This window comes from Nocardia sp. NPDC051911, assembly GCF_040681035.1.
In the GTDB taxonomy this organism is placed as follows: domain Bacteria; phylum Actinomycetota; class Actinomycetes; order Mycobacteriales; family Mycobacteriaceae; genus Nocardia; species Nocardia sichangensis.
Genome location: NZ_JBFAXY010000011.1, coordinates 173,015 through 228,372 on the forward strand (window position 1 = coordinate 173,015; position 55,358 = coordinate 228,372).

The 55,358-nt window shown below is 69.8% G+C and carries 55 protein-coding genes and 1 pseudogene (2 of these 56 running past the window's edge); 26 read left to right on the plus strand and 30 right to left on the minus strand.

Going from position 1 to position 55,358, the window contains the following annotated elements; all coding sequences use genetic code 11:
* Positions 1–184 carry the 3' portion of a MarR family winged helix-turn-helix transcriptional regulator gene (locus AB0L97_RS16305; RefSeq protein ID WP_355075754.1) on the plus strand. The gene continues 314 nt to the left of window position 1, outside the view, so only the last 184 of its 498 coding nucleotides appear in the window; the start codon falls outside the window, past its left edge; the stop codon is at positions 182–184.
* A gap of 9 nt (positions 185–193) precedes the next feature.
* A complete protein-coding gene (locus AB0L97_RS16310; protein WP_364429955.1) occupies positions 194–2,761 on the plus strand; it encodes an MFS transporter in 2,568 nt (855 codons plus the stop codon).
* A gap of 103 nt (positions 2,762–2,864) precedes the next feature.
* Here AB0L97_RS16310 and AB0L97_RS16315 read toward each other — a convergent pair whose 3' ends face one another.
* Positions 2,865–3,884: a crotonase/enoyl-CoA hydratase family protein gene (locus AB0L97_RS16315; protein WP_355075750.1), complete on the minus strand. Its 1,020-nt coding sequence runs from the start codon at positions 3,882–3,884 to the stop codon at positions 2,865–2,867.
* Positions 3,885–3,992: 108 nt separating this feature from the next.
* Between AB0L97_RS16315 and AB0L97_RS16320 the strand changes: the two genes are divergently transcribed.
* Together AB0L97_RS16320 and AB0L97_RS16325 are read left to right on the plus strand one after the other, a co-directional pair.
* A complete protein-coding gene (locus AB0L97_RS16320; RefSeq protein ID WP_364429959.1) occupies positions 3,993–4,592 on the plus strand; it encodes a TetR/AcrR family transcriptional regulator in 600 nt (199 codons plus the stop codon).
* Between the two features lie 262 nt (positions 4,593–4,854).
* Entirely contained in the window at positions 4,855–5,715 is an 861-nt protein-coding gene (locus AB0L97_RS16325) for a cutinase family protein (RefSeq protein ID WP_356967173.1), read from the plus strand.
* A gap of 1 nt (position 5,716) precedes the next feature.
* Here AB0L97_RS16325 and AB0L97_RS16330 read toward each other — a convergent pair whose 3' ends face one another.
* Complete coding sequence (locus AB0L97_RS16330) at positions 5,717–6,166, minus strand: MarR family transcriptional regulator (protein ID WP_364429962.1); 450 nt, start codon at positions 6,164–6,166, stop codon at positions 5,717–5,719.
* A gap of 92 nt (positions 6,167–6,258) precedes the next feature.
* Between AB0L97_RS16330 and AB0L97_RS16335 the strand changes: the two genes are divergently transcribed.
* Positions 6,259–7,044, plus strand: a complete 786-nt coding sequence (locus tag AB0L97_RS16335; protein WP_355075743.1) for a class III extradiol ring-cleavage dioxygenase — start codon at positions 6,259–6,261, stop codon at positions 7,042–7,044.
* 9 nt (positions 7,045–7,053) lie between these two features.
* Here AB0L97_RS16335 and AB0L97_RS16340 read toward each other — a convergent pair whose 3' ends face one another.
* Entirely contained in the window at positions 7,054–7,422 is a 369-nt protein-coding gene (locus AB0L97_RS16340; RefSeq protein ID WP_364429967.1) for an Rv3235 family protein, read from the minus strand.
* Positions 7,423–7,767: 345 nt separating this feature from the next.
* Between AB0L97_RS16340 and AB0L97_RS16345 the strand changes: the two genes are divergently transcribed.
* From AB0L97_RS16345 to AB0L97_RS16360, 4 genes are all read left to right on the plus strand, one after another.
* Complete coding sequence (locus tag AB0L97_RS16345; protein ID WP_364429970.1) at positions 7,768–9,015, plus strand: alpha/beta hydrolase; 1,248 nt, start codon at positions 7,768–7,770, stop codon at positions 9,013–9,015.
* Positions 9,016–9,117: 102 nt separating this feature from the next.
* On the plus strand, positions 9,118–10,212 hold the full coding sequence (locus AB0L97_RS16350) for an LLM class flavin-dependent oxidoreductase (protein ID WP_364429973.1): 1,095 nt from the start codon (positions 9,118–9,120) through the stop codon (positions 10,210–10,212).
* Positions 10,209–10,814 (plus strand): FMN reductase, encoded by a 606-nt coding sequence (locus AB0L97_RS16355; RefSeq protein ID WP_364429976.1) that lies wholly within the window; start codon positions 10,209–10,211, stop codon positions 10,812–10,814. The genes AB0L97_RS16350 and AB0L97_RS16355 overlap by 4 nt, the downstream gene beginning before the upstream one ends.
* A 70-nt stretch (positions 10,815–10,884) precedes the next feature.
* Complete coding sequence (locus AB0L97_RS16360) at positions 10,885–11,433, plus strand: YceI family protein (RefSeq protein ID WP_364429979.1); 549 nt, start codon at positions 10,885–10,887, stop codon at positions 11,431–11,433.
* Between the two features lie 43 nt (positions 11,434–11,476).
* On the opposite strand, the gene AB0L97_RS16365 is transcribed toward AB0L97_RS16360, so the two are convergent.
* From AB0L97_RS16365 to AB0L97_RS16375, 3 genes are read right to left on the minus strand one after another with little or no spacing between them, the layout of a single operon-like run.
* Positions 11,477–12,316, minus strand: coding sequence for a DUF72 domain-containing protein (locus tag AB0L97_RS16365; protein WP_364429982.1), 840 nt, complete (start codon positions 12,314–12,316; stop codon positions 11,477–11,479).
* A 48-nt stretch (positions 12,317–12,364) separates the two neighbouring features.
* On the minus strand, positions 12,365–13,882 hold the full coding sequence (gene glpK, locus AB0L97_RS16370; RefSeq protein ID WP_356967001.1) for a glycerol kinase GlpK: 1,518 nt from the start codon (positions 13,880–13,882) through the stop codon (positions 12,365–12,367).
* Between the two features lie 48 nt (positions 13,883–13,930).
* The gene (locus AB0L97_RS16375; RefSeq protein ID WP_364429986.1) at positions 13,931–14,695 is read right to left on the minus strand and encodes an IclR family transcriptional regulator; all 765 of its coding nucleotides are present in this window, start codon (positions 14,693–14,695) and stop codon (positions 13,931–13,933) included.
* 256 nt (positions 14,696–14,951) lie between these two features.
* Here AB0L97_RS16375 and AB0L97_RS16380 point away from each other — a divergent pair, with 256 nt between their 5' ends.
* Genes AB0L97_RS16380 through glpD form a run of 3 tightly spaced genes read left to right on the plus strand, consistent with a single transcriptional unit; the run spans position 14,952 to position 19,051 of the window.
* On the plus strand, positions 14,952–15,761 hold the full coding sequence (locus AB0L97_RS16380; RefSeq protein ID WP_355075726.1) for an MIP/aquaporin family protein: 810 nt from the start codon (positions 14,952–14,954) through the stop codon (positions 15,759–15,761).
* Between the two features lie 38 nt (positions 15,762–15,799).
* Positions 15,800–17,320 (plus strand): glycerol kinase GlpK, encoded by a 1,521-nt coding sequence (glpK, locus tag AB0L97_RS16385; RefSeq protein ID WP_355075724.1) that lies wholly within the window; start codon positions 15,800–15,802, stop codon positions 17,318–17,320.
* Positions 17,321–17,371: 51 nt separating this feature from the next.
* A complete protein-coding gene (gene glpD, locus AB0L97_RS16390; RefSeq protein WP_364429991.1) occupies positions 17,372–19,051 on the plus strand; it encodes a glycerol-3-phosphate dehydrogenase in 1,680 nt (559 codons plus the stop codon).
* Positions 19,052–19,099: 48 nt separating this feature from the next.
* On the opposite strand, the gene AB0L97_RS16395 is transcribed toward glpD, so the two are convergent.
* On the minus strand, positions 19,100–19,264 hold the full coding sequence (locus AB0L97_RS16395) for a hypothetical protein (protein ID WP_355075720.1): 165 nt from the start codon (positions 19,262–19,264) through the stop codon (positions 19,100–19,102).
* Positions 19,265–19,378: 114 nt separating this feature from the next.
* Between AB0L97_RS16395 and AB0L97_RS16400 the strand changes: the two genes are divergently transcribed.
* Positions 19,379–20,053, plus strand: coding sequence for a class I SAM-dependent methyltransferase (locus tag AB0L97_RS16400; protein WP_364429995.1), 675 nt, complete (start codon positions 19,379–19,381; stop codon positions 20,051–20,053).
* A gap of 6 nt (positions 20,054–20,059) precedes the next feature.
* Here the strand turns inward: AB0L97_RS16400 and AB0L97_RS16405 are convergent, their stop codons facing one another.
* The 4 genes from AB0L97_RS16405 to AB0L97_RS16420 form a co-directional block, all read right to left on the minus strand.
* A complete protein-coding gene (locus AB0L97_RS16405) occupies positions 20,060–21,322 on the minus strand; it encodes an acyl-CoA dehydrogenase family protein (RefSeq protein ID WP_364429998.1) in 1,263 nt (420 codons plus the stop codon).
* Between the two features lie 7 nt (positions 21,323–21,329).
* Positions 21,330–22,325: a phosphotransferase family protein gene (locus tag AB0L97_RS16410; protein WP_364430000.1), complete on the minus strand. Its 996-nt coding sequence runs from the start codon at positions 22,323–22,325 to the stop codon at positions 21,330–21,332.
* The gene (locus AB0L97_RS16415; protein WP_355075713.1) at positions 22,322–22,618 is read right to left on the minus strand and encodes a DUF6285 domain-containing protein; all 297 of its coding nucleotides are present in this window, start codon (positions 22,616–22,618) and stop codon (positions 22,322–22,324) included. The genes AB0L97_RS16410 and AB0L97_RS16415 overlap by 4 nt, the downstream gene beginning before the upstream one ends.
* 72 nt (positions 22,619–22,690) lie before the next feature.
* A complete protein-coding gene (locus tag AB0L97_RS16420) occupies positions 22,691–23,095 on the minus strand; it encodes a GNAT family N-acetyltransferase (RefSeq protein ID WP_364430002.1) in 405 nt (134 codons plus the stop codon).
* 194 nt (positions 23,096–23,289) lie between these two features.
* Between AB0L97_RS16420 and AB0L97_RS16425 the strand changes: the two genes are divergently transcribed.
* Entirely contained in the window at positions 23,290–24,513 is a 1,224-nt protein-coding gene (locus AB0L97_RS16425; protein ID WP_364430005.1) for an Ig-like domain-containing protein, read from the plus strand.
* A gap of 245 nt (positions 24,514–24,758) precedes the next feature.
* Here the strand turns inward: AB0L97_RS16425 and AB0L97_RS16430 are convergent, their stop codons facing one another.
* Complete coding sequence (locus AB0L97_RS16430) at positions 24,759–25,229, minus strand: helix-turn-helix domain-containing protein (protein WP_356966983.1); 471 nt, start codon at positions 25,227–25,229, stop codon at positions 24,759–24,761.
* Between the two features lie 106 nt (positions 25,230–25,335).
* Here AB0L97_RS16430 and AB0L97_RS16435 point away from each other — a divergent pair, with 106 nt between their 5' ends.
* The gene (locus tag AB0L97_RS16435; protein WP_364430009.1) at positions 25,336–26,589 is read left to right on the plus strand and encodes a cytochrome P450; all 1,254 of its coding nucleotides are present in this window, start codon (positions 25,336–25,338) and stop codon (positions 26,587–26,589) included.
* A gap of 1 nt (position 26,590) precedes the next feature.
* Here the strand turns inward: AB0L97_RS16435 and AB0L97_RS16440 are convergent, their stop codons facing one another.
* The 3 genes and pseudogenes from AB0L97_RS16440 to AB0L97_RS16450 form a co-directional block, all read right to left on the minus strand.
* Entirely contained in the window at positions 26,591–27,244 is a 654-nt protein-coding gene (locus AB0L97_RS16440) for an SDR family oxidoreductase (protein ID WP_364430012.1), read from the minus strand.
* A 31-nt stretch (positions 27,245–27,275) separates the two neighbouring features.
* Entirely contained in the window at positions 27,276–27,728 is a 453-nt protein-coding gene (locus tag AB0L97_RS16445; protein ID WP_355075977.1) for an SRPBCC family protein, read from the minus strand.
* A 276-nt stretch (positions 27,729–28,004) separates the two neighbouring features.
* Positions 28,005–29,237: pseudogene (locus tag AB0L97_RS16450) on the minus strand (FUSC family protein); the annotation flags it as partial.
* 229 nt (positions 29,238–29,466) lie between these two features.
* Here AB0L97_RS16450 and AB0L97_RS16455 point away from each other — a divergent pair.
* Positions 29,467–30,885: an amidase gene (locus AB0L97_RS16455; RefSeq protein WP_364430015.1), complete on the plus strand. Its 1,419-nt coding sequence runs from the start codon at positions 29,467–29,469 to the stop codon at positions 30,883–30,885.
* A gap of 44 nt (positions 30,886–30,929) precedes the next feature.
* On the opposite strand, the gene AB0L97_RS16460 is transcribed toward AB0L97_RS16455, so the two are convergent.
* The 7 genes from AB0L97_RS16460 to AB0L97_RS16490 form a co-directional block, all read right to left on the minus strand.
* The gene (locus AB0L97_RS16460; RefSeq protein WP_364430018.1) at positions 30,930–31,931 is read right to left on the minus strand and encodes a cation diffusion facilitator family transporter; all 1,002 of its coding nucleotides are present in this window, start codon (positions 31,929–31,931) and stop codon (positions 30,930–30,932) included.
* 133 nt (positions 31,932–32,064) lie between these two features.
* Positions 32,065–32,433, minus strand: a complete 369-nt coding sequence (crcB, locus tag AB0L97_RS16465) for a fluoride efflux transporter CrcB (protein WP_364430021.1) — start codon at positions 32,431–32,433, stop codon at positions 32,065–32,067.
* Positions 32,430–32,924, minus strand: coding sequence for a CrcB family protein (locus tag AB0L97_RS16470; RefSeq protein ID WP_355075695.1), 495 nt, complete (start codon positions 32,922–32,924; stop codon positions 32,430–32,432). The genes crcB and AB0L97_RS16470 overlap by 4 nt, the downstream gene beginning before the upstream one ends.
* Before the next feature lie 60 nt (positions 32,925–32,984).
* On the minus strand, positions 32,985–33,434 hold the full coding sequence (locus AB0L97_RS16475) for a universal stress protein (protein ID WP_355075693.1): 450 nt from the start codon (positions 33,432–33,434) through the stop codon (positions 32,985–32,987).
* A gap of 58 nt (positions 33,435–33,492) precedes the next feature.
* On the minus strand, positions 33,493–34,845 hold the full coding sequence (locus AB0L97_RS16480) for an FAD-dependent oxidoreductase (RefSeq protein ID WP_364430026.1): 1,353 nt from the start codon (positions 34,843–34,845) through the stop codon (positions 33,493–33,495).
* Between the two features lie 288 nt (positions 34,846–35,133).
* Positions 35,134–35,715 (minus strand): TetR/AcrR family transcriptional regulator, encoded by a 582-nt coding sequence (locus tag AB0L97_RS16485; RefSeq protein WP_364430029.1) that lies wholly within the window; start codon positions 35,713–35,715, stop codon positions 35,134–35,136.
* Positions 35,716–35,721: 6 nt separating this feature from the next.
* Positions 35,722–36,408, minus strand: coding sequence for a crotonase/enoyl-CoA hydratase family protein (locus AB0L97_RS16490; RefSeq protein WP_364430032.1), 687 nt, complete (start codon positions 36,406–36,408; stop codon positions 35,722–35,724).
* Positions 36,409–36,634: 226 nt separating this feature from the next.
* Here AB0L97_RS16490 and AB0L97_RS16495 point away from each other — a divergent pair, with 226 nt between their 5' ends.
* Positions 36,635–37,882, plus strand: a complete 1,248-nt coding sequence (locus tag AB0L97_RS16495) for a hypothetical protein (protein ID WP_364430035.1) — start codon at positions 36,635–36,637, stop codon at positions 37,880–37,882.
* A 5-nt stretch (positions 37,883–37,887) separates the two neighbouring features.
* On the opposite strand, the gene AB0L97_RS16500 is transcribed toward AB0L97_RS16495, so the two are convergent.
* The 4 genes from AB0L97_RS16500 to AB0L97_RS16515 all read right to left on the minus strand — a co-directional run bounded on the left by AB0L97_RS16500 (position 37,888) and on the right by AB0L97_RS16515 (position 42,282).
* Entirely contained in the window at positions 37,888–39,096 is a 1,209-nt protein-coding gene (locus AB0L97_RS16500) for an ROK family transcriptional regulator (protein ID WP_356966961.1), read from the minus strand.
* Between the two features lie 29 nt (positions 39,097–39,125).
* On the minus strand, positions 39,126–40,364 hold the full coding sequence (locus tag AB0L97_RS16505; protein ID WP_364430040.1) for an ABC transporter permease: 1,239 nt from the start codon (positions 40,362–40,364) through the stop codon (positions 39,126–39,128).
* The gene (locus AB0L97_RS16510; RefSeq protein WP_355075679.1) at positions 40,361–41,134 is read right to left on the minus strand and encodes an ATP-binding cassette domain-containing protein; all 774 of its coding nucleotides are present in this window, start codon (positions 41,132–41,134) and stop codon (positions 40,361–40,363) included. The genes AB0L97_RS16505 and AB0L97_RS16510 overlap by 4 nt, the downstream gene beginning before the upstream one ends.
* Before the next feature lie 71 nt (positions 41,135–41,205).
* Positions 41,206–42,282 carry a substrate-binding domain-containing protein gene (locus tag AB0L97_RS16515; RefSeq protein WP_355075677.1) on the minus strand — a complete coding sequence of 359 codons (1,077 nt, stop codon included), beginning with the start codon at positions 42,280–42,282 and terminating at the stop codon, positions 41,206–41,208.
* A gap of 405 nt (positions 42,283–42,687) precedes the next feature.
* Here AB0L97_RS16515 and AB0L97_RS16520 point away from each other — a divergent pair, with 405 nt between their 5' ends.
* The 3 genes from AB0L97_RS16520 to AB0L97_RS16530 are packed head-to-tail and all read left to right on the plus strand — an operon-like array spanning position 42,688 to position 45,291.
* Positions 42,688–43,011: a hypothetical protein gene (locus AB0L97_RS16520; protein ID WP_364430045.1), complete on the plus strand. Its 324-nt coding sequence runs from the start codon at positions 42,688–42,690 to the stop codon at positions 43,009–43,011.
* A complete protein-coding gene (locus AB0L97_RS16525) occupies positions 43,008–44,312 on the plus strand; it encodes a hypothetical protein (protein ID WP_364430048.1) in 1,305 nt (434 codons plus the stop codon). The genes AB0L97_RS16520 and AB0L97_RS16525 overlap by 4 nt, the downstream gene beginning before the upstream one ends.
* Positions 44,299–45,291 carry a hypothetical protein gene (locus AB0L97_RS16530; protein WP_364430051.1) on the plus strand — a complete coding sequence of 331 codons (993 nt, stop codon included), beginning with the start codon at positions 44,299–44,301 and terminating at the stop codon, positions 45,289–45,291. Before AB0L97_RS16525 ends, AB0L97_RS16530 begins: the two co-directional genes overlap by 14 nt.
* 46 nt (positions 45,292–45,337) lie before the next feature.
* Here the strand turns inward: AB0L97_RS16530 and AB0L97_RS16535 are convergent, their stop codons facing one another.
* Positions 45,338–45,748 (minus strand): nitroreductase family deazaflavin-dependent oxidoreductase, encoded by a 411-nt coding sequence (locus AB0L97_RS16535; protein WP_355075669.1) that lies wholly within the window; start codon positions 45,746–45,748, stop codon positions 45,338–45,340.
* Positions 45,749–45,861: 113 nt separating this feature from the next.
* Between AB0L97_RS16535 and AB0L97_RS16540 the strand changes: the two genes are divergently transcribed.
* Together AB0L97_RS16540 and AB0L97_RS16545 are read left to right on the plus strand one after the other, a co-directional pair.
* A complete protein-coding gene (locus tag AB0L97_RS16540) occupies positions 45,862–46,518 on the plus strand; it encodes a response regulator transcription factor (RefSeq protein WP_364430055.1) in 657 nt (218 codons plus the stop codon).
* On the plus strand, positions 46,515–47,678 hold the full coding sequence (locus tag AB0L97_RS16545) for a HAMP domain-containing sensor histidine kinase (protein ID WP_364430058.1): 1,164 nt from the start codon (positions 46,515–46,517) through the stop codon (positions 47,676–47,678). The genes AB0L97_RS16540 and AB0L97_RS16545 overlap by 4 nt, the downstream gene beginning before the upstream one ends.
* 39 nt (positions 47,679–47,717) lie before the next feature.
* Here AB0L97_RS16545 and AB0L97_RS16550 read toward each other — a convergent pair whose 3' ends face one another.
* Positions 47,718–48,095 carry a hemophore-related protein gene (locus AB0L97_RS16550; RefSeq protein WP_364430061.1) on the minus strand — a complete coding sequence of 126 codons (378 nt, stop codon included), beginning with the start codon at positions 48,093–48,095 and terminating at the stop codon, positions 47,718–47,720.
* 165 nt (positions 48,096–48,260) lie between these two features.
* Between AB0L97_RS16550 and AB0L97_RS16555 the strand changes: the two genes are divergently transcribed.
* Positions 48,261–49,073 carry a DUF1460 domain-containing protein gene (locus AB0L97_RS16555; protein WP_364430064.1) on the plus strand — a complete coding sequence of 271 codons (813 nt, stop codon included), beginning with the start codon at positions 48,261–48,263 and terminating at the stop codon, positions 49,071–49,073.
* Positions 49,074–49,093: 20 nt separating this feature from the next.
* On the opposite strand, the gene AB0L97_RS16560 is transcribed toward AB0L97_RS16555, so the two are convergent.
* Positions 49,094–50,599, minus strand: coding sequence for an NAD(P)/FAD-dependent oxidoreductase (locus AB0L97_RS16560; RefSeq protein ID WP_364430067.1), 1,506 nt, complete (start codon positions 50,597–50,599; stop codon positions 49,094–49,096).
* A 34-nt stretch (positions 50,600–50,633) separates the two neighbouring features.
* Between AB0L97_RS16560 and AB0L97_RS16565 the strand changes: the two genes are divergently transcribed.
* Positions 50,634–51,707, plus strand: coding sequence for an AraC family transcriptional regulator (locus AB0L97_RS16565; protein WP_364430070.1), 1,074 nt, complete (start codon positions 50,634–50,636; stop codon positions 51,705–51,707).
* Positions 51,708–51,843: 136 nt separating this feature from the next.
* On the plus strand, positions 51,844–53,790 hold the full coding sequence (locus AB0L97_RS16570) for a UvrD-helicase domain-containing protein (protein ID WP_364430073.1): 1,947 nt from the start codon (positions 51,844–51,846) through the stop codon (positions 53,788–53,790).
* 65 nt (positions 53,791–53,855) lie between these two features.
* On the opposite strand, the gene AB0L97_RS16575 is transcribed toward AB0L97_RS16570, so the two are convergent.
* The gene (locus AB0L97_RS16575; RefSeq protein WP_364430076.1) at positions 53,856–54,836 is read right to left on the minus strand and encodes a sigma-70 family RNA polymerase sigma factor; all 981 of its coding nucleotides are present in this window, start codon (positions 54,834–54,836) and stop codon (positions 53,856–53,858) included.
* Positions 54,837–54,992: 156 nt separating this feature from the next.
* On the opposite strand from AB0L97_RS16575, the gene AB0L97_RS16580 reads away from it, so the two are divergent.
* Positions 54,993–55,358, plus strand: the 5' portion of a protein-coding gene (locus tag AB0L97_RS16580; RefSeq protein WP_355075652.1) for a PPOX class F420-dependent oxidoreductase. 24 nt of this gene lie beyond the right edge of the window; only the first 366 of its 390 coding nucleotides appear in the window; it begins with the start codon at positions 54,993–54,995; its stop codon lies beyond the right edge, outside the window.

Genomic DNA, 55,358 nt, shown 5'->3' on the forward strand with positions numbered 1-55,358 from the left:
CGTGCTTGCGGCCACCGCGGAAGGCGTTCGCGTCTTCGAGGAGAATCGCGCCCAGCGCAACCGGTGGCTGGCCGACATCCTGGCCGACTGGCCCGCATCGGACCGCGACACCTTGACCGCGCTGCTCGACCGGCTCACCGCAGGAATAGAGACCACCACCCGACACCCAGCCGATCCGAAATAGGGCTCATTCATGACGACTTCCACCACCCGGGCTCCGCGGAACCCGGCCGCAGGCGCGGACACGTCACTGTCGCACCGGCAGATCCTGACCATCCTGTCCGGGCTGCTGCTCGGCATGTTCCTGGCCGCGCTCGACCAGAACATCGTCAGCGTCGCGATCGTCAAGATCGCCAACAGCCTGCACGGTTTCGACGAACAGGCCTGGGCGACCACCGCTTACCTGATCACCGCCACGATCACCACGCCGCTGTACGGCAAATTGGCCGACATCTACGGCCGTAAGCCGTTCTACCTCACGGCGATCAGCCTGTTCGTGATCGGTTCGGTGGCGTGCACCTTCGCCACCTCGATGTACCAGCTCGCCGCGTTCCGCGCGTTCCAGGGCCTGGGCGCGGGCGGCCTGATGTCGCTGGCGTTCACCATCATCGGCGACATCGTCCCGGCGCGCGAACGAGTGCGTTACCAGGGCTATTTCATGATGGTCTTCGGCACGGCCACGGTGCTGGGCCCGGTGCTCGGCGGCTTCTTCTCCGACTACGAACAGCTCGGCGGCATCGAGGGCTGGCGGTGGGTGTTCCTGGTGAACGTCCCGGTCGGCGTGCTCGCCCTGCTCGTGGTCGCCAAGGTGCTCAACGTGCCGCACCAGCGCCAGCATCACCGGATCGACTGGTTCGGCGCGCTGACGCTGACCATCTGCGTGGTGCCGCTGCTGATCGTCGCCGAACAAGGCAGGCACTGGGGATGGTCCTCGCACCGCTCGCTGCTCTGCTACGGCATCGGCGCGGCGGGTCTGGTGCTGTTCCTCCTGGTCGAGTTCTTCATGAAGGACTCCGCGCTGATCCCGTTGCGGCTGTTCAAGAATTCGACCTTCAGCGTCACCATCGCGGGCGGATTCATCGTCGGCGTCGCGATGTTCGGCGCGATCACCATGGTTCCGCAGTACTTCCAGGTCGTGCGCGGCTACTCGCCGACCAAGGCCGGTCTGCTGATGCTGCCCTTGGTGCTCGGCATCATGATCGGCTCGCAGGCCGCGGGGCGGATCACCAAGAGCACGGGCCGCTACAAGATCCTGCCGGTGACGGGCACGTTCATCGTCGCGGTCGGCGCGGTCCTGTACGCGCAGGTGCACTACGACAGCCCGCTGTGGCAGCCGCTGGCCATCGGCGGACTGATCGGGCTCGGGCTCGGCTGTTGTATGCAGACGCTGATCATCGCCGCGCAGAACGCCGGTCCGCGCTCCGACATGGGTGTTTCCACCGCGTCGGCCACCTTCTTCCGGCAGATGGGCGGCACGCTCGGCGTCGCGGTGTTCCTGACCATTCTGTTCAATCTGCTGCCGCACCGGATCACCGACGCGTTCGGCGGCGCGCTGCCACCCGGGTTCGGGACCGAGCAGCTCAGCGGCATGCAGTCCAACACCAGCGGCATCGCGGCGCTGCCCGACGCGCTGAAGGTGCCGATCCTCACCGGCTTCACCAACTCCATGCACGGGGTGTTCTACGCGGCGGGCGCGGTCGCGCTGCTGGCCTGCGTGGTGCTGATGTTCATGAAAGAGATCCCGCTCCAGGACACTCCGGCGCCCGCCGCGCAGACGCCGGTCGAGCAGACCGAGGCCGCCGAGTCGCACTGGGACGCGGATCAGGTCTGGGAGGGCGCCGCGCAGGCGCTGTCGGAGCCGGAACCGGTGCTCGCCGCGGCCGCGGGCGGCTACGCCTCGGGCGAACCGGCGGCCAACGGCGCGTACCTGCGCGAGCCGCGGGCGAATTTCGACGGCGCCGAGCACGAAGGCCGTTCGCTCAACGGCTACGTCCATCGCGAGGACGGCAGGCCGGTGCCCGCCGCCGCACTCACGCTGATCGACCATCAGGGGCGGCAGGCCGCGCGGACGAACGGCGGCGCGGACGGCAGTTACCTCGTCGGCGTGCCCGACGCGGGCAACTACGTGCTGATCGTGTCGGCCGCGGGACATCAGCCCGCCGCGGTCAACGTGACCGTCGCAGACCGGCCGCAGCAATTCGACATCACCTTGCTCGGCTCCGGCGAGGTGTCCGGCGTGGTCCGGTCCAGCACCCTGGGCGAGCCGCTGCCGGGCGCGACCATCACGCTGACCGATCTGGACGGCGAGGTCGTCGGATCCGCGACCGCCGAGGGCGACGGCGGCTACGTTTGCCACGGCGTGGTGCCAGGCACATACACCGTCGTGGCGGTCGCCGAGCACATGCGTCCCAGCGCGACCGCGCTGACCGTGCCGGACAGCGGATTGCTGCACCACGACATCGTTCTCACGCCGATGGCGGTGCTGGCCGGGTCGGCGTGGGCGGACGGCGGCCGGGCGGTCGCGGACGTGCAGATCAGCGTGCTCGACGCGGCGGGCGTGCTGACCGCGACGACGCGCACCGACGAGAACGGCCGCTATGTCGTCGCGGATCTCGCCGAAGGCGACTACACGGTCGTCGCCCGGGGCTATCCCGCGGTGACCAGCCGGATCACGGTGAGCGGCGGCGAGATGGCCCACGACGTGCGGCTGGGCTACGACCTCGAGGACGAGGCGACCGGGAAGGTCCCGCCCGTCCGCTGACGGATTTTCCGGCGTACGGAGGAGGGGCGGTGGTCACCGGACCACCGCCCCTCGCCGTTCGCGCCGGTGGATTCGGCCGATTCTCACTCGGCTCAGAAGCGAATCATCCCTCCGGCCGGCCGCGTTTGTGGTCGCCGAATGGTTCGTCGCGTTCCCGGACCGCCGTGCGGAAACCGGCGGTAGCAGCGCGGGTTTGGAAGGCGTAACCCTCCGTGGTGTGCCGGGAGATCCCGTCGAAGACGGTGCTGATCATGCCGGAGTTCGCCACACCCTGGGCGTACAGCGCCGAGTTCAGCGCCAGTTTGGCCATCATCAGCTGGTTGATCGGCATGCGCGCGATCCGCGCGACGAATTCCTCGGTGCGCGCGTCGAGTTCGTCGGCCGGCCAGGATTCGATCGCCAGGCCCCATTCCACCGCTTGCCTGCCCGTAAGGCAGTCGCCGGTGAACAGCAGACGCTTGGCGCGCTGGTCGCCGAGGCGATGCGCCCACATGCCCGCCGCCGGGACACCCCAGACCCGGGTGGGCGGGTAGCCGATCTTGGTGTCGTCGGCGCAGATGATCTGATCGGCGAACAGGGCGATGTCGCTGCCGCCCGCCACGGCGAAGCCGTGCAGTTTGGCCACGGTCGGCTTGTTCGCGTGCATCAGGCTGGCGAAACCGCGGTTGAACCGACTCATCATCGCGTAGTCGATCATCGGGTCCCAGGTCCGCGCCGGATCGTGATTGCGGCCCTGCACCACCGGGTCGACGACCGTCCCCGCCGCGTCGCCGGGACCGCCTGCCACCGCGAAACTCTGCTCGGCGAACATGCTCAGGTCGTATCCGCCGCAGAATCCCTTGCCGCGCCCGGACAACAGGATCACGTGCACCCGCGGGTCCAGATCCGCGCGTTCCACCGCGTGCGCCAGGTCGTTCGGTGTGTCGGGCGTGATCGCGTTGCCCTTCTCCGGCCGGTTGAAGGTGATGCGCGCGATGCGGCCGTCCCGCTCGTAAGTCAGCGTCCGGTACTCGCGTGCGTCGTCCGGGTCCGGGCGTCCGGCCCACGGTGAGTCCGGCTGCTCGGTCCACCCGCGATACCACGCGCCCGCGTCGCCATCGGCCCTGATGTCACTGTCGGTCATCGCTTTCCCTTCGACGCTGGTCCCGAACCCGTCTCCGCAGTCTGGCGCAAACGCCGATTGACAGTCAACATTGACTGTGAAAATGTCGCGCCGACGGAGGGAGCCGGAATGGCCGGACTACGCGAGGAACAGAAACGGGCGACCCGCGCCCGCATCCTCGACGCCGCCGCCGACCTGCTGGCCGAACAGGGCTACCGGGCACTGTCCACCCTCTCCGTTCAGCGTGCCGCGCAGGTCAGCCGCGGAGCGCTGCTGCATCACTTCCCGACCCTCGGCGCGTTGATCACCGACCTGGTCGGCCATCTGGTCGCGCGCAACGAAGCGGCGGTACGAGAGATCGCGGCCGGACTCGGCGACGGAGCCGATCCCGTGCTGCGCGCCTTGACCGCCCTCTACGAATCGATGGCGCGACCGGCGGCGCAAGCCGAGTTCGAACTGTGGACGGCCGCGCGGACCGATCCGGCGCTTGCCGAGGCGTTGCGCGTGGCCGAACGAGAAGCCGGGCGCGACTTGCGGCGCGTGGTGGACGCGCTGTTCGGCCCGAGCCTCGTCGCCCATCCCGGCTATCCGGCCGTCCGCGATCTCACCGTCGCGATCCTGCGCGGCACCGCGATGTCCCGTCCGCTGCGCACTTCGGAGCGCGCCGCCACGGCAACCATCGACCGATGGGCACAGGCCATCGCAGTTCTGCTCGCACCAGGCATTTAGCAATCAGGGAGCGTCGAGGCGACCGAACTCGCTGTGATACGCGTCACTTGCGCCCCGGATTGTGCCGTCTCACACACTCTCGCTATCCTGGCTGCACTTTGAGACCACCGAGTCTCAATGCAGCCTTCGACGGGGCCGGGTTCGACCACCGCGCGGCGCCGGCGAAGGCCTTTCCTGCCGGGGAGCGCCTGCGGCGCCTGTACTACCAGGAGCAAACGCCATGCGATCGAAGTGGATCTCGGCGGCTATCGGTTTCACGGCGATGGCGCTGTCGTGCGTAGGGCCGGGCAGCGGGCCCGCCGTCGCCGAGCCCGAGTGCCCGAGCATGTACGTGGTGGCCATCCCGGGCACCTGGGAAACCACCACCGATGGCGAGCGCCCCGGCCCCGGGATGCTGGCCGGAGTCACCAACGGCCTGCCGTCCTCGGTGCGGGTCGACTACGTCAGCTACGCCGCGACCGCCTTCCCTTGGGAGACCGAGGTTTACGGCGCGTCCAAACGCGAGGCCGTCGACAACGCGCGCGGCATGATCGGAGCGATGGCCAGGGCGTGCGGCGCGACCAAGATCGCATTGCTCGGCTACAGCCAGGGCGCGGACGCCGCGGGCGATCTGGCCGCCGAGATCGGCACCGGGATCGGCGTCGTGCCGCCGTACCGGATCGCGGCGGTCGGACTCATCTCCGATCCGCGCCGCTCCCCCACCGACGCGCTGGTCGGTCCGCCGGTGGGCGGCGCGGGCGCGGGCGGTCCCCGCATCGGCGGCTTCGGCTTCGTCAGCCCGCAGACCCGCACCATCTGCGCGGTCGGCGATCTGTACTGCACCACGGCGTCGGACGATTTCGTGACCCGGTTCGCCGGCTTCCTGGCCCAGACCTCCCATCCCGACCCGGCCGATCTCTGGCGCTACCAGATGGAAATGGGCGCCATCGTCGGCGATCTGATGTCCAACGGCGGAATCCCGTTGCTGCAGAGCCAGTTGTCGGAGTCGGCGAACCAGGAACGGGCCCGGTTGCTGGACCAGTTCTACCGCTCCGAGGCGCACACCGCCTACGGCAGCTACCGCGTCGGCGGCGGCGCGACCGCGCTGTCGTGGATGCACGACTGGCTGGCGTCGCTGGCCTGAGTCAGGGCGCGAGCCGCCGCGCGACCTCGCCCAGGCCCTCCGCGACGGCGCTCTGCTGAGCGGCGCTGAGCACGTCGACGAGGACGCGGCGGACGGTCGCGACATGGTCCGGCGCGATCTGCGCCAGCCGTTCCCGGCCCGCGCCGGTGAGCACGGCGATGACCCCGCGCACGTCGGTCGGGCAGGCCTCGCGCACCAGCAGTCCGGCCTTCTCCAATTGCGTCACCTGGTAGGTCAGCCCGCTTTTGGAGGTGTAGAGCGCGTCGGCGAGTTCGGTCATCCGCAGGCGGCCCTCCGGCGCGTCCGCGAGCCGCACCAGCACCTCGTACTGCGTGTGCGACAGCCCTTCCCGCTTGAGCTGCCGTTCCACCTCACGGTCCACCAGCGCGCCCGCCGCGAGGAAGCTGTGCCACACCTGCATCTCGCGCGCGTTCAGCCACCTGGTCTCCACAGCTCCACCCTAACCATATTGTTCAAATTTGAACAATCAGCTACCGTTTAGTTCGAATTCGAACTACCTGCGGCCGAACAAGGAGGAGCGCCATGACCAGCGTGAACACCGGAAGAATGCCGGTGCTCTATCTCTCCCACGGCGCTCCGCCACTGGCCGATCACGCGAGCTGGCCCACCGAACTGGCGGCGTGGTCGGGCGCATTGCCGCGCCCCCGGGCGATCCTGATCGTCTCCGCGCACTGGGAGGCCGCGCCGATCGCGCTCGGCGCCACCGAGACGGTGCCGCTGGTCTACGACTTCTGGGGCTTCCCCGAGCGGTACTACCAGGTGCGCTATCCCGCGCCGGGCGCGCCGGAGCTGGCCGAGAAGGTGCGAAACCTGTTGCGCGGACCCGGCGTCGCCGTGGCCGACGTCCCGGAGCGCGGGCTCGACCACGGCGCCTACGTGCCGCTGAAGGAGATGTACCCGGACGCCGACGTCCCGGTGTTGCAACTGTCCATGCCGACGCTGGACCCTGGGGCGCTGCTGGACATCGGACGGAAGCTGGCGCCCCTGCGCGACGAGGGCGTGCTGATCGTCGGCAGCGGTTTCTTCACCCACAACCTGCGCGCCCTGACGGCCGACGACGAACACGTGCACTCCTTCACCGCCGAATTCGACGAGTGGGGCCGCGACGCGCTGGCCGCACACGACCTGGACGCACTGCTCGATTTCGAGCGGAAAGCTCCCGCCGCGCGCCTGGCCCACCCCCGCGCCGAGCACTTCGCACCGCTGTTCGTCGCACTCGGCGCGGGCGAAGACGACCTCGGCGCGCTGCGCACCGTCATCGACGGCTACTGGTTCGGCATGGCGCGCCGATCCGTCCAGCTCGGCTGACGCCCCACGTCATCGGATGCGCAGCGCCGTCAGCCGCCAGCCCGCCGAGCGCGTCCGGACGATCCTCGCCGCCACGGCGAAACGGCGACCGCCACGGGCATATGCGGCGAAGACCTCGGCGGTCCTGGCATCCACGAGCGCCACGCTCACCCGGATCGGCACCGCGACGCCGAGTGCGTGACCGGGCACCAGACCGGCGGCGAGCAATGTGCGCACCGCGGCGACGACCGTGGCGTCGGCGACCGCGGCCAGTTGCGGTACGGGTCTCCTACGGTCGAGTACCTCGAGGACGATGCGCACCGCTGACTCGGCGAACCGGCGTGCCGCCGAGCGGGTTTCGTCCCCCGCCTGCGCGGCGGACGCATGACTACGCCGCACCGCGCTACGGATCCCGGCACTCGACCGGCCGGACACAGCGCGCGTCCGCGTGCGGCAAGGTAGCGCCCGTGCCGGCGCGGGATCGCGAACTTCGGCGCGCCCGCGGCTGTCCAAGGGCGGCTCCGGATTCGGAGCAGGCGCCAACCAATCGTGATAACCAGCCATGCAAATCCCTTCGAAACCCCGATGTCGAAACCCTGTGACGACCGATTCTGCGGACGAGACACGGGAAAACGCGCGTAGTCGGCTACCCGATTCCGCCCCGACTCACCAGCACCCGCATCCGGCACGCGCGAAGACCGACCTAGGTTGGAGGGCAGCCCCGACCGGAAACGGAGACCTTGGATGACCGACGAGCCAGGAGCGGATGTGACCGTGCCCGGAGAATCCGCGACCCCGCCTCGCCTGGCCCGCCTCGCGCTACTGGTATCCGCCGGAGTCCTCGCCGGGTATCTCGCGCTCGGCCAATTGATCGCGATCCTGCCGGTTTCCTGGATGATGCCGCTGCTGGGCAACGCGATCGTGCAGTCGGCGGTGCTCTTGCTCGGCTCGGTCCGTGACGCGCTCGGCTCGTGGAACATGGTGCTGGCGGTGGCAGCGACCGGGCTCGCGCTCACCGCGCTTCGCTCCGGCGAGCGGGGACGGCGCCCGGCGGCCGCGGTGACCGGCGTGGCCGTCGTCGGCCTGGTGCTGTCCGTAGTCACGAGCGCGACGCTGGTGTTCGCGGCGCACGACGCGGCGGGCGTCTGGGTTCCGTTCGCCCCGGCCGTCCCGTTCAGCACCGTCGGTGACGCGCCGGACGAGACCGTCACCTACGCGACCGTCGACGGGCAGCCGATCCAGGCGGATCTGTATCTGCCCGCCCCGGGACCGGCCCCGGCCCCACTGGTGGTGAGCATCCACGGCGGCGCGTTCGTCGCGGGCAGCCGCGGCACCGACGCCTACACGACCTGGCTGGCCGACAACGGATACGCCGTCCTCGACGTCGACTACCGCCTCTCCGGCGCGACCGAGCACCGCTGGGACACCGCGGACGCCGACGTCGCCTGCGCGCTGACCTGGGCCGCCGCGAACGCGCAGCGGTACAACTGGGACCTGCGGCGGATCGCCACGTTCGGTGAGTCGGCGGGCGGCAATCTGGCCGTCAACGTCGCGAACAAGATCAACGCGAGCGCCTTGCGGCCCAGCTGTGGCAGCGCGGAGGAGCTGCCCGAGGTGCGCGCCGCGGTCGCGCTGTACCCGGCGGTCGATCTCACCGCTTCCGGCACCGAGACCGCGCTCGGCGTCGACGCGGCCCGGCAGTATCTCGGCGGTACGCCCGAACAGTATCCCGAGCGCTATACCGCGACGAGCTCCGCTCCGCACGTCAGCGCAGCCTCCCCACCCACCCTGTTGATCCAGGGGTCCAGCGATCACCTGGTGCGCGCCGAGCACACCGCGGCCTACGCCGCCGCGCTCGAGACCGCGGGCGTCCCGCAGCGCTACGTCGAGCTGCCTTACGTGGAACACGCCTTCGGCACCACCGAACTCGACACGGGCGCGCGGGTCACCCGCGAACTCACCAGGACCTGGCTGGCGGAATACCTGCCGTAACCGGCGTCACACCGCCGCGCGGGGAATACTCGGGCACCCCAGCCGGTTCCTTTGGTTGCCATATCCACCAAATTGAGTCAGACTGAGAACGAAGGAGGCGTCGTGCAGTTCGGAATCTTCACGGTCGGTGATGTGACGACCGACCCCACGACCGGCCGGACGCCGAGTGAGCACGAACGCATCACCGCCATGGTGACGATCGCGCGCAAGGCCGAGGAGGTCGGTCTGGACGTGTTCGCCACCGGCGAGCACCACAACCGGCCGTTCGTGCCGTCGTCGCCGACGACGATGCTCGGCTACATCGCGGCGCGGACCGAGCGGCTCCAGCTCTCCACCGCGACGACCCTGATCACCACGAACGATCCGGTGAAGATCGCCGAGGACTTCGCGATGTTGCAGCACCTGGCCGAGGGGCGCGTCGACCTCATGCTCGGCCGCGGCAACACCGGCCCGGTCTACCCGTGGTTCGGCAAGGACATCCGCGACGGCATCCCGCTGGCCATCGAGAACTACCACCTGCTGCACCGGCTCTGGCGCGAAGACGTGGTCGACTGGGAAGGCAAATTCCGGACGCCGTTGCAGTCGTTCACCGCCACGCCGCGCCCGCTGGACGACGTTCCGCCGTTCGTCTGGCACGGCTCGATCCGCAGCCCCGAGATCGCCGAGCAGGCGGCCTACTACGGCGACGGCTTCTTCGCCAACAACATCTTCTGGCCGAAAGAGCACTTCCAGCGACTGATCCGGCTGTACCGGCAGCGCTACGAGCACTACGGCCACGGCTCCGCCGACCAGGCGATCGTCGGCCTGGGCGGACAGGTGTTCATGCGCAAGAATTCCCAGGACGCGGTGCGCGAGTTCCGCCCCTACTTCGACAACGCGCCGGTGTACGGACACGGCCCGTCGCTGGAGGAATTCACCGAGCAGACCCCGCTCACCGTGGGCAGCCCGCAGCAGGTCATCGACAAGACGCTCACCTTCCGCCAAACGTTCGGCGACTACCAGCGCCAACTGTTCCTGATGGACCACGCGGGCCTTCCGCTGAAGACCGTGCTGGAGCAGCTGGACCTGCTCGGCGAGGAAGTGGTGCCGGTGCTGCGCAAAGAGTTCGCGGACCTGCGCCCGGCGCACGTGCCGGACGCCCCGACGCACGCGAGCCTGGTCGCCGCCCGCGACGCCGCCGTGGAGGCGACCCGATGACCCGCATCGCCGTCGTCTCCGCGGGCCTGTCGCAGCCCTCGTCGACCCGGCTGCTCGCCGACCGGCTCACCGCGGCCACCGCGGCGGCGCTGTCCGCGTCCGGCGCGGACGTGACCGTCGACGTGGTCGAGGTGCGCGAGCACGCGCGGGATCTGGCCGACAACCTGCTGATCGGATTCGCGCCGACCGGGTTGCGCGCGACGCTCGACAGCGTGGCAGGCGCCGACGGCCTGATCGCCGTCACGCCGATCTTCAACGCCTCCTACAGCGGCCTGTTCAAGACGTTCTTCGACGTACTGGAACCGGACGCGCTGGCAGGGATGCCGGTGCTGCTCGGCGCGACCGGCGGCTCGGCGCGCCACTCCCTCGCGTTGGAACACGCGCTGCGACCGATGTTCAGCTACCTGCACGCGGTGGTCGCGCCCACCGCGGTGTACGCGGCGTCGGAAGACTGGGCGTCCGCGGCGACCGAGGGGTTGAGCTCTCGGATCGACCGCGCCGCAGCGGAATTCGCCGCCGCGCTGACCAACACGCCGCGAGCGCGTGGCACCGATCCGTTCGACGACCCGGTACCGTTCGCACAGCTGCTCGGCACTCACTGATCTTCCCCCGACCGATCCCACCCCAATTCACACCAAACTAGTTCAAATCTCAACTATCAAGGAGAACATTATGTCGACCGGAACCACCAACGCTCTCACCGCGGGCACCTGGGCCATCGACCCCGCCCACTCCACGCTCGGCTTCTCGGTGCGCCACCTGATGGTCAGCAAGGTGCGCGGCCGCTTCACCGACTTCTCCGGCAAGCTGGTGATCGGCGAGGACGGCAGCGCCTCGGCCGAGGCCGAGATCCGGGTCGACTCGGTCACCACCGACAACGAACAGCGCGACGCCCACCTGCGCACCGCGGACTTCTTCCAGGCCGAGCAGTTCCCGGTGGCCACATTCAAGTCCACCGGTTTCCGGGTGAAGGGTGACGATTTCGTGGTGGACGGCGAATTCACCATTCGCGGTGTCACCAAGCCGGTATCGCTCGAGGTGGAGTTCCTCGGCGTCAACCCCGGCATGGGCCAGGGGCCGGTCGCGGGCTTCGAGGCCAAGACCGTGATCAACCGCCGCGACTTCGGCATCACCATCGACATGCCGCTGCCCGACGGCGGCGCGGTGATCGGCGACAAGATCACGCTCACGCTCGAGGTCGAGGTCGGCCTGCAGGCCTGAGCCGCGCGGTCCCGCGGCTCGATGCCGCGGGAGGCGTTTTCCGTCAGAACAGCGTCATGGGCTCGGCGGCGGCGGGCTCGGGCAGCGGCTCGAGCTCGGGCAGCCGGGCCCTGACCGCGTCATGGAAACGGCGGGCCAGCTCCAGCGAGCCCGCATTGTCCGGCGTGTGCAGGAACACGGTGGGCGAGCGGCCTTCACGCAGCCATTCGGCGACCGTGCCGACCCACGGCCGCCAGCCGTTGACGGTGCGCTGGACGTCGTCGCGGCCGTGATAGCGCACGATCGGGTATTCGGTCAGCGCGCGCATCCTGCGCCGCACCCGCGGCTTCTTCGCGGCCGCCTCCTGTTCCGCCGCGCTGGCGGGCGGACCGTCGAAAAGCACGGTGGTGTCGAACGGCACCCATTCGGCGCCGACCCTGGACAGTACGTATTCCAGCCTGCGCGCCGCCTGCTCGTCCTCGAAGAACGCGGGGTGACGCACCTCGACGGCGACCCGGTACGAGCGCGGGAAGTCGCGCAGGAAACCGGCCAGCACACCGAGATCGGTGGGTCCGAACGAACCCGGCAGCTGGATCCACAGGGCGTGGATGCGTTCGCCGAGCGGCTCCATCGCGGCGAGGAAGGACCGCAGCTCCTGCTCGACGCCGGTCAGTCTGCGTTCGTGGGTGATCGGCTTCGGCAACTTGAGCACGAAGCGGAACGCGGGATCGCATTGCGCCGCCCATGATTCGACTGTGCGCAGCGACGGCGTCGCGTAGAACGTCGTATTGCCTTCGACCGCGTTGCACCACGTGGCGTACCAGCGCAACCGCTCCCCCGGGGAGAGCTGACGTTCCTGCCAGGCCGCGTGCGTCCACATCGCACATCCCACGTGAAGCCGCATGCTCTCGACGCTAACCCACGCTCCCGACACGAGCTCCGGGCCCCGGACTCACCGCCGCGCCCGCTTCTTCGACCGCACCCAGCCGAAGGTCAACTCGACCGCGCGTTTCCAGTTCTCGTACTCGTCCTCCCGCAGCTCCGCGTCCATGCGCGGAACCCACTGGGCGGCAAGGCGCCAATTGTTGCGCAATCCCTCGAGGTCGGGCCAATACCCCACGGCGAGACCCGCGGCGTACGCCGCGCCCAGTGAGACCGTCTCGGCGACGAACGGACGCAGCACCGGAACATCCAGCACATCGGACACGATCTGCATGAGCAGGTTGTTCGAGGTCATCCCGCCGTCCACGCGCAGTGCCGCGGCTTGCAGGCCGGAGTCGGCGTTCATCGCCTCCACCACGTCCCGGGTCTGCCAAGCGGTCGCCTCCAGCACGGCGCGCGCGATGTGGCCCTTGGTGATGTAGGAGGTCAGCCCGGCGATGAGACCGCGCGCGTCGCTGCGCCAATGCGGCGCGTACAGCCCGGAGAACGCGGGCACGACGTAGCAGCCGCCGTTGTCTTCGACGGTGCGCGCGAGGGTTTCGATCTCCGGCGCACTGGTGACCAGTCCGATGTTGTCGCGCACCCATTGCACGAGCGATCCCGTGACCGCGATCGGCCCCTCCAGCGCGTAGACCGGCTCGGGGCCGATCTGGTAGCCGATCGTGGTGAGCAGGCCGTGCTCGGAACGCACCAGGTCGCGTCCGGTGTTCATCATGAGGAAGCCGCCGGTGCCGTAGGTGCACTTGGTCTCCCCACGCGCGAAACAGGTTTGGCCGAACAACGCGGCATGCTGGTCGCCGAGGGCGGCGGCGATCGGGATGCCGGGCACGACCCGGCGCGTGTTGCCGTAGGACGCGATCGAGGGCTGGATGCGCGGCAGCATGCGGGCGGGGATGCCGAAGAACTCCAGCAGTTCGTCGTCCCAGGCGAGGGTGCGCAGGTTCATCAGAAGGGTGCGGCTGGCGTTGGTGACGTCGGTGCAATGCAGCCCGCCGTCGGGGCCTCCGGTGAGGTTCCAGATCAGCCAGGTCTCCATGGTGCCGAACAGCACCTCGCCCCGTTCCGCGCGCTCGCGCAGACCTGGCACCGAGTCCAGCATCCAGCGCAGCCGCGGCGCGGCGAAGTAGCTGGCCAGCGGCAGGCCGCACAGCTCTCGGATCCGGTCGGCGCCCGGCTTGTCCCCGAGCTCGCGGACCAGTTCCTCGGTGCGCACGTCCTGCCAGACGATGGCGCGTCCGATCGGCGTGCCGGTGCGGCGGTCCCACACCACGGTGGTCTCGCGCTGGTTGGCGATGCCCAGCGCGGCGATCCGGTCGGCCGTCACACCGGAATCCCGCAGGGCCTGCGGCACGATCCGCTCGACATTGCGCCAGATCTCCAGCGCGTCCTGCTCCGCCCAGCCCGGCCGCGGATAGTGCTGCCGGTGCGGGCGCTGCGCGACGCCGACGAGCCGGGCACGCTGGTCGAACAGGATGCACCGCGTGGAGGTGGTGCCCTGGTCGATGGCCAGCACGTAACGCTGCTTCATGCTCGGCTGCTCCTGATCGACATCGGACGGTCACCGCGGGGACGAAAGTCAGTGACTCGTACCGAGATCGCGCGACACCGCCCGTGCGGCGTCGAGCACCTGACCGACCAGCGCGGGCCGGTGCCGCAACTGGGCGTCACAGAGCCGGTCCACCGCGCCGGTGATGCCGATGGCGCCGACCACGAGGCCACCGGGCGCCCGGATCGGCGCCGCGATACCCGCCTCGCCCGTCCGGAATTCCTCGGTGTCGCCCGCCCATCCGGCCTGCCGGACGCGGCCCAGCGCCCTGGCGAGCCCGGTGCGGTCGACCAGGGTGCGGTGTGTGAGCGGGGCCAGCTCGGCGCGGCGCGTCGTGGCGGCCAGCTCGGCGTCGTAGGCGAGCAGGACCTTGCCCAGCGCGGTGGCGTGCGGCGGCAGCAGTTCGCCGAGTTCGAGCGCCTGCTGGGTATTGTCCGGCCGGAACACGTGATGCACCACGACCACCGCGCCGTCCATCGGCGCGCCGATCCGCACCGATTCGCCGGTGCGCGCCGCCAGCGCGTCGGCCCAGTTGATCGCGCGGGAGCGCAACTCGTTCGCGTCGAGGTAGCTGGTGCCCAGGTGCAGCAGCGCCGCGCCGAGTTGGTACTTGCCGGTGGCCGGATCCTGTTCGACGAAGCCGACGCCTTGCAGCGTGCGCAGGATGCCGTGCGCGGTCGGCTTGGGCAGGTCGAGCGCCCTCGCGATGTCGCCGACGCCGAGCCGCCCTGAGCCGCGGGCCAGCAGCCGCAGAACGGCCGCCGCCCGCTCGATCGATTGGATCGCACCTGGCATATCGGGGAACCTACCCGTGTCGTGATTCGACAATGTCGAACGGCTGGTGATACCTGAGCAACATCATTGAAACCCAGTGTGAGCTGCGCCATACATCCTCCTCGCGCGTCGGACGGTAGCGTCGCCGCCTTCCGGCAACCAGTCGAGGCGTTCGACATTGTCGAACGGCAGCTGTATCCGGGTTCCGTATCCCGCCGTAGTTTCCGTTTCACGCACGGTCGCGTCCGCGACCTGCGGGGCGAACGGAGGCTCAACGATGAACTTCGGCTCGATCTTCCTCAGTGAAGCACTCGGCACAGGCGTGCTGGTGCTGCTCGGGGTCGGTGTGGTCGCGAACGTACTGCTGGCGAAGTCCAAAGGATTGGACGGCGGCTGGCTGCTGATCAACATGGGATGGGGGTTCGCGGTCCTGGCGGGCGTCTACGTCGCCTACAAGACCGGCGGCCATCTCAACCCCGCGGTCACCGTCGGCATCCTGTTCAGCGGGGCCGACGAGTTCGCCCCCGGCATCGCGATCTCCGGCTCGACGACACTCGCGTACCTGAGCGGCCAATTCGCCGGCGCCTTCCTCGGCGCGACCGTGGCCTACGTCGCCTACAAGCGCCACTTCGACGCCGAGATCGACGAGGAGAAGAAGCTCGCGGTGTTCGCCACCGGCCCCGCGATTCGCGCCCTGCGCTGGAACTTCGTCACCGAAGTGATCGGCACCTTCATCCTCGTCCTGGTGATCCTCACCTTCGGCCACACCCCGAGCGGGCTCGGCCCGGCCGCCGCCGCGCTCCTGGTCGTCGGCATCGGCGCCTCCCTGGGCGGGCCGACCGGATACGCCATCAACCCCGCTCGCGATCTCGGTCCGCGCATCGCGCACGCGCTGCTGCCGGTGAGCAAGCCCGCCCCCGCCGACGCGGTCCTGGTCCCCGTGGGCGCGGGTGCGCCCGCTCCGGCCGAATCGCCCGACGCCGCACCGCACGGCAAGGACTCCGACTGGGGTTACGCCTGGGTGCCGGTGTTCGGCCCGCTGCTCGGCGGCGCGCTGGCCGGACTCGCCGCGCAGTTCCTGTTCTGAATCCTGCTCTTTCCCAGTAATTTCCCGAAAGGACCGCGATGAGCCAGTACGTCGGCGCCATCGACCAGGGCACCACGAGCACCCGCTTCATGGTGTTCGATCACGGTGGCAACGAGGTCGCCCGCCACCAGCTCGAGCACGAGCAGATCCTGCCGCGCCCGGGCTGGGTGGAGCACAATCCGACCGAGATCTGGGAGCGCACCCGCGCGGTCATCCAGACCACCTTGACCAAGGCCGATCTGGTCGCGAGCGACCTGGCCGCGGTCGGCGTCACCAACCAGCGCGAGACCACGGTGGTGTGGAACCGCAAGACCGGGCGGCCGTACTGCAACGCGATCGTCTGGCAGGACACCCGCACCGACCGGATCGCCGCCGAACTGGAACGAGCCGGGCACGGCGACATCATCCGGCGTAAGGCGGGCCTGCCGCCCGCCACCTACTTCTCCGGCGGCAAGCTGCGCTGGATCCTGGACAACGTCCCCGGGGTGGCGGAGGACGCCGAACGCGGCGACGCGCTGTTCGGCACCACCGACACCTGGCTGCTGTGGCAGCTGACCGGCGGTGTCGACGGCGGCGTGCACGTCACCGACCCGACCAACGCCAGCCGCACCATGCTGATGAATCTGGAGACTCTGGACTGGGACGACGAACTGCTGTCCCTGTTCGGGGTGCCGCGCGCGATGCTGCCCCGGATCGCTCCCTCGGCCAACCCGGAACTGTTCGGCACCACCCGCGCCGACGGACCGTTCGGCGGCGCGGTGCCGCTGGCGGGCGTGCTCGGCGATCAGCAGGCCGCCACCGTCGGACAGGTCTGCTTCCGTCCCGGCGAGGCGAAGAACACCTACGGCACCGGCAACTTCCTGCTGCTCAACACCGGAACCGAGATCGTGCGCTCGCAGCACGGCCTGCTGACCACGGTGGCCTACCAGTTGGGCGGGGAGAAGCCGGTGTACGCGCTGGAAGGTTCCATCGCGGTGACCGGCTCGGCGGTGCAGTGGCTGCGCGACCAGCTGGGCATCATCTCCGGCGCGGCGCAAAGCGAATCGCTCGCCCGGCAGGCCGAGGACAACGGCGGGGTGTATTTCGTGCCCGCGTTCTCCGGCCTGTTCGCGCCGTACTGGCGCTCGGACGCGCGCGGCGCGATCGTCGGTCTGTCCCGCTACAGCACCAACGCCCATCTCGCGCGGGCGACGCTGGAATCTATCTGCTACCAGACCCGCGACGTGGTCGAGGCGATGCAGGCCGACTCCGGAGTGCGGCTGGACGTGCTGCGGGTGGACGGCGGCGTCACCGCCAACGAGCTGTGCATGCAGCTGCAGGCCGACTTCCTCGGTGTGCCGGTGTCGCGTCCGGTGGTCGCCGAGACCACCGCGCTCGGCGCGGCCTACGCGGCAGGGCTCGCGGTCGGCTTCTGGAACGACACCGACGAGCTGGAACGGAACTGGAACGAAGCCAAGCGCTGGCATCCGACCTGGTCGGAGGAACAGCGCGAGCGTGGCTACGCGCGCTGGAAGAAGGCCGTCGCCCGCACCCTCGACTGGATCGACGTCGACGAATGAGGGGCGACGCCGTCCTACCCGAATAACCCCGAAACAAGGAGAGATACCGCTGTGTCCGCACGATTGGACGCCCAGTACCGCGCCCGCGCGGTGAACGCACTCGGCGACACCGAGATCGATGTACTCGTCATCGGCGGCGGCGTGGTCGGCGCGGGCGCCGCCCTCGACGCCGCCGCCCGCGGCCTCGCCGTGACCCTGGTGGAGGCCAGGGACTTCGCGGCAGGCACCTCGAGCCGCTCCAGCAAGCTCATCCACGGCGGGCTGCGCTACCTGGAGCAGCTGGACTTCTGGCTGGTGCGGGAGGCGCTGAAGGAACGCGGCCTGCTGTTGCGCCGGCTGGCCCCGCACCTGGTGCGGCCGGTGTCGTTTTTGCTGCCGCTACGCCATCGCGTCTGGGAACGCGCCTACATCGGCGCGGGCGTCGCCCTGTACGACACGATCGGTGGTGCTCGCGCCTTGCCGATGCATCGGCACCTGTCGCACACCCGCGCGCTGGAGCTGGCGCCCGCGCTGCGCGAGGACGCGCTGACCGGAGCGATCCGGTACTTCGACGCGCAGGTCGACGACGCCAGGCACACGATGATGATCGCGCGCACCGCCGCCCAGCACGGCGCGACCGTGCTCACCCGCACCAAGGTGACGGGGCTGCTGCGCGACGGTGAGCGCGTCGTCGGCGCGGAGGTCACCGACCTGGAAACCGGCCGGGTGCACACGGTGCGCGCGCGCCGGGTGATCAGCGCCACCGGCGTGTGGACCGACGAGATGAACCGGATGACCGGCGTCGAGTTCCCGTTCCACGTCCGCATGTCGAAAGGCGTGCACATCCTGGTGCCGCGTCATCGCCTGCATCTGGACACCGGCCTGATCATGCGCACCGAGAAGAGCGTGCTGTTCGTCATCCCGTGGCACGGCCACTGGATCATCGGCACCACCGACACGGACTGGTCGCTGAGCAAGGACCATCCGGCCGCCAGCGACGCCGACGTGCAATACCTGCTCGACCACGTCAACCAGGTGCTGCGCGAGCCGCTCACCCGCGACGACATCGTCGGCACGTACGCGGGGCTGCGTCCGTTGCTGTCCGGCGCGTCGGCCGACACCGCGACGCTCTCGCGGGAGCACGCGGTCGCCGAACCGGCTCCCGGTCTGTTCGTGATCGCGGGAGGCAAGTACACCACCTACCGGGTGATGGCCGCCGACGTCGTGGACGCGGCGGTGGCGGGACTCGGCCGCGCGGTCGCGCCGTCGGTGACCGAGCACCTGCCGATCCTCGGCGCGGTGGGTTACCAGGAACTCGCGGCCGACCTCGACAGCCTGGCGCAACGCGCGGGCCTGCCGCGGGCGACGGTCGAGCGCCTGCTCGGCCGCTACGGCTCGGCGATCACCGACCTGTTCGACCTGATCGCCCGCGAACCGGACCTGGGCCGTCCGCTCACCGGCGCGCCGGAGTACCTCGGCGCGGAGGCGGTGTACGCGGTGACGCACGAAGGCGCGCTGCACCTGGACGACGTGCTCACCCGCCGCACCCGCGTCTCCATCGAGGCCGCCGACCGCGGTCTGGCCGCCGCGCCCGAGGTGGCCTGGCTGATCGGCGCGCACCTCGGCTGGGACGCCGCCGCCACCGAGCGGGAGATCACCCGGTACCGCGAGCGGGTGCGCGCCGAACTGGCCGCCAACCAGGCGGCCGACGACGAGTCCGCCAACGCGGCTCGGATGGTCGCCGTCGCCTGAGCGCGGTCGCGTGGCACGGTTTCCGCGTGGAACCGTGCCACGCCGTGCTCACCGATCCATTCCGCCGTGGCCGCGCGGAGTCGATTCGTCGGTCTCGAGCTGCTCACCGGCCGGGTGCTCGTCGGCGTGCGTCGGTTTGGTGTGCTCCTCGGCGAAATCCGCGTCCTGCTGCATCGACTCCGCCGTTTCGGGATCGATATTCGGTGTGCTCATACCCGGCGCGTACCCGCGACCGCCGCGTCGACGCAGCGTACGTGGTCCGGACCTCGCACAATCCCGGCCGCGTCGGGTTGACCTCAACGGCGGTTGAGGATGAAGCATGGTGGCATGACTCGTCCAGCTGATTTCTGGAACACCGTCTATGACAACGACTCCGCACCCTGGGTGATCGGCGAGCCGCAACCGGCAATCGTCGCGCTCGAGCGGGACGGCGGCATCACCGGACGCGTGCTCGACCCGGGCTCCGGCGCGGGTGAGCACACGATCCTGCTGACCCGCCTGGGATACGACGTGCGGGGCATCGACATGTCGCCGAGCGCGGTGGCGTACGCGCGCGCCAACGCGGCCGAACAGGGTGTGCCGTCGGCCGTGTTCGAGGTGGCCGACGCGCTGGCCCTCGGCGACCGGCCGGACTTCTCCGGTGACCCGCCCGGCTCCGCGCCCGCGTTCGACACCGTCGTCGACAGCGCGCTGTTCCACGTCTTCGGGACCGAGGACGAGGCGCGCGCCGCGTACGTCCGCAGCCTGCACGCCGTCTGCAAGCCGGGCGGAACGCTCTACGTTCTCGCGCTCTCGGATGTCGAGCCGGGGTTCGGGCCGCGGATCAGCGACACGTTGATCCGGGAGTCGTTCCGCGACGGCTGGTCGGTGGAGGACCTACGAGCGACCCAGTACCGCGGACGGGTCACCGATTTGGTCGCGCAAGAAGCGACGGACCTGGAGATCTCCGAGTCCGGCCAGGTCGACGCCGCCGCGTGGCTGGCCCGGATCCGCCGCCTCTGACCCGGCTCATACGCCCTTCGGCGCTTTGCTGCCCATGAAGCCGAACAGGTAGCCCGCGACGCGGCGCATCTGGATCTCCTCGGCGCCCTCGGTGATCCGGTAGCGCCGGTGGTGGCGGTAGATGTGCTCGAACGGCTTGTGCCGGGAGTAGCCGAGGCCGCCGTGCACCTGCATCGCGCGGTCGGCGGCCTCGCAGCACAACCGGTTGGCCCAGTAGTTGCACATCGAGACCTGCTCGGAGACGGCGAACGTGCCGTAGGTGTCCATCGACCACGCGGTCTTGTGAATGAGGGCGCGCAACATCTCGCACTGGGTGTGCAGTTCCACCAAGGGGAACTGGATCGCCTGGTTGGTGGCCAGCGGCTTGCCGAAGGGCTTGCGCTGTTTGGCGTAGGCCACCGATTGGTCGACGCAGTACTGCGCCGCGCCCAGACTGGACGCGGCCTGGCGGATACGGTTCTCGTTGAAGAAGTGCTGGACCACCGCCAAGCCGCGTCCCTCGCCGCCGAAGACGGCGGAGCCCGGGAGCCGGACGCCGTCCAGCGCGACCCGGGCGTGGTCGGTGGGCATGTTGAAGGTCCAGAGGTACTCCTCGACGATGAACCCGGGTGCGTCGGTGGGCACCAGGAACGCCGTGATGCCCGTCGCGTCGCCGGGGCCGCCCGAGGTGCGCGCGAAGATCAGGTCGGCGTCGGCGATGTGCACACCGGTGTTCCAGGTCTTGCGCCCGGTGATCACCCAGCCGTCGCCGTCGCGGACCGCCGAAGTCTCCATGTGCGTCGCGTCCGAGCCGTGCTCGGGCTCGGTGATGCCGAAGGCGAAGAACTTCGTTCCCGAGGCCAGTCCGTCCACCCACTCCGCCTGCTGCTCGGGCGTGCCGTACTCGAGCATGAGCAACAGGCCGACATTGTTGGCCACGATGGCGTGCTCGTTCTGCAGATCGCAGTGCAATCCGAGGCCACGCCGGGCCAGGTGCTCGCGGATCACCGCCATGCCGAGGTTCGTGCCGTCCCGCCCGCCGTAGTGCGCTGGGAACGCGTAGCGCAGGTGACCGGCGGCGTCGGCGCGCCTGCGGACCTCGGCCAGCAGTTCCTCCCACTCCCCGTTCGGCAGGCCGCCGCGCTCCCAGTCGGTGCGGGCGTCCTCACGGCGGTGGTCGAAGAAGCGGATGTTGTCGTCGGCCTGCTCGAGCGGGGTGATCTCCCGATCGATGAACGCGTCGAGTTCGGCGAGGTAATCGACCAGTTCCGCAGGTAGCTCGAAATCCATCGGGCATTCAGCCTTTCGCAGTGGGTCGGATCTGCATCAGCAGGTCCCATTCGATTTCCGACACGCGCCGTCCGCTGGCCGCCATCACGATGTCGCGCACGCTGCCGTCCAGATGGGCCGCGGCCTGCCCGGCCAGTCCGACGCCCCAGCCGAGCGTGCACAGCACCTTCCACCAGCGGAACCGGTCTTCGTCGAAGCTCCCGCCACCGCGGTGGTAGCCGCGCACGAACGCCTCGCGGCCCGCCAGGCCGCCGAATTCGCGGTCGTCCGCGCGGAAGCGCCACATGCGCAGCGCGGGCCAAGCCACGTCGCGCATCGGATCACCCTGACGCTGCGCGCCTTCCCAGTCGAGCACGGCGCGCAGGCCGTCGGGACCGACGACGATGTTGCCGTTGCGCAGGTCGGTGTGCAGCAGCGCGGTGCGGGGCGGCGCGGGCGGGCAGTGGCGTTCCAGCCAGCGCAGCGCGAGGGCGAACACCGGACGGTCCGGCAGGAGCGCGCGCACCTGCTCGTCGGCCTCGATCAGCTGGCGCTCGGGATCGGCCGCCGCGACGGGCAGCCGTGCGGGCGCGTCCGCCGGGTCGATCGCGTGCAGGCGCCCCATGGCCTCGCCCAATTGCTCGGCGACCCGTTCGCCGATGCCCGACGCCTCGACCAGCCGTAACACCTTGCGCGGCACGGTTTCCCCATCGACGCGCTCGGAGATCACGAACGGGCCCCCGACAAAGGCGGCGTCGGTGCAGATCGCCACCACGGGCGGCACCGGAACACCGTGCGTGCGCGCCAGTTCCCGGACGGCGGCCTCCACGTCCACCGGAACCAGCTCGATCGCGCTCGGCACGATGGTCGCGACCAGGCGACGCGTCCCGCCGCCCAGATCGGCCTCGAAAGCGACGTTGCGGCGGCGGGCGCCCGCGGAGAGGTATTCGAGGTTCGACACCGTCACCTCGCGGGTTCCCGACCCGAGGAATTCGGCCAAGCCGCGCGCCGGATCGGCGCTCACTCGGCCGCCCAGGCGTCGTAGCCCGGCTTGGCGATCGCCAGATCCGCCCGCACGACGGAGACCAGGGCCGCCCAGAGTCGCTCGTCATCGCCCTCGGCCACCGCGGCGAGCAGCTCGCGCTCCCGCTCGGCTGCGCCGGGGCCCGATTCGATCTCCCTGCGCACGATCCTGGCGAGGTTGGCCCCCACCCGCGCCCTGTGCCGCAACTCCGCGGGCAGGGCGGGTAGCAGCGTCTCCTCGAGCAGCTCGGCGAGCGAATCCAGCAACTCCGCTGCCGATGGGCGATTCTGCATTCGTTCCCCTCGGTCGACTCCGGCCCTCAGCATGGCACGCGCCGGCGCGGTCCCGATCGGTACTTTCGGCCGTCAGCCGTGGCCGCGCAGTCGCAGAAGTCCGGCTGTCGTGGCGCGGAAACCGCAGGCATCGAAGTAGAACGGCGCGAGGCGATCCTCGAAATCGACGTGCAACCAGGTGCAGCCCGCCGTCCTGGCGCCGTGCGCGGCCCTGGCGACGAGTTCGGTCCCGATGCCTCGGTGCTGCCATTCGGACCGCACCTTCGGGTCGAGCAGGAACGCGTGGTCGCCGCCGTCCCACGCCACGTTGACGAAACCGGCAAGCGCGTCAGCGCCGGTCCGGGCGGTGACCCAGCCGAGGCTGTGCCGCGCCGCGCGGTCCCACCATCCCGGGTCCGCGTCGCCGCCGTGCGATCTCGTCAAGTCGGCCAGTTCGCTGTCGCTCAGAGCGCCTCGCCATCGGTAGTCGATCTCCATACCCAGCGACGGTAGAAAGGTCGACCGCCCGGGAGCCAGCGGTTTTCCGCCGAAGCCCTTCCTGTGTAGTGGCTGGGAGTCTGCCGTGGGCCCGCTCCGCACGGGTTCGCGCGCGAAACGGGTCGGTAAACTGCGAGGGGGATAGACAGGCGCGGGTGCGCCATTCGTTGCGCTGGGCGGATACAGGAGATTTCATGGCGACCAGTCGCGTCCGATCCGGAATCGTCGCGGGGTTCGCCCTGATCATGGCGGTGCTCGTGGCGGCGTGCTCGTCCTCGTCGGGGCCGGGGAAGACACCGGGTGCGGCGGGCCCAGCGCCCGCGCCGATCACGATCACGCCCTCCTCGGGCGCGGGCAATGTCGATCCGCTGGCGCCGGTGCAGGTGAGCACGGCCGACGGCCAGCTGGCCCGGGTCACCATGACCAACGAGCAGGGCAAGACGGTCGACGGGATCATGACGCCGGACAAGACGGCGTGGAAACCCACCGAGCCGCTCGGCTACGGCCGCACCTACACGGTGACCGCGGAGGGTTTGAGCATCACCGGCAGAACCGGCCCGACCACCTCGACCTTCTCCACGCTGACCCCCAACAACCAGACGAAGGTGTCACTGACCACCACGGGCGGCACGCCACTGTCCGACGGCGGCACGTTCGGCGTGGGCACCGTGGTGGTGGCGCACTTCGACGAGAACATTCCCGACCACGCCGCCGCCGAGAAGCACCTCGCGGTCACCACCGATCCGCCGGTGGAGGGCTCCTGGTACTGGCTGGACGACCGCAACGCGCACTGGCGTCCGAGGGAGTACTACGCGCCGGGCACCAAGGTCAGCGTGGCGGCGAACGTCTACGGCCAGGAACTCGGCCGCGGGCTCTACGGCCAGGAGGACACCAAGACCACGTTCACCATCGGCGCGGCGCACGTATCGATCGCCGATGACAACACCAAACAGGTCCAGGTCTTCGAGAACGGCAGGCTGATCCGCACCATGCCGACCTCGATGGGCAGGGGCGGCAGCGAGGTCGTCGGAGGCAAGACGATCACGTTCTGGACCCAACCCGGGATCTACACGGTGATGGACAAGGCCAATCCGGTGATCATGGACTCCTCCACCTACGGACTGCCGATCAACTCCCGGCTCGGCTACAAGGAGGCCATCGGCTGGGCCACCCGGATCAGCACCGACGGCATCTATCTGCACCAGCTCGACTCCACCGTCTGGGCTCAGGGCAACACCGACGTCTCGCACGGCTGCCTCAACCTCAGCGGCGAGAACGCCCAGTGGTTCTTCAATTTCGCCGTCCCCGGTGACGTGGTGGAGATCCGCAACACGGGCGGCGCCCCGCTGGAGGTCTGGCAGAACGGTGACTGGGGTGTGCCCTGGGAGCAGTGGGTGCAGGGCAGCGCGCTCCACTAGAGCCGACACGCTGCCCGGTGTTGCCGATGGTGGGAAGCTGCACTACATTCCTGCACTCGCGAGACCACCCGGTCTCCCATCCCTGCGCGACGTTCCCGCGACGGCACCGCGTGGGACCCGCGTTGACGATCGGAGCCGGCTCGATGGCGATGCTGCTGTACTACCTACTCCTACCGCTGTACTTGGCCGAGGCGTTCGTCAACCAGCTGGATTGAGCGCGGAGCAAGTCCGGGTTCACGCATCCCTCAACCTGCTTGTTCGGCCCCGGGTGGCTGGTGGAAGCCGGGCCCGGCCTTGGGTTCCACATCGCGCGGATCGATCGGTTCGCGGCAGTGGTCGCAGACCAGCATGGGCGAGGTCTCGTGTCCGCAGGTGCGATGTTCCAGGACGATCGGCCTGCCCTCCGGCCCGGTCAGGTGGTTGTCGCCCCACACCATCATCGCGGTGACGATCGGATACAGTTCGCGGCCCGCTGCGGTGAGGTGATAGTCGACCCGGCCGCCGCCGTGGTCGGTGCGGGTGAAGATGCCCGCGTCGATCAGCATGCGCAGGCGGCTGGTGAGCAGGTTGCGGTTGGTGATGCCGATATTGCGCGCGAAATCGCTGAAGCGGTGCACCCCGAAGAACGCCTCGGCGATGAGCAGGATGGTCCACCGGTCGCCGAGTAGTTCGACGACGCGGGTGACCGAATCGTCGACCGGGCGCCGCAGTGTCATGGCGACATTTTCGCATCCCGCATCGGTATTGCTTTCCTACCGATGGTATCGGAATAATACCGAGCAAGACCGGTGCCCGCTCCGGGCCGGACAGCTGGGAGTGTCGATGACGACCACGAACCACCCGACCGACGACTACGTGCGCCTGCTCGACCCCGCCGTGCGGCCGGACCCGTACCCCGTCTTCGCGCGGCTGCGTGACTCCGGCGCGTTCCGGATCGGCACCGCTCCGGTCGTCGTGCTCACCCGCTACGCCGACTGCGCCGCCGTGCTGCGCGATCCGCGCGCGAGCGTCGACCGGTCGCTGGCCCGGCTGCAGCTGGGCTCGATGCCGATCCACGACGGCACGCGGGAAGACGGTGCGGCCCAAGCGAAACCCTCGTTCTTGTTCCTGGATCCGCCCGATCACACTCGCCTGCGCCGCCTGGTGTCCAAGGCGTTCACCCCGCGCGTCGTGCGGCAACTGGAGCCTCGGATCATCGAGATCGTCGACGACCTGCTCGACCAGCGCGCCCGCGCGGGGAGCTTCGACGCCGTCGATCACTTCGCCTATCCCCTGCCGGTGACCGTGATCTGCGAACTACTCGGCGTCCCGCTGGCGGACGAAGCCAAGCTCAGCGCCTGGTCCGCCCTGCTGTCCCGCACGCTCGACCCGACTTCTCGCGCGGCCGCCCAATTCCGCGCCGACCCGGCGGAGATCCAGCGCGCCGGGACCGAGTTGTACGCCTACTTCGAAGAACTCACCGACCGCCGCCGCCACACTCCCGGCCCCGATCTGCTGTCCGAACTCATCGCCGCCGAAGACGCCGGAGACGTGCTCACCCATGCGGAACTGATCTCGACCTGCGCGCTGCTGCTGGTCGCCGGGCACGAGACGACGGTCAACCTGATCGCCAACGCGACCCTCGCCCTGCTGCGCAGGCCGGACGAACTCGCCGCCCTCCGCGCGGAACCGGACCGCGCGGCCGGCGTCGTCGAGGAGACGCTGCGCTTCGACCCGCCGGTCCAGTTGATCCCGCGCATCGCCGCCGACGATCTGACCATAGGAGGCGCGGACATTCAGCGCGGCGATCTGGTTGTGCTGCTGATCGCCGCCGCGCACCGCGACCCCGCGATGTTCGGCGACCCCGACGGATTCGACCCGGCGCGCGAAAACCGCCATCTGGCCTTCGGCCTCGGGGCTCATTTCTGCGTCGGCGCTCCCCTGGCCCGCCTGGAGGCGCGGGTGGCGTTGACCCGGTTCGCGCAACGAGTCGAGTCACCGAGGCTGACGGTCGACCCGCCACCGTATCGGGAGCACGTCAATCTGCGCGGGCCCGCGCACCTGCCCATCGAGTTCACGGCGATCCGGCCCAGGTAGGTCAGCCGTCGTAGGAGACGTGTGGCGTCCATCCCTCGGCGGGGCGGGTGGCCGCCGCGTACAGCGCCCCGGCGACCCGGTCCCTGGTGAACGCTCCCTCGCCGAGAACGCCGTTGATCTGCACCGCGACCGCTCGGATGCCCTCGGGCGCGAGGGTGGCGTCCACACTGGTCACCAGGTTGCGCACCGCCGCCTTCTGGACACCGAGCGAAGCGGCCCGATGCCAGGGCTTGTCCGCTGCCGCGCTGCCGGTGACCAGCACGCGGGCGCCCTCGGACAGGAAGGGACGCGCCGCTTGCACGGCGGGCAGCAGCGCCCCGGCGCCCACGGTGAGGTCCTCGAGCAACTCGGCGACCGACAGCCGCAACGGATCGGCCTCACGGAAGACGCTGGGATTGAAGTGCAGCACGTCGATGCGGCCGTGCCGCTCACCCACCCCCGCGACGACTCGGGCCACGTCGGCGGGATCACGCAGATCCACGCCGATGCCCTCCGCGTCGAACCCCTGCTCCCGCAACTGTTGGGCCAGAGGCTCGGCCTCTTCGGGCAACCGGCAGGCCAGCGCGGCGGTGAAGCCGTCGGCTGCGAACAGGCGGGCGACCGACAGCCCGACGCCGGGACCGGCGCCGAGCACGAGGAGCACGGGAGCGGTCATGCTTTCCCGCCTCGGGTCTCGTGCGTCCCGATCATTCGACGACGGCCTTGATCCGGTTGAGGGTCTCGCGCATTCCCTCGACGTTCGTCTTGCCGCGCGCCCACCCGGCCAGCAACCAATACAGCCGCAGCACCGGATTGCTGTGCAGCTGAAACGACTCGGTGACCTCGGTGCCGCCGTCCACCGGCCGGAAAACATAGCGCCACGTGTTGATCGGCATGCCCTGTGGTCCCAGCACGGTGAAGGCGAACTCGCGACCCGGCTCGCAGGCGACGATGCGGCACACCGTCGCGTATTTCAGTCCCCAGCCGTTGCGGTTGACATGGCCGCGGAACTTCACGCCGACCGCGGGCCCTGTCGCGCCGCCGAGCCACTCGGCGGCGAACGTCTCCGGACTGAATCGCCCGGTGTTCTCGATGTCGCTGACCAGTTCCCAGATCTTGTCGGCCGGGGCGGCCATCCGGACCGTGACGCTGTCGTGCATGCGCCGAACGCTAGCAGGCGGTCCGGACGCCGCTCCCGGCTCCGACCGGGCCGCGGCCAAGCGGGCCGCCCAGCCGTCCACGTCCGCCAGCCGCTGGCCCGGCCGCAGCACCCAGCAGGCGGCGAGCAGGTCATGACCGAAGTGCGCCAGTGCCGTGTGCTCCGGCCAGTATTCGCGGGTCCACTCCGGATCGTCGGTCGCCGAGTCGATGCCGCTGCGCACCACGCCGACCAAATCGAATTGCAGATGCTGGACCAGCACCCACGCTTCGGCGTCCATCGGCTTACGGCGCAGCCGGTCGAGCAGGGTGCGCGCGGTGGTGCGCACCCGGTGTTCCAGCCGGCGAAAGGTGCGCCGGTGGCCGTGGGGTGCGACGCCGTGCAGCGCGAGCACGGCGACGGCGACACCGAGCAGTGTCTCCCACAACCGATCACGGATCACGGGTGCGATCGGCCCGCCCGTCGTGGCGACTCCACCCGCGATCAGGGCGACCGGCGTGATGAAGACGACGGCCAGCGCGTAATTGCGCGGCACGAACAGTTCGATGCAGAACTGCAGCGCGGCGACCAGCGCGATCAGCGCGTAACCGGTCGGCCCCAGCTGGTAGATGAGCGCGAACAGACCGAGGCCCGCGATGGTGCCGACGAACCTGTGGATGGCCCGCACCTGTCCGCGCACTCGATCCGGTCCGGTCTGCAAGACGATCAGGGCGCTGAGCACCGCCCAGTGCGGCCGCTCCAGACCGAGCAGCGCGCTGAGCGCACCCGCGCCAAGGCAGCCCACGGCGACGCGCATCGCGCTGATCGCCGCGTGCGAGGAGAACGACAGGGAACGCTCCAGCCGGAACCCGATGCCCGGGCGGGCGAACGAGACCAACGGATCGACCAGCAGATCGTCGGTGTCGTCGTCGGGGGCGTGCCCGGCGAGGTTGCGCCGCGCCTCCTGCAAGGTCGCCAGCAGCTCGGCTTCCCCTGGGTCCGAGGGCAGGCCCGCGTCGTAGACCGCGGCCCACGCGTCCGCCATCGCGGCTCCCGCCCGGTGGCGCAGGTCGATAGCGGGCGTTCCGGCCTCCCGCGCCACGACATAGGCGTCGACCGCCCGAACCGCAGCGCCGACCGCCACCCGTTCGGGCTTGCGACGATCTCGCAGCACCCCGGCCATCGAGACGACGATCGACGCGACGACACCGCAGGCCGTGCAGAACAACAACGTCAACACTGAGGTCCCGACCTCGGCGGCTCTCATCGCGCCCGCGCAGACGAGCGCGAAGAACAGCGCACCGGGCGGACCGAGCCGCAGCGCATCGATGACGAACACGGCCACGACCGCGATCGCCGACACCACGACGACCATGAGCAGCGATGACCCGAACCCGGTGTCCAGCAGACTGCCGACCACCGCACCGACACCGCAGGCGGCCAGCAGCGCCGAGCCCGCGGCGAGGACCACCCGGCCGCGCACCCGGAACGGCCGCCCTTCGCCGTAGAGCACGGCGAAGGCGCCGAACATGACGAACACCGCCGCATCCGGATGGCCGAGACCGGTGATGATCGTGGCGGGAGCGGCGAACGCGAGCGCGGCACGCAACGCCACGCTCCACCGTCGGCCCGCGGGCGGCAAAGCGAACAACAGCGAGCCGACTCGGCCCTTCGGTGGCACCGGATCCGGGTATGTCGCGGCCACCTGCTGTCCTTTCTGTTCTGGACGATCTACCTGCTGGACACATTAGATTCGGGTCATGACCGCCGACGCTCATCTTCCGCTACCCTCGCGCGTCCACGCCTTCGCCGACGACGCACTCGGTGATCACGACGCCGTCGCCCTGGCCACGCTGGTGCGCGACGGTGCGGTGTCGCCGCGCGAACTCGCCGCCGCCGCGGTGGCGCGCGCCGAGCGGGTGGAACAGCTGGCGGCCGTCGCCTACCGGAGCTACGCGGAGCCGCTGCTGCCCGCCGAGCGGACCGGCGCCTTCTACGGCGTGCCCAGTTTCGTCAAGGACAACACGGACGTCGCGGGCATGCCGACCAATCAGGGCACAGCCGCGTTCCGCGCGCGGCCCGCCCGCGCGCACAGCGGCTACACCCGGCAGTTCCTCAGCACCGGCCTCACCGTGCTCGGCAAGAGCGCCATGCCCGAATTCGGCTTCAACGCCAGCAGCGAGACCCCGCATCTCGCGCCCACGCGCAACCCGTGGCACACCGGCCATTCCGTGGGCGGCTCGTCGGGCGGGGCGGCCGCGCTGGTGGCGGCGGGTGTCGTCCCGATCGCGCACGGCAACGACGGCGGCGGTTCGATCCGGATTCCGGCGGCGTGCGCGGGGCTGGTCGGCTTGAAGCCGACGCGGGGGCGGCACGTGGTGTCCGGGCTGGCCCGCACGCTGCCGGTCGACATCGTCAGCGAAGGTGTGCTGACCAGGACGGTGCGCGATACGGCCGCGTACGCCGCTGCGGCCGAACAGTATTGGCGCAATCCCGCGCTCCGGCCGATCGGCCGCGTCGACGGTCCCCCGACCCGGCGCATGCGGGTAGCGCTGGTGCTCGACAATCTCGCGGGGCCGCTGGCCGCCGGGTCCACCCGGGCGGCCGTCGAAAATGTCGCGCGCACACTCGAATCAGCCGGCCATTCGGTCGAGCCGGTGCCGCTGCCGTTCGACGCCGCGATCGAGAGCGCCTTCCTGCACTATTGGGGCCTGCTCGCGGCCGCGATCACCACGACGGGCCGGTTCCTCGACCGCCGGTTCGACGCGCGCCGCGTGGACGACCTGACCGTGGGCCTGCGCGCCTTGTTCCTGCGCCGGGCACTGCACGCCCCGCTCACGCTCTACCGGCTCCGCGCGGCGGCGGCCACCTACGAGCGGGCGCTCGGACCCTACGACGCGGTGCTGCTCCCCACGCTCGGTCACACCACACCGGAGCTCGGCTATCTCAGCCCGACCGTGCCATTCGACGAACTCATCGAGCGGTTGCGCGCCTACGTCTGCTTCACGCCGATCAACAACATCACGGGAACACCGGCGATCACGGTTCCGGCGGGCCTGACCGACGCGGGACTGCCGATCGGCGTACAGTTCGCCGCCACCCGCGGCAACGAGCGCACCCTGCTGGAGCTGGCCTACCTGATCGAGGCCGAACGACCGTTCCCCCGCCTGGATCGCTGAGCCATCCGATGTTCGCGTCGTCCGTGCGCGTGGCGGTCGGTGGGTCAGACGACATTCGCCGCGGACGACGGACGGTCGCGGTGCACCGGGCCGTGGGCGTCGTCGCAGTGGTCCTCCAGCACCGGCAGCAGGCGCTGCGCGTCCACCGCGGGCGAGGAGGCGACGGCATGGGAGTGGTCGACCTGCAACGTGGTGTGGGTGATGCCGTAGTCGTGGTCGAGCAGGTGCTCGATCCGCTGGCGCAGGCCGTGGCAGTCGGCGCCCGGCCGGACCAGCACATGCGCCGACAGCGCGATGTCACCGGAGGTGATCTGCCAGACGTGCAGATCGTGCACCTCGTCGACGCCGTCGATGCCCACCAGCCCGCGCCCCAACGCGTCCGGATCGACGCCCGCGGGAGCGGCCTCCAGGAAGATCCGGCCGGATTCGCGTACCAGCCCGAGCCCCGCCTTGACCATCAGCGCGACGACGATGAGCGTGGCGATAGCGTCCGCCCTGGCGAAGCCGGTGGTCAGCACGACGAGGCCGGCCACGGCGGTGGCGATGAACCCGTACAGGTCGTTGAGCACATGCTGGAAGGCGCCTTCCACGTTGAGGCTGGCGCGGTTGGCCTTGCTGATCGCCCAGGTGGCCGCGACGTTGACCACCACACCGGCCAGCGCGGTCGCCAGCACGAGCCCGCCGGTCACCTCGGGCGGCTCCAGCAGGCGGCGCACGGCCTCGTAGGTGAGCCAGCCCGCCAGCACGAGCAGCGTGACGCCGTTGGCCTGCGCCGAGAGGATCTCGGCGCGTTTGTAGCCATAGGTGTACTTGCCGTTCGCCGGACGCGCCGCGAGCCGGATCGCGACGAGCGCGAGGACAATGGACGCGGCGTCGGTGAGCATGTGCGCCGCGTCGGACAGCAGGGCCAGCGAGTTGGCCAGCAGACCGATCACGACCTCGACCGACATGAAGCCGACGATGAGGGCGAGCGCGATGGTCAGCCACCGGCGATCGGCCTGACCGGAGAGCGCGTGCCCGTGCGCGTGACCGTGTTCGTGTCCCATCGCGCCAGCCCTTCCCACATCTGATGTATGCGCATATCTGCATCTGTTCCGTCAGCTTAACCCACCACCGGCGGCGGGCGACAGAGCAGCCTAGTGAGCTGGATCACGTCGCGGAGGTAATCGACGGAACGCCTCACCCGAACAGGGCGTGCACCAACGCATAAGTCGACACAGTGGCGATCAACCCCGCGGAGACACTGACGACCACGTTCATCGCCGCGTAGAAATACGCGGCCCGCTCGGCCAGTCGCACGGTTTCGTAGCTGAACGTGCTGTACGTGGTCAGCGCTCCGCAGAACCCGGTGCCGAGCAGCAGGAAAAGCGGCGAGGACAGCGCCGATCCCGCTCCGCTGAGGGCGCCGAGGACGAGACACCCGATCAGGTTGACCATGAAGGTGCCCCACGGGAACAGGCTGTCGCGGCGATCCTGCACCACGCGATCGATGAGATACCGCAGCGGTGCGCCGATCGCGCCGCCCACCAGGACCAGCAACACCGTCATCGAGCCGCCTTTCGCGCGCGTCGCAGGCGTTCGTATCCCGCCCTGGTGAGCCACATGGCGGCGAGGGTCGCCGACAGGGCGCAGATCAGCGTGCCCGCGAGGTAACCGGCCGCGACGACGATCGTGCCGGGCCGCAGTAGGGCGCGGATCTCGTTGACGTAGGTGGAGAAGGTGGTGAACCCGCCCAGCACACCCACTCCGAGAAAGGGACGCAGCAACCGATGAGCAGCCCAGATCTCGGTTACCGCGACCATGAGCACTCCGATCGCGAAACAGCCCGCGACATTCGTGATGAAGGTGGCCAGCGGAAAGTGCCCGGGGCGAGCGGGCAACCCCTGCGCCAGGCCGTAGCGGGCGAGCGCGCCGAGCGCCCCGCCGAAGGCGACGACGACCGATACCGGGCCGTGGGTACGCCAGAATTCCCACCGGCGAGCGCGGCCGGCCGCGCGATCGGCGATGCCGGTCGGTTCCTCGGTCAGTTCACCCGCCACGCAGAACTTCTACCCGACCGTCCGCGGCGGCGCCACCGCCGGGCACCACTGCCGCCGCACTCACCGGCGCTCGGCCCCTGCGTCGCCGTCGTGCGCGACGAGAACCGAGCAACCGACGTGCCGGGCGGCCTTCTCCGCGGTGCTGCCCATGAACCGTCCCCAGATGCCCGAGTGCCCGGTGCGCCCAAGCACCAGCAGGTCGGCATCGTGATCGGCGGCGGCCGTGGCCAGTTCGCGCGCGGCCTGACCCGCCCGCACCTCGGCCCGCACCGCTATGCCGTGCTGTTCGGCGGTCTCGGCCGCCGTGGTGAGCCAGCGGCGGCAGGTGACCTCGCCGATCGAGCGTTCGTCCTCGATCTCGCCGACCACCGGTCCGTAGTGCGGCAGGTACTCCTCGACCGCGACGACCGTGAGCGTGGCGTGGTGCACCGTCGCCAACTCGAGCGCCATCGTCAAGGCGGCCCTGGCGCCGGGTGAATCGTCGTAGCCCACCACGATCCGCTGGAACACCTCTCCATTGTGAGCCCTCGGCTGGGTCAGAGCCAGCGTTCCAGCAACACCGCGGCAATCACGCCGTGGCCGTGGAGCGATCGGACGCGAGCACTTCGGCGGCCGCGCGCTCGCCCGAGCGGATCGCTCCCTCGATGTAGCCCGACCACTCCGTCGCGGTTTCGCTTCCGGCCCAGTGGATCGCACCGACCGGGTCGCGCAGCGCGGAGCCCGCGGTGGTCAGGACACCCGGGGGGAAGAAGGCCCCGTAGCCGCCGCGCGTGTACGGATCGTCCGCCCATACCTTCTCGTGCCACTCGATCGGCTCGCGGGCGGCGTGCCCGAAGGCTCGGACGAGCGAACCGATGATCATGGCGCGACGCTCGGCCGGGGGCAGGGCGGCGAGCCGCTGAGCGGCCCGGCCGGGCACCAGCGCGCCGAGTACGCCAGGACCGCCGGGCCGGGTCGCGTCGAAGGTGACCGGCACCGGATCGTGCAGGTTCAGCGATTGGCCGGTGAGCAGGTCGTCCCGCCAGAACGGCCGCTCGTAGACGGCGAACGCTTTCAGCACCGAGCCCATCGGCATGCGCTGGGTCAATTGGTCGCGCGCGGCGGGCAGCGGCGGATCGTAGGCGATACGTCCGGCGAGGGTGGGCGGCACCGCCACGATCACGTGCTCGGCGTGCACGTCACCGGAGTCGGCACTCACCACAACGCCATCCGCTCGCCTGCGGATACCCGTCACCGGCACACCGAGACGCACCGCGTCCCCCAGTTCGGCGGCGACGGCCAGCGCGGGCCCGTCGGCGCCGTCGACGAACAGGCGGTTCACCGTCTCGGCGGCGACCCCGGCCTCGACGCCGCCCGCCGAACGGATCGTGGTGAGCAGACCGAGCATCGAGATGCTGCCGACGTCAACGCACAACTCCTCGCCGATCATTACCTCGGCCAGGTTCCGCGCCCGCCGCTCCGGCAGATTCCGGCGCAACCAGGTGGCCGCCGTCATCGCGTCCAGCCGATCGGCGCCCGGCGCGGCCCATGGCCGCGTGAGATCCACCCGTGCGGCCATCCGTTCCAGCCGCCACATCGCCTGGGCGAGCACGACGAGGACGAACGTCGGAAGCGGTGGGCGGGCTCCGGTGAAGCGCCGCCGGACCACGCCCTCGACCAGCAGGTCGACTCCTTCCGGCGGTGGGTACGTCGCGGCCCCGTACTCTTCGGCCAGCGCGGCGAATCGCGTGTGCGCGCCCGAGATCCACTGGCCGCCGAGGTCGACAGCCCATCCGGCGCCGACCCGCGCGGTCCGGGTGCGACCGCCGACGCGATCGCTCGCCTCCAGGACGACGACATCCCGGCCTACCGCTCGCAACGCCCGCGCCGCGCACAGCCCGGCATATCCCGCACCGACGACAACGACGTCCGTACGGTCCATGGTGGCCTCCCGTCGCAGCACCGAAACTCGACAACCACTGTTGATCACCCGTCGCCGTTCCGCAACCGATTCGCCGCTCATCGACCGGGCCCCGACGCGCCCGACTCCCCGCCGCCCGGCGCGGTCCGACTGCACGCGAGACCGACCGGCGGTTCGGTGTCATCGACGGCTGCACATCTCGGGCTCGCCGAGGCGGGACGCGCCACTCGGCCGAAGCCGTGGGAATCGCGGTATTCGCCGCATCGCCACCCGAACCCGCTGCGCCGGTTGGCCTACGGCGGCCGCCGCCTAGCGAGTCAGCGTGGCGAGGGCGGCGATGGCGGCCTCTTGAAAGATCGCCGTCAGCGTGCGCGGCCGCGCCGTGACACGTCCGCGCACCCATTGCCTGCAGTACTCCTGCGCCGGTCCGGCGCAGATCGCATGGGCCACCGGATAGCCGCCGCCACCCGGTTCCGCGGTTCCGAGCAACTCTCGATACCGGCGTGCCAGCGCATCGAAGAAGACCCGATTGTGCTGGGCGAGTTCGGGTTCCGCGAATCCGGTCACCTCGTCCGGCAAGGTGGCGAACAGGAACCGGGCCAGGTCGCGATGGTCTTCCACCCAGCCGAGATGGGCCGCGAGCATCGCGCGGATCGCTTGCTCGGCGCCGACATCCGGCGCATCGAGGCACGCCAGCATGGTCCGCTGGTAGTCGAGCATCCCGGAGACATAGACCGCGGCGGCCAATTCGGCTTTCGAACCGAACGCGTGGAACATGCTGCCGCTGGACAAACCGAGCCGATCCCGCACACCGGCCACCGTGAACGACGCATACCCCTTGGCCAGGAGCTGTTCCGTGGCTTCGGCCAGAATGCGCTCGCGGGTGCGCACGGCGAGCTACCCGCCGAACTCGGCATCGATGCCGGAACGGACCGCGGCGAGCACCTGAGCGCGCACACGCAGCTTCGTACCCGTGTGCGCCGCGGAGTCGATTCCGGTCAACCGGTGCGCTTCGGCCGTCGCGCGCGTGCGCAGGTCGTCGGCATCGGTGCTGAGCACGTCGAGAAAGCCCAGCTCTCTGGCTTCTTCGGGCGCGACCAGGATCCCGGTGTTCGCCGCCCGGTCGAAGCCAGGCGCGGTGAGCCGGTGCCGCGCCAGCTCCACACCGTAGTGCGGAATGGTCAGCCCGATCGCGACCTCGTTGAGACCCAGCTTGAAATCTCCCGCTACGCCGAACCGTACGTCCGTGGCCAGCAGCGTGAACGCGCCTTGGGCGATGGCATGCCCAGGGCATGCCGCCACGACGGGATACGGGAAGCCGAGCAGCCGGTGCACCAGGTTGCCGCCGGCACGCAAGGTGCGGCGGATGTCGTCGGCGGATCGGGAGAACGTCGCCAGGTCGTAGCCGGCGGAGAAAACGCGCGCGCGGCCGGTCAACAGGACGACCGCCCGGTCCGCCTCGGCCCGGTCCAGGGCGGCGGCGATGGCGCCGAGCATGTTCTCGGACATCACATTCGCCTTGCCGTCGTCCAGCGTGATCGTGGCGACGCCGTCGTCCAGCCGGTAGGTGACGAGTTCGGTCATGGCAGCCTCCTCTAGAGCAGGACTCTAGAGTATCACTCTAGGGGCTGCTGGCTAACCGCGAGCTGCGGGGTCGGACGACCGGACCCGAACAAGGTGTCGTTGTGACAACGACGCGAAACAGCGGCCAACGGCCGCCCGATACAGGAAACACACGATGCTGCCGAAAAAGCCTGGCGCGTCCGGGCTTCGGGCTAGCCTCTGGACAGGCTCAGGTGAAGGAAGCGACATGACCGCAGCAACCGTCATCCGCCCGCTGGCGCCGAGCGAGGCGATCTTCGCCAACAGCGAAGTACTCGTCGGCTACTCGATTCGGGTCGCGGGTCGGTTGGATCTCGCCGCGCTGTCGGCGGCGTTCGAAGCCGTGGTTCGCTCCCGCCCCATCCTCGGCGCCCACCTCGAGCCGGACGGCCGCGGCGGCCACCTGCTGCTCGAATCCCACGGCGCCACATCGGAGCTGACGGTCGCCGCGGGCGATCCCGAGCGGTTGCTCACCGGAGCCAGGCTGGACCAGCGCAGGGCGCTCTCCTCGCTGTGCGTGGTGCGGGACGGCGATACCGCCGGAATCACGTTGGTGACCCACCACAGCGTCGCGGATGCCTATCATTCGCTGGCCGTGTTCGGCGAGCTGTGGTCGTGCTACACCGACCGCACCGAGAGGCGATCCGCCGAACTGCCGCCGCACGGCTTCCCGCGGTCGGTGGAGGACCTGCTGCGCGAGCGCGGCGTGCGGAAGATCGACACACCGGTCATGCCGCACCGCCCGGTGGGCGTCGCTCGGAGCTACTCCGGCCCGGACGATCCCGATTACCTCGTCCCGCGCACCGCGCGCTGCAGACTGACCCGACAGCAGACCACCGCGCTGATCGAACTCGGGCACCGGGAGCACACCACGATCAACGGCCTCGCCTCGGCCGCGATCCTGCTCACCGAGGCCGAGCTGCGCGGATTGCCGCTGACCGAGCTGGCCTACACCTACTCGGTCGACCTGCGTACCCGGGTGTCCCCGCCGATCGGGATGACCGAAGGCACCAACGTGCTCGGCTTCGCGAATTTCATCCCCGCGCCGCGGACCGGCACGACACTGGTCGAACTGGCCCGCGGCATCAGCGACACGCTGCGCGCCGGCCTGGACACCGGCATCGTGCAGCAGACCCCACTGCACATACCCGAGATCGCCGCCGGTCCCCCGCCGCGCGCACCGGGAATCGTGCTGGCCACCAATTGGGGACGAGTGCGCAGGCCTAAGGTGCCGGACGAGTTGCGGATCACCGACTTCCGCTCGATCATGCTCGGCAAGCCCGACAAGACCGGGCACCGGCTCCAGCAGCCGAGCGGCACCATCATCATCAGCACCTTCGACGACCGGCTGAGCATAGAGATCCACCACCCCGAGGAAACCACCGAGGAACAGCGGGTGCGGGTACGACTGCTCACCACCCACCTGTCGGAGTTCAGCGCGGCGGGCGCCGCCTGAACCCGTCAAGCGCGCGCGGCCTGCTTGCGGGACAAGGTCTGCAACGGATCGGTGAGCACGTCGGTGAAGGCCAGTTCCGCGGCTCCGATCAAGGTCGCGTCGCCCGCCAGCGCGCTGGTGCGCAACCTGACCCGCTCGCGGACGGCTTGCAGGCCGTTCACCGCGACGCGGCTGCGCACCTGGGCCGCCGAGGCCAGATAGATCTCCCGCAGCACGCCACCGAACACCACCATCGACGGATTGAAGATGTTCACCAGATTGGCGACGCCGTAGCCGAGCCATTCACCGACCTGGTGCAGCGCGTCGCGGGCCACCGCGTCGCCGCGGGCGGCGGACTCGACGATCGCGTCGACCGCCGCCTGTCCCGCCGGATCGGTCCGTCCCGCCGCGGCGATCAACCCGAGTTCACCCGCTTCGGCCTCGAGGCAGCCGCGGGAACCGCAGGCGCACGGCCGCCCACCGGGATTCACGATCATGTGCCCGACTTCCCCGCCGTAACCGCCTTCCCCGCCGAGCAATTCGCCATTCATGATGATGCCGCCGCCGATGCCGACATCACCGTGCAGATAGATCAGGTTCGCCAAGCCTTCGCCCACACCGCGTTCGCGTTCGGCCAGCGCGCCGAGGTTGGCGTTGTTGCCGACCGCGACGCGGAGGCCGAGTGCGAGTTCTCGCGTCAGCTCGGCGCCGAACGCGACGTCCACCCAGCCGAGATTCGGCCCGTACCGCACGACGCCGTCCGCCTCGCGGACCATGCCGCAGAACGCGACTCCGACGCCGACGCACCGAGCGTCCGGCGCGGCCGCCGCGATCATCTCCCGCGCCATCGCCGCGAGCGCGGCGATCACGTCGTCCGGGTCGAACGCGCCGCCGGGACGGGCGGTCGCGGTGCGCTCGAGCACCGACCCGCCCAGCCCGACGCGTGCGGCGGCGAGCCGGTCCGCGCCGACGTCCAGCGCGACGACGTAGACCCGCTCGGCCTGCGGACGCACCACCAGCGACGGCCTGCCCGCCCGTCCGGTCTGGCCCGGCAATTCCTCGCTGACCAGGCCTGCCGCCGCCAGATCCGTGGTGAGCGCGAGAATCGTGCTGCGATTCAATCCCATTCGCTCGGCGAGCGCGGCACGCGACACCGCCCCGTCACGGTGGACGTGCCGCAGCAGCGCGGCGAGGTTGCGCGTGCGGATCTCATCGGGCGAAGGTGCTGCTCGCATTCACCGGGCTTTCGTCACAGGGCTGGGATTCATCGCCGCGGGAGCGCACGCTTACGGGAGAGGGCGTCCACTCCGGCCGCCAAGAGCAGCACAAATCCTGTCACAACGAATTTCGTGCCCGCGCTGTAGCCCATCAGCCCCATGCCGTTGTTGATCACGGCGACCACCGCGGCGCCGAGCACCGCGTCCAGCATCCGCCCGCGGCCGCCGAAGAGGCTGGTGCCGCCGATCACCGCCGCGCCGACCGCGGTGAGCAGCACGTCGCTGCCGCCGGTGTTCGGGTCGACGGAGTTGGCGCGCGAGGCCGCGATCAGTCCGCCCACCGCCGCCATCGTCGAGCACAGCACGAAGGCGGTGATCTTCACTCGATCCACCGCGATGCCCGCGCGCCGGGCGGCCTCCGCGTTGCCGCCGACGGCGTAGACGTGCCGGCCGAACGCGGTGCGGTCCAGCACGAACGTCCACAGCAGCAACAGCGCGGCGATCATCGGCACCACGATGGGCATCCCCGTCAGCGAGTGCACCGCGGGATTGCGGCTGCGCTCGCCGTTGAGCACCAGCACCGCCGCGCCGGCCACGAGCGCCAGCAGCACGACTCGCACCACGACCACCCGCGCCGTCGTGCCGGTGAGCCCGAGTTTCGTGCGCGCCCGCCACTTCCGGTATTGCACGAGGGCGAAACCCGTGACCAGTGCCGCGTACAGCGCCCAGCCGAGCAAGGGCGGCACGTTCTTGTTCGCGATGGCGACGATCGTCTCGTCGCGGATGGAGATGTTGCGGCCGTTGTCCATGATCTTCAGCGCCACACCCTGCAACGCGAGGAATGCCGCCAGCGTCACCACGAACGACGGGATCCCGATCTTCACCACGACCGTGCCGATCACCAGTCCGATCACCATCCCGGTGAGCAACGAGACCAGCACCGCCGAATACCACGGCCACCCTTCGTCGGTGAGCAGCACCGCGAGCACGGCGGCGCAGACCCCGCTGGTGAACCCGGCCGACAGGTCGATCTCCCCCAGCAGCAGCACGAAGATCAACCCCATCGCGATCACCGCGATCGCCGCGCCCTGGGTGAACAGATTGGCGAAATTGGCCTCGGACATGAAGACCGGGCGCGCCGCCCAGAAGACGGCCGACAGGACGACGAGCGCGATCACCGAGGGCAACGCCCCCATGTCGCCGCCGCGCACGCGGCCGACGTAGTCGCTCATCAGGTCGGTCACCGGCGCCGCCACCGGTCGCCGCTCGGTGGTCACCGCGGTCATCGGGTCGCTCCGCTCGCCTCGAGGCCGAGCGCGCCGCTACGGCCTGCCGTGATCAATTCGACGACCTGCGCGTGCGTCACGTCGGAGGTTCGTACCTGGGCGGCCATCCGGCCGAGATAGAGCGCGGCGATCCGGTCGGACACCGCGAAGACGTCGTTCATGTTGTGCGAGATCAGCACCACCGCCAGGCCCTGGTCGGCGAGCTTGCGGACCAGTTCGAGCACCTGCTGGGTCTGCGCGACGCCCAGCGCGGCCGTCGGCTCGTCCAGGATCACCACTTTGCTGTTCCACAGCACGGCTTTCGCGATGGCCACCGTCTGGCGCTGGCCGCCGGACAGGCTGGCGACCTGCTGCCGGACCGACTTGACGGTGCGCACCGACAGGCTCGCCAACGTCTTCTCGGCCAGTTCCTCCATCGCGTACTCGTCGAGCACGAGACCGCGCTTGCGCTCCCGGCCCAGGAACATGTTCTGGACGATGTCGAGGTTGTCGCAGAGCGCGAGGTCCTGGTAGACGATCTCGATGCCCAGCGCCGCCGCGTCGCGCGGGCTGTGCACCTGCACCGGCGCGCCCTCGAAGAGGAACTCGCCCGCATCGATCGGATGGGTACCGCCGATGCATTTGACCAGCGTGGACTTGCCCGCGCCGTTGTCGCCGACAAGTGCGGTCACTTCGCCGGGGAAGGCGCTGAAGGTGACCTCGTGCAGGACGTGGACCGGACCGAAACTTTTCTCTAATCCGCGTAATTCGATGACCGGCAGTTCGGACATGGGGTGGCTCCTCCGAAGAATGGAGCCCCTTCCGCAATCCCCTCATCGAACCGCGGAAGGGGCGTGCGATATCAGATCCCGTTGTCCGCGCAGAGTTTCGCGAACTCGCCGGTGCACAACTCGGTCTTGGTGACATAACCGTCGGCCACCACGTCCTTGACGTTGCGCGGGTAGATGGCCTTCGGTTCCAGCAGCACCGACGGCACGTCGGCGTTCGACTCCGGATCGCGCACGGTGCCGTTGGTCGTGCCGGGTTCCCCCTTCACCAGGCCCACCGCCAGTTTCGCGGTCGCTTCGGCCTCTTTCTGGATCGCCTTGTAGACGGTCATGCACTGGTCGCCCGCCAGCACGTTCTGCAGTCCCTGCACCGTGGCGTCCTGCCCGCTGACCGGCACCTGACCGTTGAGCTTCTGCTTCTTCAGCACCGCGATCGCGGCGTTGGCCAATCCGTCGTTGGCCGCGACGACGCCTCCGATATCCGGCCTGCCGGTGAGCATCTGCTCGAAGATGGTGCCCGCTGTCGTGTTGTCCCACTCCGGGACAGCCTGATCGGGGCCCTTGACGTACTGGCCCGCGTCGAATCGTGGCTTCAACACACCGTCGTAGCCGGTCTTCAGCAGGGCGGCGTTGTTGTCGGTCGGTCCGCCGTTCAGGTACGCGACCACCGGGCGCACCGCGTTGCGATCGGTCAGGCACTGCGCGACGCCCGCACCGAGCAAGCTGCCGACCTTCACATTGTCGAAGGAGACGTAATACTGCGCGCCGCCGCCCAAGGTGAGCCGGTCGTAGTCGATCACGGTGACGCCCTGCGACTTCGCCTTCTGGATCACCGCTTTGCCGGTGCCGCTGTCCAGGTTGGTCATCACCAGGACCGAGACGCCGTTGGTGATCATCTGGTCGGCGATGGTCTGGAAGGCGTTCTTGTCGCCCTGGGCGTTCTGGATATCGGCCTTGACGCCAGCGGCTTCGAACGCCTGTTGCAGGTACTTGCGGTCCGCCGTCTCCCAGCGGGCGGAGGTCTTGCTGTCCGGAAGGATCACGCCGATCTGGGTTTTGCCGCCGGAGTCCCCGGAGTCGCCGCACGCGGTGAGCGTGGCGGCCAGGAGCGCGAACGACAGCGCGGCGGCGCTGAGGATGCCCTTACGCATAAGTGGGCCTTTCATCACCGGCCGGGACGATGCCCCGGCCGGTCGGAGTGGAACAAATGTTGTTCACAGCAACATATTGAACTGTGACGCAGCGCACAACAGCTAATTTGTTGTTCCGAATAACAATCTCGACACGCACGCGTTCGCTCGGGTGGACGCCACTCCGGCCGGATCGGCAAGGGACACAGGAGGGCTCGTGAACAGGGAGGTCGGCCGTCGCGCCAGGACGCGCCCGCGGACGCTTCGAGATGCCGCCCGCGCCGCGCGGACGGTCGGACACGCGAAAGCGTGGCCTACGCGCGAAACCGACCACCGAGGAACAGGCGCATGGCGGGGCTTCGGCACAGTACCCTTGGCGGTGAATCATGGCGCGGTAGCGACAGACTGGGATCCGGGAGGGGAACAGTGGATACGCTCAGGCTCGACCCGGCGGCGGTGGCCGCCTACACCGCGATCGCGGACGCGGTGTCCGAACAATTGGCGTCGGCGGCCACGGTCGCCTCCGGCGCGGTGGATCCGGAACGGCTGGCCGCCGATCTCGGCGTCGTCGGCGCGGAATTCGCGGCGCGCTTCTCCGCGGCCGTGTCCGAACACGCCGAAGCGTTGTCGACGGCCGGACAGCTGGTCAGCGCATACGGCCGAGTGCTGCGCGGTTACAGCGAGAACGCGCAGGATGTCGACGCCGCGACGGCGAGCGCGATCGCGCGGTCCGGGGAGGCACCGGCATGAGAAGCCTGATGGGACTGCGCAAACGCACCCACACCACCCAGCCCGCCGCCGAGATCACCAGGCCGGTGAGCACCGAACCTGGCGTCGATCCGCCGATCGTCGCCGCGCTGGTCAAGCCACTGCTGACGCTGCGCTCCGCACTCGGCACCGGTGTCGGCGTGCCGAGCGCGGCCGCGACCGGGGCGCTCTCGGCCGCATCCGCCCAGGCGGCCGACACCGAAGGCCCGCACCGCGAAGGGCTGCACGCCCTGGAATCGACCTGGACCTCCCAGGCCGCCGACAGCGCGGTGCCCGCGATGCGCACCACGCAGACCCAGATCGGCGACATCTCCGACCGAGGTCCGGCCTACCTGTCCGTTCTCGCCGACGCGCACGCCACCTCCGGGCGCGCGGCGCGGCGCGTCGACCAGATCATCGCCGACTTCCGGCGCGACGCGCGGGAGATCCTGGACAACGCGACCTCCGCACCGGAGACCGACGCCGTCATCACCCGCGCCACCCAGGCGCTGCGCGACGCGCTCACCACCGTGACGGCCGCGCGCACCGAAATGGACGACCACACCAGGAAACTCGACGAGATGGGACCGCTCACGGTCACCACGCCGTCCGGCGTCAGCCAGGGGCAAGCCGTCTATCCCGGTAGCACCGGGCAAGTCGTGCCCGGCACCACGACACCCGCCACCACACAGCCCATGGACCCAGCCATGGTCGCGCAACTGCAATTGCAGCAGCAGCTCATCTCCGCGGGGGTGGACCTCGGCACCACGGCCATCAACGCGGGCGTCGACATCGGCACGCACATCATCGACAAGATCGCCGAAGTCGGCATCCACGGCATCGACACCGTCGCCGCGGCCGCGGACAAGGCGATCCCGGAGCTGATCAACCCGGGCTCCACCACCAACTCCGGCACGACCGGCGACGACTCGAAGAATTCCTCGAAGTTGTTCGACTTCGGTGGATCGCCGGAGCACAAGTCGTCGACCAGCGGCCCGGGTTCGCTGATCCCGCCCGGCAATTCGTCGCCCGCCGCGCGAGCGGATGCGCCGAAACCGGAGAGCAGGCCCGCGCCCGCGGTCGCGCCGCCCGCCGTCGACTCCGCGCCACCCGCGCCCGCGAGCAGCCCGGACCATCCCGCTCATCCCGGCCCGACCGGCGGCATGGTGGTACCGCCCGCTCCGCCGCCGGGCGGCGAAGACCAGGAGCACAAGCCGCGCGACGGACAACTCGGCGTGACCATCCCGTCCGCCGTGACAGCGGTCGTACCGGTGCTGGGCGAATTCGACGATGACGCCCCCTGACCGGGAGCATCCCAGTCAGGGCGCGAGCCAGGCCAATCCGTTCGACACGGGTCTGCCGATGCTGCGCATTCCGGCAGGCAAGCCGTCCAAACGACGTCGTTCACCCGGCCGGCGCAAGCAGGTTCGTCGTCGTGAGCCGCAGTACGAGGCGCCGGAGCCACCGCGCCCGCCGGAGCGGCAAGACACCCGGCCGCGCCTCGGCGAGTGGGAGCAATGGCTCGAACCCGCGCCCGCCGCGGTGCGACCGCCGCAACCCGTTGCCCCGCAGCAGCGCGGCGCACCCACCGAGCCGGTGCGGGCCGAGCCCGAGGACGGCCACGTCACGGCGCCCGCCATCGTCAACCGATCCGGCATTCATCCCGGCACCCCGGTGCGCCACCCGCGGCGCACCGAACAGCAACGCGGCAACCGCTCGCTGACGGTCTTGATCGTGCTCGCCATCGTGATCGCCACCGTCTCGATCGGCCTGGCCATGATCTATGGCTCCGAGGCGAATTCGCGCACAGCGGCGGCGACATCACCGCCGCGCGCGGCCGGACCCGCGCCGACCACCTCGACGTCCACCTCACGGGTCAGGCCGCCGTGGGCCATCGCCACGCCGGGATGCGAGCAGAAACGCACCGCCGACGTCGTCTCCGGCACCGATCCGGGCGGCACCGGCAACGGCCCCGACGCCATCTTCGCCTTCGAGTACGCCTACTACGCCGAACGATCCGGGTACCGGGCTCGCGCGGTGGTCGCCCCCGACGCGGCGGTATCGCCCGCCGATCAGATCCAGCGCGGCATCAACCAGGTGCCTGCGGGCACCCGATACTGCGTGCAGATTTCCCGGGCCGGGGACGGACCCGACGGCCAGGCACGGTGGGAAGTCCGCTTGACGCAGCAGTTCCCCGGCGAGGAGGCGAACACCTTCACGCAGTTCATCACGACCCGTACCGGCACGGATCAAACGCTGATCACCGGAATCACGGCAGGCTGACGCTTCCGTTCGGCCACGACCGGGAACGGCGCCGCCCCAGCTCCGCTCAGTGCGGCGTCAGCTTGACGACGGGAATCACCCGGTCGGTCTTCTCCTGGTATTCGGCGAAGCCGGGCATCACCTCGACCATCGCGGCGTAGAGACGGTCGCGCTCCGCGCCTTCGGTGACCGGAGTCGCGGTCGCCGCCAGGGTCTCGGTGCCGATCTCGAGCGTGACCTCCGGGTTCGCCCGCACGTTGTGGAACCAGTCGGGATTGGTCGGAGCGCCCGCTTTGGAAGCGATCACCACGATGTCGTCGCCGTCGCGAACGAACGCGAGCGGATTGGTGCGCGGGCGACCCGACTTCGCGCCGGTGCTGGTCAGCAACAGCAATTCGCGACCGGCGAAGGGGCCGCCGACCTTGCCTTGGTTGGCGCGAAATTCCTCGATGATCTGGGTGTTCCAGTCGCCTGCCATGGCTTGTCTCTCCTGGGAGTCGGGTGCGCCGGTTCGTCCGCGAGCCTACCCAGATCTGCCCGCCGGGGCCGGACTAACGTCCACCCAACAGCGGTAGAGGGCACGATGGCGGGGTGCGGGTGCTTGTTGTCGAGGACGAGAGATTGCTGGCCGACGCGATCGCCGACGGGTTGCGCAGGCATGCCATGGCGGTCGACGTGGTGTACGACGGCACCGCGGCGCTGGAACGTACCGGCGTGCACGACTATGACGTGGTGGTACTCGACCGGGATCTGCCCGGCGTCTCCGGCGACGAGGTGTGCGGCACGCTGATCGAGTCCGGCGGCTCGGCCCGGATCCTGATGCTGACGGCCGCGAGCGCGGTGGCGGAGCGGGTAGCCGGTCTGGGGCTTGGCGCCGACGACTATCTGACCAAGCCGTTCGCCTTCGCCGAGCTGGTCGCCCGGATCCAGGCGCTCGGGCGGCGGGCACGCAGCGCCGCTCCCCCGGTGCTGGAGCGGTCCGGTATCCGGCTCGACCAGCACCGGTTCGCCGTCACCAGGAACGGTGCACCGGTCACCCTGTCGCGCAAGGAGTTCGCGGTGCTGGCCGAACTGCTGCGCGCGGACGGCGGCGTCGTCTCGGCCGAGCAGCTGCTGGAGAAGGCATGGGACGAGCACATCGACCCGTTCACCGGCGTGGTGCGGTACACGATCATGAACGTGCGGCGGAAGCTGGGCGACCCGCGGCTGATCGAGACCGAGCCCGGCGTCGGATACCGGATCCGATGAGCGGGCGCACGATCCGGCTGCGGCTCACGCTGCTGTACGCGACGGCGTTCTTCCTGGCCGGCGCGGTACTGATCGCGTTGATGTACTTTTACCTGAATCAGTCGCTGGAGCGACGGCCCGGCGGCGGTGCGCAGCAAGTGGTGCGGGAGTATCTCCTCGAGCGGGCGGAGCGCAACCGTGCTCCGGTGTCCGCGGAACTGTTCAAGGCGCTCGGCGAGCAAGCCCAGCGGAATCGGCGGGACACCTTGCGCGCCATGCTGGTGTGGTCGCTGGTATCTCTGGGCGCGGTGGGGATCGCCGCAGGTGGGTTCGGCTGGTTGCTGGCCGGACGTGCCCTGCATCCCTTGCAGCGGATCACCGCGACCGCGCGGCGCGTGGCCGACACCAGCCTGCACGAGCGCATCGCCCTCGACGGTCCGCAGGACGAGATCAAGGATCTGGCCGACACCTTCGACGCGATGCTGGAGCGCCTGGACCGGGCCTTCGACGGACAGCGCCGATTCGTGGCGAACGCCTCCCACGAACTGCGCACACCGCTGACCATCAACCGGACCCTGATCGAGGTGGCGTTGGAAGACCCCGAGGTTCCCGAGTCCACCCGCAGGCTCGGCGCCACGCTCCTCGAGGTCAACCGCCGTCACGAACGGCTCATCGACGGCCTCCTGGTGCTGGCCACCAGCGAACAGCGGCTGACCGAACACCGCAGCGCCGACCTCGCCGACCTCGCCGCCGACGCGGTCGGGACCAGAGCCGAACGGCCAGGGGCCGAGATCACCGCCGATCTCGAAACCGCGCCCGTGCAGGGAGATCCGCTCTTGCTGGAACGCCTCGTCCACAATCTGCTCGACAACGCCGTGCGCTACAACCTGCCCGAGAACGGCTGGGTGAGCATCCGGACCAGGACGGCAGGCCAGCGCGCGGTGCTCACCGTGGCGAACAGCGGTCCCCCGGTGCCCGCGTTCGAAGTCGACAGTCTCTTCGAACCGTTCCGCAGACTCGCCACCGCCGAACGCTCGGCCGATTCCGATACCCGCGGCGCCGGGCTCGGCTTGTCGATCGTGCGCTCGGTCGCACAGGCCCACGGCGGCGTCGTTCACGCGACGGCCCGCCCGGAGGGCGGTCTGGCGGTCACCGTCGACCTCCCCCGCGCGCGGGCGTAGCGAGGTGCGGGCGAGTCCGACACCTCGCCCGCAGCGTGCTCAGTAGTTGTGGCAGGTGTCGGCGATGACGCGCAGCTTCTCGCGGTGCTGCTGCGCCTCCGGCGAGTTGCGGCGCTCCTCGAACCTGGCCTTGGCCTCCGGGTGCTTGTCCAGGAATTCCTTGGCGCGCTGCTTGCGCTGCTCGACCGGGAGACTCAGGAGTTCCTGGAGTTTCGCCTTCCGGTCCGGGTGCGCGTCGAGCCGGGCGGCGGCGTCGGGGAACTGGGCATGGACGGCGGCATCGATCTGGGCGAAGCTGCACGTCGTCTCCAGCAGTCCGCCCGGCTGCGGCTGCGCGGAGGCGGTCGCCGGAACCAGCAGCGCGCCCGCGGCGAGCAGACCGCCCAGAGCGAAGGTGGCTCGAACGATTCTCGTCATGTCGGATAACCCTTTCGGTGGGGACGTGGGGCCACCACCTCGTGACCCGGCGTTCAGTCCACCAGAAGGGGTGTTTGGACGGCGCTAGGTCTTGCCGACCCTCATCACCTACCGTTGGTGTCGCTGTCGTGTACGGATCGGCCGGCCCACTCCGCTGGAGGCGTCTTGCGCACCATCGCTCGTGTACTGCTCGTCCTCGTGGCCCTTGTCTGCGCCGCGGTGTCCACACCGACCGTGGCGCTCGGCGCTCCGGAGGCCGTGCGCCTCGACGACGTCACCGCGAGAAAGCTCGACGAATTGCTGTCGCTGCGCGCTCAGGCGCCCGCGGCGGCGAGCAAGGCGGAACTGATCGAGCTGCTGTCGCGCCGGTTCCTCGGCACGCCCTACGGCGCGAACATGCTCGTCGGATCGGCGACCCAGCCCGAACAGCTGGTCATCGACTTGCGCCGGGTGGACTGCTTCACCTTCCTCGATTACGTCGAGGCGCTCACCCGCTCCACCGACCGCGAGCAGTTCACGACGAACCTGATCCGCACGCGCTACGCGGGCGGCCGCGTGGACTTCCAGCAGCGCAAGCACTTCTTCACCGACTGGTCGAACGTCCCCGACGTCGCGGCCACCGACATCACGGCGACGTTGAGCGCCGCTGCGGTGACCGTCACCGAACACCTCAACGCGAAAGCCGACGGCGGCACCTATCTTCCGGGGCTGCCCGTGGTCGATCGCGCGATCACCTACATTCCCAGCGCCGCGGTCGGCCAGGACGTCGTGAGCGGGCTGCGCACCGGCGACTACATCGGCGCCTATGCCGACCAACCGGGCCTGGACGTCACCCACGTCGGCATCTTCGTCATGACCGACGCCGGTCCGGTCTTCCGGAACGCGTCCTCGCTCGCGGGCAATGACAAGGTGGTGGACTCGCCCTTCGCGGAGTACGTGCGGTCGACACCGGGCATCGTCGTACTCCGGGCGCGCTGACCCCACTCCTCCGTGACGGATCAGGCGACGGGCACCGGCCGCCGGACGGCCGATTTCGGCGTCGCGGTGAGCGTCTTGTCCAAGTCGGTGCGCAGCGTGGTCGCCGAGTCGAGCAGGTAGTTCTGGCGCACCTTCCACGGATGACGGCCGCCTTGCCGGGGAAAGTCGCCGATGGAGCGCTGGACGTAACCGGAGGCCAGATCCAGCAGCGGGTGCTCCTCGAGCGTGCCCCGTGGCTCTGGCACCACGGAGGCGTAACCCTTGCGGTCCATGTGGTTGAGCACCTTGCAGACCAGCCGAGAGGTGAGGTCGGCGCGCAACGTCCACGACGCGTTGGTGTACCCGATGCACACGGCGAAGTTGGGGACGCCGGTGAGCATGGCTCCCTGCCAGACGAACTGCTCGGACAAGTCGACCCGCACGCCGTCGACACTGGGCGCGATGCCGCCGAAGGCGAGCAGTCGCAGCCCGGTCGCGGTGATCACGACGTCCGCCTCCAGCACACGGCCGGACTTCAGCCGGATGCCCTCCGGCACGAAGCTGTCGATGTGATCGGTGACGACCTCGGCCTTGCCCTTCTTCATGGCTTTGAAGAAGTCCGCGTCCGGGACCGCGCACAGACGCTGGTCCCAGGGGTTGTAGCTGGGCGTGAAGTGCTCGGCGACGGCCTGTTCGTCCTTCAGGATGCGCGTGGTGAGGCCGGTGAGCAGCTTGCGCGCCGCCTCCGGCCTGCGACGGCAGTACTGGTAGAAGCCGATGCCGAACAGGATGTTCTTGGTTCGGATCAGCCGATGCGCGGGCCGCGGCGGTAGCAGCTCGCGGATCTTGTCGGCCACTTTGTCCCGCCCCGGGACGGCGCTGATCCAGGTCGGCGAGCGTTGCAGCATCGTCACCAGCTCCGCCTGCTCCGCCATGGCCGGGACCAGGGTGACCGCGGTCGCGCCGCTGCCGATCACGACGACGCGCTTGCCGCGATAGTCGAAGTCCTCGGGCCAGAACTGCGGGTGCACCACCTCGCCGGCGAACGACGCAAGGCCGGGGAATTCCGGTGCGTGCGGCTGGTCGTAGTTGTAGTACCCGGCGCAGGCGTAGAGGAAGCCGCAGGTCAGCATGCGCGTCTCGGTGGAGCCGGTCGCGTCGCGCTGCTCGAGCGTCAGCGTCCAGCGCGCGGCGCCGCTGTCCCAATCGGCCGCGAGGACCTTGGTGCGGAAGCGGATGTGCCGGTCGATGCCGTTCTCGGTCGCGGTCTCGGTGATGTAGCGCAGGATCGACGGACCGTCCGCGATCGACTTGGCGTCCCGCCACGGCTTGAACGGGTAGCCGAGGGTGAACATGTCGGAGTCCGAGCGGATGCCCGGGTAGCGGAACAGGTCCCAGGTGCCGCCCAGCGTGTCGCGGGCCTCGAGGACGGCGTAGGTCTTGCCACGGCACTCGGTCTGCAAGCGGTAGGCAGCGCCGATACCGGATAGTCCCGCGCCGACGATCACGACATCGAGGTGTTCCGGGGCTGTGTCGGTCTGCGTCATGTGTCCAGTGTGCGAGCCTCACGGGGTCGCTATCTTGACTTTGCGCGACAACTATTTGATCCTCGACGACATGTCGGTGATTCGATCCGCAGGGCTGCGCGGTTTCCGCGCGACCGTGGCCGAACTCGGTGGTGACGCGGAGGCGCTGGCCACGGCGTGCGGGCTGCCGGTGGCCGCCTTGGACGCCGACGATCTGCTCGTGCCGGACGAGCGCGTCGCGGCCGTCCTGGAACTGGCCGCGCACCAGCTGCGCTGCCCCGATCTGGGTCTGCGGATCTCCCAGCGGCAGGATCTGGACATGCTCGGCCCGCTGGCGCTGGCCATCCGGAATTCGCCGTCGCTGGCCGACGTGCTCGAGTGCACGGCGCGGTACCTGTTCCTGCACGCGCGGTCGCTGAGCCTGACGCTGGAACCGGACCCCTACGGGGATCGCGGCGTGATCGCGCTGCGCTACAGCGTGCGGCCGGGACTTCCCACCCCCGTCCAGGGCACCGACCTGGGCTTGGCGTTCGTGCATCGCACCATTCAGCGCTTGGTGGGCGACCGATACGGGTTGCGCTCGGTCGAGTTGCCCTATCGGCCCGAGGCCGCGCTCGCCGGTTACGAAGAATTCTTCAGCGCCCCGGTGCGGGTCGAGCGGCCCTTCGCGGCGCTACGTATGCCGCGCAGCCTGGCGGGCACGCCGCTCACCGGCGGTGACGAGAATCTGCACCGGCTGGCGATGGCCTTCCTCGCGGAGCAGTCCGGTGACGCGGCGGCGGCGCTCGCCCCGCAGGTGCGCGCCGCCGTCCAGCAGCTCCTGGGTACATCCGCGCCCGAGATAGGCGCGGTGGCACGGCTGCTCACCGTGCACCCGCGCACCTTGCAACGACGCCTCGCCGCCGAACACACCTCGTTCGCCGCGATTCTGGACGAGGTCCGCCGGGACGCGGCCCGGCGTTATCTGACCACGACGGATATGCCGATGAGTCAGGTCGCCTCGCTGATCGGGCTGTCGGAACAAGCGACCTTCACCCGATGTGCCCGAAGATGGTGGGGCACAACGCCGACCACCCTGCGCCGCGTGGAATCCGACGGAAGAACACAGCAGCACAACACTTTCGGGTGACAGGCCGACAACGGTCCGGTGTCCGATCCGCCTGTTTCGATAACGGTTGTCCCGGAAAGCCCTCGGCGCATTCCCTCCTCGACGCGGTGTCTTTACCGTCGAAGACGGGGTAGGTGTGCACCGGAAGGGGGACTCCATGAACGCCTGGCTTTCGCGTGTCACGGACACGCTGACCCGCATTCCCGGCCTGACATCGCACCAGCGCACATTTCTCGCCGAGGCGCTGGCCGAACCGGGCCGATACCTGCTCGTCCATCGCGACCCCGTGGACCTGCCCGCCACGCACGCCCATGCGTTGCTGTTCTGCGAAACAGGACTTTTCGCGTTGCGCTTCGCCGAGGGCGTCCCGGCCGAACTCGACGAGATCCACCGCGACGTCGAGGCGCGATTCGGCCGATTGCAGTTCGGGCGCGAGAAGCTGGTCCCCCATGACGTGCAGCTCGTCCTGCTCGTACCCGCCGGAATCGGGGTGCGCGTGGACGGCCGGTTCGCCGTGGCCGGGCCGGGCGAGCTCGATCGGGTGATCCGCGCACGGCAGCGGCACTTGCGACCCACCCGGGTACAGGCCATCGCGAACACCGTCGCCCACCAGTCGGCCCGCGAATACGACTTGCTGGAGTTCGAGGAAGCGGCGCAGGGCGCAGCGGATCCCGCTCTGCTCGATCGGTCGGAGGTGCTCGCGCCGCAGCGGAATACGGCGTTGCAGAGGCCGTTCCAGCACTGGATGACCTTCCTGGATCCCGAACAGGAGATCCTGGTCGCGCGCAACTACACCGGCCCCGCGCGGCTGACCGGCCCTGCGGGCACCGGGAAGACCGTCGTGGCGCTGCACCGAATGGCCAGGCAGGCGCGGCGATCCACCGGCCGTCAGCTGTACACGACGTTCGTGAAGACGCTCGCGAACTGCCAGGAGACCTACTTCCGCAGGCTCGCCCCGGGAACCGAGAGCCGCGTCCAGTTCGCCGGTCTGCACGCCTGGGCCCTGGATTTCCTCGCACAGCGGATCGCCGCGCCGAAACTCGACCCGCACGGAGCCGACCGCGTGTTCAGCCGCGTCTGGGAACGGGCGAGGGCCGACTTCGAGGACATCGAGCCGCGCGCGAGCTATTGGCGGGAGGAGATCGACCGGGTGATCAAGGGGCGCGAGATCGACGACCTGGACGTCTACCAGCGCGCGGACCGATACGGGCGCAACGGTGTTCGTCTCGGCGACGACCGGCGCGCCGACGTGTGGCACAAGCTGTACGTGCCGTACGTCAGCGAGATGCGCGAGCGGGGCATCTCCGACTACAGCGACGTCATCGCCATCGCGCTGGCCGAGATCCGCAACGAACCGCTCCCGGAACCCTATGACGCGGTCGTCGTCGACGAGGTGCAGGACATCACGCTGGCCGGGCTGCGGCTGGCCCACGCCATCGCGGGCGGCAACGGGTCGAGTCCGCTGCTGCTGCTCGGCGACGGCCAGCAGCAGGTGTACGCCGGAGGCTGGCGCATGGCCGAGGCGGGCATCGATCTGCGCGGCCGCGGCGAGATCCTGCGGGTGAACTACCGCAACCGCCGCCGCGTCTGGGAGAACGCCGCGGGCATCGATGCGGTGAACGAGCTCGGCGATTTCGACGACGCGCCCGGCGTGCCGCTGCGCGATGCCGACGTCACCCTGCCCGACGGCGTGGTGCGGATCTGGCGTGGACCGGATCAGTACCTGGAGGCCGCGCTGGTCGACGGTATTCGCGGATGCGGAAAGCCGTTGTCGGATATCGCAGTACTCACCCGGACGCGGCACGAGGCCGGGCGGCTCGCCGGGGCGCTGGAGGCCGTCGGCATCGCGACACTGCCCCTGGAGGACTACGACGGAACACCGCGGGCGGCGGTCAAGGTCGGCACGGTGCATCGCGCCAAGGGGCTCGATTTCGCGGCGGTCTTCCATCCGACCTGGCCCGCGGGCGCGGACTCACGCACCGGCGCGGGACGCGAACGAGCCGAACTCGCCGAACGGCAGAAGCTCGTCGCGATCACCAGGGCGCGGGATTACGCCTGGATCGGAATTCGAGACGACCGGCCGGAGATCCAGCGCGGCCGATAGCTCTCCACGACCGATCCGACTCCCGGCAAGAAGTACCGCGCACGTGCGAGTATCGCGACCTTCGTTCACCCGAGGACCGGGGCGAATCCGAACGCGGTGACCAGATCCGGGTCGCCGAACGCGGTGATCCGGATGATCGAGTCCGTGGTCGTGGTGAGCACCGCGACGCCGAAAGCGCGGTAGACGCAATCCGATTGCCGGTGATAGGCGACCGCGGCGAGCTGCCCGTTCGCCGCGGCCGGGAACAGCAACCACGCGCCGGGAGCGCCGAGGACGTGCTCGGCCAGGTAGGCGACGCACGTCCGCTTACCCGAGAACCAGGTGGCCGACGGCGGCATCTCCAGCACGGCGTCCCGGTGCAGCAGTCGTTCGATGGCGGCCGGGTCGGCGCGTCGGAAGGCCGTCAGATACTCCTCGAGCAGCGCGCGCTGCCCCGGCTCGCTCGGCGGCACCGCCTGCTCGGCCGCCGCCGATACCGCCGTCAACCGGGCTCGCGCGCGCTGCAATGTGCTCTTCACCGCCGCGGTGCTGGTGTCGAGCACTCCGGCGACTTCGGCCGCGGGCATACCGAGCACGTCGCGCAGCAACAGCACCGCACGCTGCCTGCCGTTCAGGTGTTGCAGGCATGCGATCAGCGCCAGGCGCAGGCTGTCGCGAGCCACCGCGACACCCGCCGGGTCCGCCGAGTCCGGCGTCACCAGGGTGTCCGGCAGCGGCTCGAGCCACCGTACGCCCGCCGCGGCCACGGGCCGCGCCGACGGGTCCGTGCCCGCAGCGCCGAGACCGGACGGCAGCACGCGCCGACCGTGGTGCTCGAGCGCGGTCAGGCACGCGTTCGTGGCGATCCGGTAGAGCCAGGTCCGCACCGAGGAGCGGCCCTCGAAGGCGCCGAACGAACGCCAAGCCCGCAAATAGGTCTCCTGCACCACGTCTTCGGCGTCGTGGATCGAGCCGAGCATGCGATAGCAGTGCGCGAGCAGTTCCCGGCGATACGGCTGAGTACTGCGAGTGAATTCGGCGTCCGGTAGCGCACTGGTCGAGGTCATCCGCGAGTCCTTTCCCGGTTCACTACGCGTGAGCCGTCGCAGATATGGACCGGACGGGACCCGAAAAAGAATCGCTCTGGGCGATTCCTTCCGATCGCGGCGGAAGTCAGCATTACGGGAATCACCGTGATTCCGCACCGACCGAGGAGACTTCCGATGCAACTCGACGACATCGTGCGCACCCTGATCGACGGCCCGCACGCCGCCGTACTGGCCACCGCGAACGCGGACGGCCGTCCGCAGTCCTCGGTGATCTTCGTCGACCACGACGGCGACACCCTGCTGTTCAGCACGATCGAAGGACGCCTGAAGACCCGCAACATGCGGCGCGATCCGCGGGTGAGCCTGCTGGTGCTCAGCCGCGCCGACGGCCGCTACGCGGAGGTGCGCGGCCGGGTGGAGCTCACCGACGACCCGGACAAGACCCTGCTCACCGCGATGTACGCCAAGTACATGGGCGGCGCGACGCCGCCACCGGAACCGGAGGCGCGGCGGGTGATCGTGCGGATCGTGCCGGAGCGC

Coding starts and splice junctions, on each gene's coding strand:
- AB0L97_RS16310 (WP_364429955.1), top strand. CDS start 194: ATGACGACTTCCACCACCCGGGCTCCGCGGAACCCGGCCGCAGGCGCG.
- AB0L97_RS16315 (WP_355075750.1), bottom strand. CDS start 3,884: ATGACCGACAGTGACATCAGGGCCGATGGCGACGCGGGCGCGTGGTAT.
- AB0L97_RS16320 (WP_364429959.1), top strand. CDS start 3,993: ATGGCCGGACTACGCGAGGAACAGAAACGGGCGACCCGCGCCCGCATC.
- AB0L97_RS16325 (WP_356967173.1), top strand. CDS start 4,855: ATGGCGCTGTCGTGCGTAGGGCCGGGCAGCGGGCCCGCCGTCGCCGAG.
- AB0L97_RS16335 (WP_355075743.1), top strand. CDS start 6,259: ATGACCAGCGTGAACACCGGAAGAATGCCGGTGCTCTATCTCTCCCAC.
- AB0L97_RS16345 (WP_364429970.1), top strand. CDS start 7,768: ATGACCGACGAGCCAGGAGCGGATGTGACCGTGCCCGGAGAATCCGCG.
- AB0L97_RS16355 (WP_364429976.1), top strand. CDS start 10,209: ATGACCCGCATCGCCGTCGTCTCCGCGGGCCTGTCGCAGCCCTCGTCG.
- AB0L97_RS16360 (WP_364429979.1), top strand. CDS start 10,885: ATGTCGACCGGAACCACCAACGCTCTCACCGCGGGCACCTGGGCCATC.
- AB0L97_RS16365 (WP_364429982.1), bottom strand. CDS start 12,316: ATGCGGCTTCACGTGGGATGTGCGATGTGGACGCACGCGGCCTGGCAG.
- glpK (WP_356967001.1), bottom strand. CDS start 13,882: ATGAAGCAGCGTTACGTGCTGGCCATCGACCAGGGCACCACCTCCACG.
- AB0L97_RS16375 (WP_364429986.1), bottom strand. CDS start 14,695: ATGCCAGGTGCGATCCAATCGATCGAGCGGGCGGCGGCCGTTCTGCGG.
- AB0L97_RS16380 (WP_355075726.1), top strand. CDS start 14,952: ATGAACTTCGGCTCGATCTTCCTCAGTGAAGCACTCGGCACAGGCGTG.
- glpK (WP_355075724.1), top strand. CDS start 15,800: ATGAGCCAGTACGTCGGCGCCATCGACCAGGGCACCACGAGCACCCGC.
- AB0L97_RS16395 (WP_355075720.1), bottom strand. CDS start 19,264: ATGAGCACACCGAATATCGATCCCGAAACGGCGGAGTCGATGCAGCAG.
- AB0L97_RS16400 (WP_364429995.1), top strand. CDS start 19,379: ATGACTCGTCCAGCTGATTTCTGGAACACCGTCTATGACAACGACTCC.
- AB0L97_RS16405 (WP_364429998.1), bottom strand. CDS start 21,322: ATGGATTTCGAGCTACCTGCGGAACTGGTCGATTACCTCGCCGAACTC.
- AB0L97_RS16415 (WP_355075713.1), bottom strand. CDS start 22,618: ATGCAGAATCGCCCATCGGCAGCGGAGTTGCTGGATTCGCTCGCCGAG.
- AB0L97_RS16420 (WP_364430002.1), bottom strand. CDS start 23,095: ATGGAGATCGACTACCGATGGCGAGGCGCTCTGAGCGACAGCGAACTG.
- AB0L97_RS16425 (WP_364430005.1), top strand. CDS start 23,290: ATGGCGACCAGTCGCGTCCGATCCGGAATCGTCGCGGGGTTCGCCCTG.
- AB0L97_RS16430 (WP_356966983.1), bottom strand. CDS start 25,229: ATGACACTGCGGCGCCCGGTCGACGATTCGGTCACCCGCGTCGTCGAA.
- AB0L97_RS16435 (WP_364430009.1), top strand. CDS start 25,336: ATGACGACCACGAACCACCCGACCGACGACTACGTGCGCCTGCTCGAC.
- AB0L97_RS16440 (WP_364430012.1), bottom strand. CDS start 27,244: ATGACCGCTCCCGTGCTCCTCGTGCTCGGCGCCGGTCCCGGCGTCGGG.
- AB0L97_RS16445 (WP_355075977.1), bottom strand. CDS start 27,728: ATGCACGACAGCGTCACGGTCCGGATGGCCGCCCCGGCCGACAAGATC.
- AB0L97_RS16455 (WP_364430015.1), top strand. CDS start 29,467: ATGACCGCCGACGCTCATCTTCCGCTACCCTCGCGCGTCCACGCCTTC.
- AB0L97_RS16460 (WP_364430018.1), bottom strand. CDS start 31,931: ATGGGACACGAACACGGTCACGCGCACGGGCACGCGCTCTCCGGTCAG.
- crcB (WP_364430021.1), bottom strand. CDS start 32,433: ATGACGGTGTTGCTGGTCCTGGTGGGCGGCGCGATCGGCGCACCGCTG.
- AB0L97_RS16480 (WP_364430026.1), bottom strand. CDS start 34,845: ATGGACCGTACGGACGTCGTTGTCGTCGGTGCGGGATATGCCGGGCTG.
- AB0L97_RS16490 (WP_364430032.1), bottom strand. CDS start 36,408: ATGACCGAACTCGTCACCTACCGGCTGGACGACGGCGTCGCCACGATC.
- AB0L97_RS16495 (WP_364430035.1), top strand. CDS start 36,635: ATGACCGCAGCAACCGTCATCCGCCCGCTGGCGCCGAGCGAGGCGATC.
- AB0L97_RS16500 (WP_356966961.1), bottom strand. CDS start 39,096: ATGCGAGCAGCACCTTCGCCCGATGAGATCCGCACGCGCAACCTCGCC.
- AB0L97_RS16505 (WP_364430040.1), bottom strand. CDS start 40,364: ATGACCGCGGTGACCACCGAGCGGCGACCGGTGGCGGCGCCGGTGACC.
- AB0L97_RS16510 (WP_355075679.1), bottom strand. CDS start 41,134: ATGTCCGAACTGCCGGTCATCGAATTACGCGGATTAGAGAAAAGTTTC.
- AB0L97_RS16515 (WP_355075677.1), bottom strand. CDS start 42,282: ATGCGTAAGGGCATCCTCAGCGCCGCCGCGCTGTCGTTCGCGCTCCTG.
- AB0L97_RS16525 (WP_364430048.1), top strand. CDS start 43,008: ATGAGAAGCCTGATGGGACTGCGCAAACGCACCCACACCACCCAGCCC.
- AB0L97_RS16530 (WP_364430051.1), top strand. CDS start 44,299: ATGACGCCCCCTGACCGGGAGCATCCCAGTCAGGGCGCGAGCCAGGCC.
- AB0L97_RS16535 (WP_355075669.1), bottom strand. CDS start 45,748: ATGGCAGGCGACTGGAACACCCAGATCATCGAGGAATTTCGCGCCAAC.
- AB0L97_RS16545 (WP_364430058.1), top strand. CDS start 46,515: ATGAGCGGGCGCACGATCCGGCTGCGGCTCACGCTGCTGTACGCGACG.
- AB0L97_RS16550 (WP_364430061.1), bottom strand. CDS start 48,095: ATGACGAGAATCGTTCGAGCCACCTTCGCTCTGGGCGGTCTGCTCGCC.
- AB0L97_RS16560 (WP_364430067.1), bottom strand. CDS start 50,599: ATGACGCAGACCGACACAGCCCCGGAACACCTCGATGTCGTGATCGTC.
- AB0L97_RS16570 (WP_364430073.1), top strand. CDS start 51,844: ATGAACGCCTGGCTTTCGCGTGTCACGGACACGCTGACCCGCATTCCC.
- AB0L97_RS16575 (WP_364430076.1), bottom strand. CDS start 54,836: ATGACCTCGACCAGTGCGCTACCGGACGCCGAATTCACTCGCAGTACT.